The sequence below is a fragment of the Leptolyngbya sp. CALU 1928 genome, from assembly GCF_056784215.1.
This window is the reverse complement of sequence record NZ_JBXBCE010000019.1, coordinates 287006-343007: the sequence shown is the minus strand read 5'-3', so window position 1 is coordinate 343007 and position 56002 is coordinate 287006. Positions and strand designations below refer to the sequence as shown.

Sequence of the window (56002 nt, the reverse complement as noted above, 5' to 3'; positions counted from 1 at the left end):
GGACGAAGGGATTTCCATGCGGTTTGATGTAAAAACCCCTGGAAATTCTCTCCGCACTCGTCCGGTGGAAATGGATTTTCGCTATGAGTCTGCCTTTGGTCAGCCCAATACGGATGCTTATGCTCGCCTGCTGATCGACTGCATGTTAGGCGATCAAACCTTGTTTACTCGCGGGGATGAGGTGGAGGCTTCTTGGCGAATTTTGACCCCACTCCTGCAAGTGTGGGATGCTCCCGCGCCTCCAGAGGTGATTCCGCTCTATGAAGCGGGAACGTGGGGGCCTGTGGAGGCTGAATTGCTATTACAGCGGGATGGGCGTAAATGGCGCAGGCTGCTGTAGAGGTAAGAGAGAAGAAAGAAGAGAGAAGAAGGGCAGATCATTGCTTGCTCATGACTGATTACTAAACAAATCACCAACATCTGACTTATGACCACTACTCCCTTGATTGCGCTCCAACAGCCGAAAGATATTTCGCTGCATGAGATTGAGGCACAATTAAACGCGATGTGGAACAGCCAAAGTAGCGATATTGCGATTACGGCTACTCGTGCTTCCACGTTCAGCATGATTGTTTATGAGCCAGAAGAGTTTCAGCAACTGCTGGCAGTTTTGGGTTTTTACAAAAATGCCATTGATGGTATCCACGGCTCTGAGACTAAAGAGGCGATTGAAAAAGCTCAAAAAACCTATGAGTTACCGATTACAGGGCGGGTTGACCCGGATACGCTAACTCGTTTGCGGGAAGAGGTGGCGGGGCTACCCCCCGATCGCTTAAAGGTGACAAATATCAATCTGCGGGGGGCGAATTTGAGTGATGCGATCGCGGTTCGCAATCCTCGCCGCATTATCACCCTTAGCCCGATTTTGGGAGAAGATCAGGGCGTAACGGCAATTGTCTCAGCCTATTGTCCCATTCAAAAAGCCACCAGCGAGAATCTGATTTGTAGCGAGTACATTACCCTAACGGGCACGAAAGCGGCTCTCAACCGGATTGGCGATGTGGTTGCAGCTTTGCTGATCCCAGACTTGCCCAAGTTTTTATGGTGGAAAGCAACCCCAAACCCGGAACATGAGCTATTTAAACGGCTAATAGAAGCGGCTCAGTGCATTATTTTAGACTCTTCTTATTTCAGCGATCCAGAAGCTGAGCTTGTCAAAATGCAGGATCTAGTTGATTCTGGCATTTCAGTTGCCGATCTCAACTGGCATCGGTTGTTGCCTTGGCAAGAGTTAACGGCAATAACCTTCGACCCGCCAGAACGTCGGACATCGCTGTCCCAAGTCGATCGCATCGTGATTGACTATGAACAAGGAAATGCGGCTCAAGCGCTGCTATTTTTGGGTTGGATGGCGAGTCGATTAGGCTGGACACCAACTGACCTGATTGAAATTGGTGGAGATTATGAGATTCGACACGTTAAGTTTGTCAATGCTGACCAATTAGAAGTAGAGGCAGAATTGGCTGCCATTCCCACGGCTGATGTGGGCGAAATTGTGGGAGATTTAATCGGCTTGCGGTTAGGGTCTACTGACCCCACTGCGAACTGCGGCACAATCTTATGCTCTGAAACGACGGGCTGTATGCGACTGGAAGCAGGCGGCGCGGCTCAGGCATCCGGTGGCTATACCGAAATGGTGAAGGCGATTAATGACCAAAAAGCTGAGTTCTTGCTGAGCCAACAGCTTCAACGCTGGGGACGGGAAGTGCTGTTTGAAGAAAGCCTTGCGATCGTCGTTCAAATTCTGTCTTTACCCCGCAAGTCTGAGTAAAAACCGTCGGACACTATGACCTTATGCAAAATGTTCGTTTAGTGTTTTTGTGATGTTTCTGGGTTTATCCACATCTAGTCCTCGCTGTATGGCAATATGGTACGCCAGCAATTGCAGCGGAATTACAGACAGTATGGGCGAAAGAGGATGAGCGATCGCGGGCAATATCAGCGCGTGATCAAATAAATTAGCGGTTTCTGGGGGAGCGTCATCTGTCAAAATGCCAATGATCGGCGAACCGTGGGATTTGACTTTACGCAGGTTGGCAATCATAGCGGCGTGGGTCGAGTCAGTGGGGGCGATCGCAATCACGGGCACCTGGGCATCGAGTAAGGCGATGGGTCCGTGCATAAACTCACCTGCGCTATAGCCCTCAGCATGAAGGTAGGTCGTTTCCTTCAGCTTTAAGGCACCTTCTAGGGCGATCGCTCGGTTCCCCCCACGACCCAACACAATACAATGCCGCTGATTGACTAATTCCTGAGCAATCTGCTCAATTTGGGTTTCCAACTCCAGCACCGCCCGGATTTTTGCAGGTACTGTAGACAACTCGATTAAGTAAGCTTGAATTTTTTCAGGCGAAATGGCTCGGCACCCACGCGCCAGTCCTAGCGTGAGATAAAAACAAACGATCAACTGATTCACAAAGGTTTTCGTGGCGGCTACACCGACCTCCGTTCCCGCGAGGGTGGGCAACGTCCAATCCACCAGCTTACTCAAAGCCCTATCTGGTTGGTTGGTAATCCCCAGCAAATGAGGCTGGAATACAGCAGTTTGAGCCAATCTACGCTGTTTATCAAGGGCGATCGCAGCAAGCGTATCCGCCGTTTCGCCCGACTGTGTGATGCCAATGGTGAGCGTATTGGCAGTCATCGGCAGCGGTGCTTCCAGAAATTCTGAGCCAGACCGAATCCGCACGGGAATACCGACTAGCTGCTCAATCCAGTACTGGGCAGTCAATCCAGCATGGTAACTCGTACCGCAGGCGAGAATGTGGACTTCACTTAGGTGGGTAGGAAAACTAGGCAGGAGTGGCTCAAGAGTCGCATCTAAATAATGTGCGAGGCAGGCTTGCACGGCTTGAGGCTGCTCGTGAATTTCCTTCAGCATGTAATGGGGAAACCCACACAGAAGATCATGCATGGTTAGATTTGAGGTCACGGCAGTCACAGGTGAAGGATATCTTCAGTGTGCCTTAGGCGATCGCCCCTGTACTGCTTCCCCCCTTAAATCATTGACAAATCACCCGATACTTCAAGACGAGTCGCGGTGCCTGAACTCATAAACATTTCAGATAGGTTTTCGGAAACAGAAGGACTAATCCAGCCTAGTTGCCTGAGCAAATGAACCGCAACAGCGTGTTTTGCTCGCTTTGCCCCATCCATTACCTTAATTGCTAAACCCATGCCTTCGCCCACGCGCCCAATACACTGAATACCCTCGGCTCCAGACTTACTGACCAGTTCTCCTTCCGTCAGGCGCATCAACTCCGTATCAAATTCCCCTTCTCCTGCCACTAGCATAGGATGATGCACCATTGCCCGGATGATTCGTTCCATATCTAAGCTCTCGCCAGAGGCAAGTCGAGCATATAGGGTAGACATTTGCCCTATTTGCAAGAAGTAAGTGGGCGCGCCGCAATCATCACGAGCGGCGATAAATTCTTCTCCAGGCATCCCCAAAATTTCTGCAATCTTTTGCAAGATAAGCTGCTGCACCGGATGGTTGGGTTGCAAATAGCTATTGAGCGTCCAGTTTCGCTGTTGACACACCGCAAGCATCCCGGCGTGTTTGCCAGAGCAGTTATATTCTAATGGGCTTTTCTTTCCGGCTGGGACAGGGCATTGTAGCGCTGAAGGATCGATATCCGCACGCCAGAGAATGTTAAATGCCTGTCGAACCTGTTCTACGGTGCCGCGATGAGAGCTACAAATAATTGCTAGATCGCGATCGCTCAATCCATAGCGTTCTAATGTGCCTGTGGTGGTCACGGCTAACGCCTGAAATGGTTTTAATGCTGAGCGAATGAAAGTGGCTGTTTCGGCACTACCAGCAACCGATAAAATACGTCCGCGATCGTCGCTCACAACCGCTTGTACTCGATGCATTGATTCAACAAGCCCCTCGCGCAGAAGCTGCACGACTAGTTCCGCTGCTTGTGTCCGTCGTCCCCGTGATGGTGTCATGGGCATAACTTTAGCATCAGACGGGGACAGCAGTACATTTTATTTGAAGGCAATCGAAGAAAACTATAACGCGAAGCAGAAGATACGCTCAATAAACCGGTCAAGCTTCAGCCTCAAAAATAGCAACAAAGCTAGGGAATAAGGCTCGAAAAGAAATGTTGCTTGCTCTAGGGAGCTTAGCGATCGCTGGACTCGTTAGAATGCCATCATCGCACAGACAAATTAAAAGATGCGGATGGGCTATTAGTTTGGGAAAAAGTGGGACGATGCAACGCTTGAGGCTGGCAGACTTAGAGGATTTGTTGATCGTCCCCACTGGTGCCAGCCAGCGCTTTCACAAACTGATGGTTGCTGGCTGTCAACATCACTTTGCCCACTAAATTTTCCTAAAACGCGGGCTTATGGCGAATTAAATTTAGAAATTCCTCGCGTGTTTTTTGCTGCTCTTGAAACACGCCAACCATTGCACTAGTCACTGTCCAAGCACCAGGCTTTTGCACGCCCCGCATCGTCATACACATGTGACTTGCTTCCATTACCACCGCCACACCCTGCGGTTCTAAAATCAACTGAACGGCTTCGGCAATTTGACGAGTTAAACGCTCCTGCACCTGCAAGCGACGAGAATACATTTCTACAATCCGTGCGAGTTTGCTCAAGCCCACCACTTTTTGGTTAGGAATATAGGCAACGTGAACTTTACCCATAAAAGGCAGCATGTGATGTTCACATAAGCTGAAAACATCAATATCTCGGACTAGAACCATCTCATTGTGACCTTCGTTAAAGATCGCTCCATTCACAAGTTCTTCTAAAGATTGATGATAGCCGCTTGTCAAAAACCGCATTGCCTCAGCAACGCGCTTCGGCGTTTTCAGCAAGCCTTCTCGTTCTGGATCTTCGCCCACGCCTAGCAGCATCGTTCTAACAGCTTGCTGCATTTCTTCCTGTTGTTCACCGGAAGGGAGTTGTAGTTTCGGCTGTTGGGCACCATCTAAGGTGTTGCGATCGGGGCGGAGTTGCAAGTTTTTAGGGATCTCAGCAACAAGGCTATTGGAGTCACCGATGGAACCATTGGAAGCAGTATTCATAATAAGGTTAGAGTTTGATGACATAAAAAGGGATAAATCAACCAGAGAAAACAGGGGGGTGAGGGTGAGCCAGCCGGAAAACTAGAACGTGCCTGCGTTAGACATTAGCGTTAGCTCTTCTACAACCGCATTCTCTGGCAGCAAAGCCGTGTAGAGAACCGATTGGGCAACAATTTCGGGTGTCAACATATGCGAACGATCAAAATCTGCTTGAACCGTATCGGTATCCCAGATGGGTGTGTTGACAGAACCTGGAGAAATTGTAACGACTCGAATGCCATTGGCTCGTTCTTCGATCGCAAGGGTTTTGGAAAGTGCCATCAAGCCAAACTTACTAACGCAATAAGCGCCCCAATTTGGAAACACTTGATGCCCTGCAACAGACGCAATATTGATAATGGTTCCTTTTTGGCGTTGACGCATTCCAGGCAGCACTGCTTGGATGCACTGAAACACACTAGTCAGGTTAAGGTCTAAAACCGTTTGCCAATCTGCAAGGGGAGTATCTTGAAGGGTGCCTGTGTAACCCATCCCAGCATTATTCACTAGGATATCGATCTCGCCAAAATCTTGGGCGATCGCGGCAATGTGCTCCCCCACCTGAGCCACCTTTGCCAAATCTACAGAATAGGCTTTCGCGGTTACACCATAGTCCATAGCCGCCTTGGCAACTTCTTCCAATTTAGATTGACTACGACTCACAAGAGCAACATGAATACCCTGTTCAGCAAACGCATAAGCCGTTGCCTTACCAATTCCGCTACTTGCCCCAGTAATCAAAGCACGTCGGTCTTGAGCCATGATGAAATACCAAATGTCCTACGTCAGTAAAGACTGTTCAGTGAGCCACTCAAGCATTTCCAGCTTGAGATAAAGTCATTAGCGCAGCATGAATTCCTAATTAAGAGCAGACAAGATCTGTGAACTAAAACGCTGCTAGCTTTTGCCAACATATCTAACTGTCGAAGAAGAATCTTGAACTAAGCTGAGAGTTAAGCCAAGGTTAGCTATTTCAATTGTTGCCCGTCCAAAAATGCCCCTGTCTGATAGGCGATATGATGCCTTTACTCTTTCGGGAAAGAATAGCTAGAAAATTAAGGGATTGTAAACAAATGTAACTTTATTAGTATATCACTCAAGCCTACGGGCTGTGTAAACACAATTTTTCTTTTTAAGTAGGTAGCTCTGTAAATACGCCGATCGCCCGAAATTTTTGATAGCGCAGATCCTGACGCTGTTGAATGGTCATTCGGCTAAGTTCATCTAAATGCTTGATTAGACAGGTCTTTAGGGTATCTGCGGCGCTGAGTGGATCAGCGTGGGCACCGCCAATCGGCTCTGGCAGGATTTCATCAATAATGCCAAGAGATTTTAGATCCGTAGAAGTGATTTTAAGGGCATTTGCGGCTTGAGGCGCTTTTGCGGCATCTCGCCAAAGAATGGCAGCGCAGGCTTCAGGGGGAGCTACGCTATAAACAGAATGCTCAAACATGAGTAGGCGATCGCCTACTCCAATTCCCAGTGCGCCGCCAGAGCCGCCCTCGCCAATCACCGTACAGATAATCGGCACTTCAAACTTAAACATTTCTCGCAGGTTAAAAGCGATCGCTTCCCCTTGCCCAAAGGCTTCTGCCTCTAACCCAGGCCACGCTGCGGGTGTATCAATAAACGTTAAAATGGGCATCCCAAAGCGATCAGCGTGTTCCATTAATCGCAAGGCTTTCCGGTAACCGCCAGGGGATGCCATCCCAAAGTTTCGAGTGATATTGTCTTTAGTATCGTGTCCTTTTTGCTGCCCTAACATAACGACTGGACGACCTGCAAACCGGGCAACTCCTGCCACCATCGCTGGATCGTCAAATCCACCGCGATCGCCATGAAGCTCCATCCACTCATCACTAATCGCCTGAATATAGTCCAACGTACCAGGACGACGAGGGTGCCGAGCAACCTGCAAACGCTGTAGCGGAGATAAGTTACTAAAGATCTCTTGGCGAAGTTGCACCGCCCTTAACTCTAAATGACGGATCTCACCCGATACATCAACGTCATTCTCATCTGCAAGTTCCCGGATTTGGATAATCCTAGATTCTAACTCTGCTAAGGGCTTTTCAAAATCTAAAAGAATTAGCTTACGTTCAGTCGTCACCATAGCCAAAAAAGACAATAGAAGGTATTGGAAAAACTTGAACTTCGATATAGAAAATTCCAATCAAAAGAAATTAGAGATTGAGAAAACAGAACTTGCTCTTACTCTGCTTTCCTTCATCATCTCATTAACGTTGACGGATTCCTCAAGGGCTATCTCTAGAAGTCTAGCAAAGGTCTAAAACCATGCTTTACCGAGGCATGACCAATTTGATCCATTTTTTCTACCGTAATACGATTACGTCCCCAAGAAAAATTGGTATACCACTTTTCAAATTCCAGCAGCATCGATTCTGCAAAGCACGCAAAAAGTTGACGACCTGGCACATCCATATTGACGATTTTCATGATTTTCCAGTCAATATCTAGCGAATGCTCCACAATTCCCCCGTTCAAAACATGAACTCCGGGTCTTTGCACTTTAGTTGCCAAGTTTTTAGGGTAGCCACCATCGATCAATAAACAAGGCTGCTTTAAGGTATTGGGGTCAATTTCAACCCCTTTGGGCATACTAGCAACCCAAACAATAATGTCTGCTTGAGGCAAAGCCTCGTTCAAATCCATAATTTTCCCGCGTCCTAATTCTGCCTGGAGATCATGCAGTCTCTCTTGATTACGAGCGATCAAAAGGATTTCAGCAACATCTGTACGCGCATTCAGCCATCGACAAACTGCACTACCAATGTCTCCAGTTGCGCCACAAACAGCCACCGTCGCTTTGGAAAGTTCAATGCCTAATGTGGGAGCCAATTGTTCAAGTTGGCGACAGATAATGTAGGCGGTGTGAGTATTTCCGGTAGTAAATCGCTCAAACTCCAGCTTGACGTTTCGCACCTGTTGAATTTGTTGTAGATTAAAGTTTTCAAAAATAATAGAGGAAAACCCGCCTAGGGCTGTGATGTCAATGCCATGCTTTTGGGCGTGAGCCATAGCGTTGATAATTTTGCGGGTAGCTGCTTTAATCCGACGATTTGCTAGCATTTCGGGTAAAAAGCAGGATTCTACATATTTACCGTAGATCGTTTGCCCTGTGATGCTTGTAACTGTAATGTCGTCCACAATTTGGGGCGGAGCGCTGCACCAAAAGTCGAGTCCTTGATTGGCATATTCTGGGTAGCCCAGTTCATTCGCCACGGACTGAGCATGTTCTAGGCTGGTAAGGTGACCGATAAGACCAAACATTAGACAGTTTTTTTGAGGGTAATTTTGATTAAGATGAACCGTTAAAATTTCAATATTATTAAAAACGGCGTTATGAAAAGTTTTATAAAACGGCAGGATAACTCAAGGTATATCAGATTACATAGGAATTTGGCTATTTAAATGAAAGTTGCCTATATTAGGCGACTACATTCATTTGAAAATCTGACAAATCTAGGTGAGTCCTCCGAGCATAGTAGGATTGTGCAATGAAAGTACTCATTTAGCTAAGGATTTGGTGCCAGAAAGCTGCGTTGGGGTGAGCGATCGCCCATCCCCAAGCCTGCTCATCATTAAACTGCTGCCAAACCCATCGCCGATAGCCGCATCACATCTCGGTTTGTAAAACCAATATTGCTCAGCGCTTCGCCATACTGGATCATAAAGTCTTCAACTAATGCTTCTTTTTCCATTCCAAGAACACGAGCATCATCTTCAACTTGATTGAGCATTTGCCAAACAATCGGCAGGTTTTGCCGATTGGCAGCTTCTAATTCGGTTTTAGAGTCTTCAAAGTGAGCCTTGAGCCATTCTTCGCCAAAATTTAGATGGCTATATTCGTCCTTCACAACGCCTTCAGTAATTTTCCGCGCAAAGTCATCTGCGACTGGAATGTAGATGTTGTAGGCTGCGATCGCAAAACACTCAATAATCAGCGATTGAATCAGTAAGCAGGTTACAATGTTGCCCTGACTAGCAGCGTCTTGAAAATTGCGATGCAGTTTGGAAAAAAACTGACCTGCAAATTCCATATCTGGAGTCACACTCAAATTTCGCCCACACGCTTCAAAGCCTTTCTTATGACGACTTTCCATCTTCGCTAGACTATGTAACTGATCCTTACTGTCAGGAAGGAAATCGGCTAGCTTTGTGTAGTTCTCATGGGCTTCTTGTTCACCCTCAATTACAATTGCGTTAATTCGACTATAAGCGTCTTGGTAAGACTCGCTCCGAAAGTCGATTGCGGCACTAGCCTCAAGCTGCGGCATAAATTACTTTCTCCTCAGAATGCAGCCGATAGTTACTCGGCATTGGAACAGTAGGCGGAAATCAAGCTATGAAAAACGACTGAGCGTAGAGCCTAACAGATAGGTTTATCCGTTTGCTTGTATCACTCTAGCGTTTTCCCGATAGGAAACTGTGAATCCCAATGATATTCTCATTGGGTAGCTTAAGCTAAACGATTTGGAACGTTCAAAAAGCCATCGCAGCCATAGAGCAGTGCTTTTCACCTTAACGGAAAAGAGTAAAAAATGGAAAAGAATAGTCTTTGTTGATGCGATCGCTCAAAGTTACTCTTAAATCTTACCGGACTCCTCTCATGCTCTATCCATTCAACTTTAAAATGACTTCAAAAAAATCACACTATCGACAGCAATTCAAACGCTTTCAATATTTTTTTGAACTTAATCTGCTTGGGGACTGGCTTCTAAAAGAGAATCCCCAGATGAATGAGTCTGCTGTAAGATCAGAAGCTGGACAAGATTAAAATATGCTCTGCGCGAACTTCGACTAACTAACCTTTGTATTTTTAATGCCTACTCTTCCTCGTCGTTACCATATCACCACTTTCGGTTGCCAGATGAATAAAGCTGACTCTGAGCGAATGGCTGGCATTCTAGAAAATATGGGCTTTACCTGGACGGAAGAACCCAATGACGCTGATCTGATTTTGTACAACACTTGCACCATTCGAGATAACGCAGAGCAAAAAGTTTACTCCTATCTGGGGCGACAGGCAAAACGTAAGCAAGAAGATCCCAACCTAACCCTCATTGTGGCAGGGTGTGTTGCCCAGCAAGAAGGAGAAAAACTATTGCGGCGCGTCCCTGAACTGGATCTAGTCATGGGACCGCAACATGCCAACCGCCTGCAAGAATTATTAGAACAAGTATTAACGGGTAGTCAGGTTGTTGCGACCGAACCGATTCATATTATTGAAGATATTACTAAGCCCCGTAGAGACAGTACAGTTACTGCTTGGGTCAATGTTATTTATGGCTGCAATGAACGCTGTACTTATTGCGTGGTGCCCAATGTCAGAGGCGTTGAACAATCGCGTACTCCAGGTGCTATTCGAGCCGAGATGGAGACGTTAGGGCAACAGGGCTATAAAGAAATTACTCTTCTGGGGCAGAATATTGATGCCTATGGTCGTGATTTGCCGGGTTCCACTCCAGAAGGCAGACATCAGAACACCTTGACCGATTTGCTTTACTATGTTCATGATGTCGTAGGAGTCGATCGAATTCGGTTTGCTACTAGCCATCCCCGCTATTTTACTGAGCGTTTAATTCGCGCTTGTGCAGAACTGCCAAAAGTGTGTGAGCATTTCCACATTCCTTTTCAATCAGGCGATAACGAACTTCTGAAGGCAATGGGACGGGGTTACTCTCAGGAAAAATACCGCCGTATTATTGATACGATTCGCGATCTGATGCCAGATGCTTCCATCACTGCGGATGTGATTGTAGGTTTTCCGGGCGAAACAGAACCGCAATTTGAGAATACTCTCAGGCTCGTTGAAGAAATTGGCTTTGACTTGATTAATACTGCTGCCTATTCCCCTCGTCCCGGAACTCCAGCGGCGCTGTGGGAAAACCAATTGAGCGAAGCGGTCAAGAGCGATCGCTTGCAGCGGTTGAATCATCTAATGTCGATTAAGGCAATGGAGCGATCGCAGCGGTATCTAGGGCGGGTTGAAGAAATCTTAGTAGAAGAGCAAAACGAGAAAAACCCAACTCAGGTCATGGGTCGAACTCGCGGAAATCGGTTGACCTTCTTTCCGGGCGAGATTCAGGAGTTCCGAGGAAAGCTTGTAAAAGTGCAAATTACGGATGTTCGAGCGTTTAGCTTAACGGGTGAACGTTTAGTTCCTGCTATTTCTTGAAAGGTACGTAAATCACGGGATGCCAACTTTGGCGAAGCAACTCTGCGGTGAAACTCGGAAGTGACATTCTGAGGAACTGATTTTTAGCCGCATGGCATACCGCGATCGCGCTAATATCCGGTTCCATGGAAGCGTTCAAAATTTCGGGAATCGGAGATCCTGGCAAAACTGCCGTTTCGACCTGCAAGCCTAAGCTGACCAACTCTGCTTTTACCGTTGCTAACGTTGCTTGAGCCGCCTGGATCTTTGGCTCTTGGGGAATTCCTCGCCGCTCCACATCATCGATCATCCAGCAGAGATAGCACGCTTCCAAAACTCGGTTAGGCTGGCTGGCACTCTGCTTCACTTGCTCAATCAGATACTTCGCTGTTTCTGAGCCATCATAAGGAAGCATTAGATAGCGAAACAAATGCTGACAGCGCAGTGTCAATTCTTCGGTCGTATAAGTAGAAATGAGATGCGGGCGCAGTGCCAGAATTGGAATCGGAGTGCGCTCATAGAGGGCGATCGCAGTGCTACCAAAAATTTTTTCTGTCAGCATATTTCTGATCGGCGTTCCTACCACAATCAGATCGCTGTTTGTTTCTTGGGCAACCTTCAAAATCGTGTCTGTTGGACGACCACACTCAACAACGACTTTCACGTCTATTCCCACAGGTGCTTGATTCGTTGCAACACTCAAGCGATCGCGGGCAATATTCATTTTGCCCTCATCCACGCGTGGGATTACTCCACTCTCATTCAGCGGCACGCAGTGTAGAAACGTAACTTGTTGAACGCCAGCGATCGCCAAGCTAGGAACAAAGCCGACTAACCGTTGGAGTCCATCTGAAAAGTCTGTACAAATAATTAAACGCCGAAACATAATCTAATGCCAGTGACAGCAGCTTATAGTCAAAGTGCCCTTACCCTAGCATTTTACCGACTTCATAAACTGAACAAAAATGGTGATCTTAGATCATTAGAAATAAAGCTTTACTTAGATGGGGGCAGAACTGAACTGTCTTTAGCAGGCAACGCCCAGTACCCATAAGAGATCAAGGAATAAAAGCCGAGAAATTAAAAACTAGCTTAAAAAAGTCTATGAGGTTAGCACTCTGCAAGAGATTGGCACCCACCCCCCCAGCTTTTTTCTCTTAAGAACAAAGCAAGAGACCGAGGTTGCCTCCTCATATTAGGGAGCTATGGCAATTGAGAACTGGCTTCCAATCCCCATTGATGCTTCAGAAAGTGTTTATACATATTTTCACGAACAATCATTTGCTCGTATAGCTTGATCAGAAAATCTTGAGCCTGCTCACGACTCATCCTTTCTACTTGGTTTTCAAAAGAGCGAACACTGAACTGTTGTTCAAGAGAGAGATCCATAGGCTGACTCATAATTTTCTCCAGTACGAGAGAGTACACAGTTAGATAGATCGCCGAACTCGCCAAAGGATGGATGAGTGTTGGCTTAATCAGAAAGCAGCAAATTCGATTTAGGCTCTAAACTGAATCTGTGCTTGCTTGATTATTACAGAAGATAACAAATGTTTGACAAAATGCACACACCCCGAAAGAGATATTTTTGATAATTTTCCTCTATATCTAGAGATGAAAAAGCTGAAACCCCAACTCTCTGGGCATTTTGGCAAGGGAAAAATAACTCGTTTTGTTTTTTCTTTTTTGACTAAACAGTTGGAAAGAGTCTATGGCTTTCGAGCCATCAATTATGTGAATTAGCGAACAAATTTGGAGATTCACGAAAAAAATTAGGTTTCATTGCTAACCCGCCGTTTCAAAGGGGAACTATAAAGAGGGAAGGTGATTAAATGGGTCAAGATAGTGGACTGGTTTCACAGGCTAACGATGAATGCTACACGAGAGTTTCCTTCTAGACTTACAGGCAGCGATTCTTTTGGTGTGGATGAATCTGAAGCGATCGCACTGAATACTCAAGCTCAGTTCCTGTCCCATGGGCTAGAAAGCTCTGTGCCGTTTTGTTTGGAGTGTGCCCAAGCGATGGATACTAGAGAAAAACAAACGCGGTATCAGGCATTTGTGAATCAGTTAACGCTGTCGATGCGGAATGCTGCCAACCTAGACAACATTTTGCAGCTAGCAACAGATGGAACGACTCAAGCCTTGGAAGCACAGCGTGGAGTGTTGCTGCGTTTGAAATATTGGGAGCCATCTTTGAGGAACACTGTTTCTGAGCAAATGCCCAAAGTGTGGGCAACCGTAGCCTGTGACTGTTCGTTTCCAAATGATGTAACTCAAAGCAGCAATTTGATTCAAAGCAATTTAGGTGAAGCGCTTAGGGAAAAAGAATTGCAACTTCAGAAATTATTAGAGTTACCTGCGATCGCCCAAAATGTGTTGCCTTGTTTAAACGACTCTTTTTGGCTATCCGATTATGACTTTTTTAATCAGGCATTTCTGACTTCTCCTCAAGTGACTGCCCTAGACCGCCAATCCAGTCCTACTTCTGGTCAAGAACCCTTTCCATCCCTGTTAATTGCACCATTGGAAAGCCAGGGAACGGTACTCGGCTTCTTCGTTTTTCAGGCGTTACCCGATTGCCTATGGCAAGCAGAGCAGATCGAGTTTGTGGAACTGGTGAGCGCTCAAGTTAGCACCGCCATTCTGCAAACAGAGACGTTGCGCCAGGTTCAATCATTGGTGGAAAAACGCACGACTGAACTCAAACATAGTCTTGCAATTCAAGCAAAACTATACGAGCGATCGCGGCAACAAGTAGAGCAGTTGCGCCACCTCAACACTCTAAAAGATGAGTTTTTAGATACCGTAAGTCATGAACTGCGGACTCCGCTCACCAGTATGTTGTTAGCCATTCGGATGCTGCGTCAAGCTGGGTTATCGAGCGATCGCAGTAGCCAATATCTAGACATACTAGAGCAACAATGCCAGCAAGAAACCAACTTAATCAACGACTTACTCATGCTTAGAGAGTTGGAGTCGGATCAAACAGTGATGCAGTTTGAGGAATTTAGTCTGATGGCTTTGGTGAATGAACTGGCGGCGCTATTTACCCCAAAATGGTTGGCAAAGGGAATTACGCTACAGATAGAACAGCCCCAACGATTTATCGCAATTCGTAGCGATCGCGAGAGCCTGAGCCGCATTTTGCAAGAATTGCTGACCAATGCCGGAAAATATTCCATTCCTAACAGTCAGGTTTGCTTAAAAATCAGCATTCAACCGCAAGTCTTTGCTGATGGAATTAGCATTTCCCTAACGAATACCGGCACTAAAATTTCCGCTGAAGAGTTACCGTACATTTTTGATAAATTTAGGCGGTGTGAAGGAGCGACTCAAACGATGGTTCAAGGAACTGGATTAGGACTAGCTTTGGTACGAAGTTTGGTCGAACATCTTAATGGCACAATCGCCGCAACAAGTTTTCCAACTGCAAAGGATTCTTTGTGGGAGACTTGTTTTACGTTAACACTGTCGCAATCGTTGGAAGAAGTCGTAAAACTCTAACAGTTCAAACGGAGATCGACTTGTGTTCTATTTCACGTTCAGTTGTCGGCTAGGTTTGAATAATTCATGATAGTCCTTGAGCCAATTGTCCAAAAGCCATTTCGGTGGCAGCGTATCCGGTATTCACCGCTGGTGCGCCAAATGGATATTGCTCTGTCGGCGGCGCAACTGATTAGTTACCTGTGGTGGGATCGGGTTTTTCCTCGGCAAGCTCGTCGCTACCGAAACCGCCGCGCTCAATGGTTGGTTGGCACTTTGTTAGATCTAGGACCTACGTTTATTAAACTAGGTCAGGCATTATCGACCCGTGCCGATCTACTGCCGCCAGAATATATTGAGGCATTGACTCGACTGCAAGATAAGGTGCCAGAGTTTAGCGCTGAAGTCGCGATCGCCACAGTGGAAACAGAGCTAGGCGCACCGATTTATTCCCTTTATCGCCAGTTTGACTTGATGCCCATCGCGGCGGCTAGTTTAGGACAGGTGCATAAAGCCCGGTTGCATACGGGTGAAGAAGTGGTTGTTAAAGTCCAGCGTCCCGAATTAGACCGGCTCTTTCATTTAGACCTGAAAGTGTTGCGGCGACTGGTGCGGTTTTGCGATCGCAGCTTCCCTTGGCTTCGGCAATATCAGATAGAAAACATCTACCAAGAATTTGCCGATATTTTATGTAAAGAGATTGATTACATCCAAGAAGCGATCAATGCCGATCGCTTTCGGTTTAACTTTCGGCATCATCCCCGCATTTTAGTGCCCAAAGTTTATCCTAACTATACGACGCGCAAAGTGCTGACAATGGACTATGTGCCGGGGATCAAAATTAGCGATCGCCAAAGTCTAGAAGCCTGCGGAATTAACTTAAAGGAAATCAATCAGCTAGGGATTTGCAGCTACCTGAAGCAATTATTGCAAGATGGCTTTTTTCAAGCAGATCCCCATCCCGGCAATATGGCAGTCAGCCCAGATGGATGTCTAATTTTTTATGACTTCGGCATGATGGCAGAAGTACAGCCGATCAACAAAGACCAGATGGTTAAAACGTTCTTCGCGGTATTGCGAAAAGATACTGATCAGGTGATCGACACGCTGATGGATATGGGACTGATTGAGCCAGTTGCTGATATGGTTCCAATTCGGCGAGTAACAAGCTTGTTACTCGAACAATTCACCGATAAGCCCGTAGAACTGCAAGCCTTTACCCAAATGCCAACTGAACTCTACGCATTATATGACCAGCAGCCTTTTCGCCTCCCGCCGAAAATGACCTTTATTTTAAAGGCGCTCACCACCTTGGATGGAGTCGCTCGGACGCTTGACCCCGAATACAGTTTAATGATGGCAGCGAAGCCGTTTGTGAAAAGCTTGGCAGTGAGCAATCAAGGAAATAACGGCATCGGTGAATTAGTTCGTCAAGCCCAGAAGTTTGTGGTGTTCAAACTGCGACAGCCCAGTTCTGCTGATTTACTGCTGCGTCAAGTGAAAGAACAGCAAGAGCAAGAAGACTTTCAAAGACGGATGCAGGTTTTAGCGAGCGATCGCGCTGCAAAACGCCTGAGTCTTTCGATCCGCTGCCTAGTCTATGCGTGGTTCACTGGCTTTGCCGGATTATCAGCCACGGTGCTGCTGGTGAGTGGCTACATGAACTGGGCGATCATCCCCTTTGCGATCGCCGGAGTTGGAGGAATTATCTTACTCCGCGCCCTGTTTGATCTCACAGTTCACAACCGATTCACCCCAATGCTCAGCAAATAGGGTGTATTCCTATCCTGATTCTTCTTCCCTTTATCCTATTCTCTATTGCTCATCTATGTTCAAAGTTCTCACTTCCAACGTTTCTCAAGAATTTGAGCGATGGACAGAGGCACTCAATGCCGCCAAATCTCTGATGCCAAACTGCAAGTGGACAGAAACGGTCAAAATTTATCTGTGCGACGAATTAGTCTGGCTATACAGTCGAGAATATAAGTATCCTCAGTACATTGGAGCCGGCAACTATAATCGGCTAGTCCAGCTATTTATTCAAGAAACCTTGGAAGACACCGAAAAAATGAAAAACGGTGAAGGAGTCAATTCCACTGAAAACTTGCTCCCCGATTAATCAAATAAAGAGAGTCATCCAGCAGAATTTTAATCCGAATCAGCCTCTTTTTTATCGACAATTACCACGAAGGTGGCTTCGGGAGACTGCTGCTTGAAAAATAGCAGGTGACCGTCAGCATCCGAACGGCTGCGATAGCGGGCAACAATCACCAATTGTTTATTCGGCATCAATTGCGCGATCGCCCAACGATTGAGCCGCTGTTTATAAGACTTGGCATCAAGGTCAGACGCAGGGCTGTTGATCTCGGCGTTGAATGTCATAAAAGTTGCGTCTTCTATAAAGAATATAGGCGTAAGCGAATCGGTTGACAGAAGTATGCAAGCGCCATACATTCACAATTCGGCAAAAGAAAGCCAGATCAGCCAACTGTCAAGATTCATTGATCAAATCTAAGCAATTGAATCCGGTAGGACTTTAGGCGGCAAGGGAAATAAAGCAAGCAGAAGGGCTTTTTTAGAAGAGAAAGGGATTCCCATACCGACCATACCCCCATAAAAGCACTCTTCCCTACTCCTCAAGTATAAAGTTTTGGTAAGCAAAGTGACTTAATCGCGGCTAAACTCTGCTAGTGCAGGCAGGAAATTTCGATTTTCGTGCATAGAGCGACTGAGTTTAATCAATGCAAACCGCTTTAAGGGACTGAGTTCTGACCATTGAGTCAGAGTTAGGGTGACTCCAACTTCAACTGCTTTCTCCTGAACACTAACAGGAATCTGATTGGTATTCAACCAAAGTGGCTCTGAATCGATTGGCAAATCAGAGGCGGCAGTTCCGGTTCGCTGTTGCACAAGACGATGTAAAGTCGTCCGATATTGTTGAATCTCGGCTTCAGTTTCACAAGGCAAGTCAACAATTTGAGCGCGATCGCTCGCCTCAAACTGATGCCAGTGCTGCAACTTCAGCTTCACACCACAAGTATCGAGCTTGAATCGAACCTGCATTGGAATACAGCGCAGGGATTCCACAAAATCCGATTCAAAGGCAAAGAACTGGCTCATAATCACGTTTGAAACCTAGTATCTATATTAACCTTGCTGGATAATCTCTTTCACCTGTGTTGCTGTGGCAGGAGCCAAAAGCATCCCGTTTCGGTAGTGTCCACTGGCAAGAATGACGTTGGGATATCCATTTAGTCGCTCCACAACAGGGGCAGGGCGACCTTCAGGACGAGGGCGTAACCCAGACCACTGCTGTATGATGTGAGCATTTTTTAGGGCAGGAACCAGCGCGATCGCCTGCATCATCATCGCCTCTAGCCTATCTGTATTAGGCTGTAGATCCGTAAAATATTGCGTCTCTGCGCCCCCAAACTCCACTGTTGCGCCAATCCAGTATTTTCCGTTGCCTAAAGGAACTAGATTCAGATCGTTCCCAGTAATTACAGGCTGGTATTCAGGCAATCCTAAAGGAGACTTTAGGATTGCCTGAACCGCTTGACCGAGGACAGGGCGAATATCCACCGCTTGCTGAAGACTGGCAGTCAGAGCGACGGAACCCAAGCCAGCGGCAATGATTAACCAGTCAAAATCGATAGTTTCGGCGATCGCATTGAGACGGATGAGTTTCTCACTATCTGCTTGCAGGCGCGGGGACTCCAACACTACGGGCGTATCGAACTGGAAAGTGGCTCCGTTCTGTTCGGCGGCAGTAACAAGTGCCAGCGTAAGAGCCGTTGGATCAACCTGGCGATCGCAGGGGGAATAAACAGCCCCAATCACTTGCTCCAAGCTGAGATGAGGATAGTGTGCTGCAAGATCAGCGCGATCGCAGAGTTCTAGCTGTAATCCTTGAGCGCGGCGAGTCTCTGCCAGCGATCGCCAGCGATCCAGATCTTCTCCAGCAAAACAAAGCCGTAAAATTCCTTGGCGGTTGTATGGAATCTTGCGGTTTGTCATCGCTTCTAGCTGCGGAATCCATTGGTCATAAGTTTGAATGCCCAACAGCCGCTTTTGAAATGTGTTGCCCTTTAGCTTTTGGCTAATAACCGCCATAAGAACTCCCAGCGCCGCACCCGTTGCAGCTTGAGCTGGAGCTTGACGATCGAATACTTTAATTTCCAACTGGGGAATTTGGCTTAGCTCATAGGCGATCGCGGCACCCACAATCCCACATCCAACAATGACAACTTTCACATCAAGCGATCTATTTAGCCATTGACTCCGCTTCCATAGCTTCTGGCGCTATGTCCTCTCGCATAGAAGGCTCAGAGGCTTCAAGCTCATCATCAGATTGCGTGGGCGCTAGCAACTCTTTCAAAAAGCTAGTTTTAGGCTCAGCGGCAATCGGCTCCGGTGGTTTTGGCTGAGGTCGGGCGGCTTCGGGCACCAGTGCTAAGAACGAATCAAAGCTTTTTAGGGCTGCGCTATATTCCCGTTCAGCAACCGCCGCTTTTGAATTTTGTGCGGCTAAATCAAGCGCATTTAAATCGTTAAAAACTTCCTTAGCTAATTTACGCGCAGCGGGTTGAGCATCGGGCAGTAGATTTCGGGAAACGTTTTGCATTTTGACTCTCAACTCCCCTAAGGGACCATGAATCAAGTTTCGGGTAAATGTCCAATCCTGCTGTTGCACGAGTTGCCCCAATTCAGGCAAGCGATCTCGCATTGTCTGTAAATCAGTGGCATAGTCCTGAATTTTCTCTAACTGTTCAGGGGTATAGGTCAAAGGCTGCTTCACCTTGGCAGCCTCAACCCGACTCACTCCCAGCACTAACACCACCACCAAAACCAAAGCGGCTGAAACAATCGCGCGAATCTTCACCATGACCTGCTAACCCAACCTTGCCGAATGATTGACTTTGATTTGTAGAGTTTAGGCGATCCCTCAGGATGACCGTTTCAATAACACTCTACGTCAAAAAGTTTATATCAAAACCGCTGCTCCGTTCTGTCTCTCTTCTCGCTAGACTTATGGTAAACTCCACGGGTCTTCGGTTTATTGCTGAGGTTGCATATGGTAAAGGTGATTAGTCGTCAGCCATTGGGTCGTCAATCGGTCTATGACATTGGGGTCGAGCAAGACCATAATTTCATGCTGGCAAATGGAGTGGTCGCCGCCAATTGTTTTAATAAATCCCACTCGACAGCCTATGGCTATGTTACCTATCAAACCGCATACCTGAAGGCAAATTACCCGGTTGAATACATGGCGGCGCTGTTGACGGCAAACAGTGGCGATCAAGATAAAGCCCAAAAGTATATTGCCACCTGTTTTGCGATGGGTATTCAAGTGCAGCCGCCGGATGTGAACCGCTCTGGAGTTGACTTTACGCCGACGGGCGATGCCATCTTGTTTGGCTTAGGCGGAGTTCGTAATGTGGGTTTGGGGGCGATCGAAAGTTTGTTGGCATCGCGGGAAGCAGAAGGGGCATTTAAGTCATTACCCGATTTGTGCGATCGCGTAGACTCGCGTGCCGTCAACCGGAGAGCCTTGGAAGCACTCATTCATTGCGGTGCCCTAGACCAGTTAGACCCAGACCAAAACCGCAACCAATTGATTCACGATCTAGACCTCATTTTGGATTGGGCACAGGCGCGATCGCGCGATCGCGCCAGCGGACAAGGCAACTTGTTTGATATGTTGGGCACTACCTCAGCCCCCGTGAATGTCTTTGAATCTGCTCCCAAAGCCAATCCTGTTCCCGACTTTGCTCAACAAGAGCGGCTACGGTTAGAAAAAGAGATCATCGGTTTCTATATTTCCGATCATCCACTCAAGCCACTACAAGCGTCTGCTCGAATGCTGGCACCCATTAATCTAAGCGATTTGCAAGATTACGCCGAAGGGTCTTCAGTGAGCGCGATCGTCATGTTAACGAGTTTGAAACCGGTGACGACCAAAAAGGGCGATCGCATGGCAATTCTCACCATTGAAGACCTGACCGGAAACACCGAGTGCGTAGTTTTCCCGAAATCCTATGAACGGGTTAGCGAAAAACTGATCGTGGATGCGCGCCTGATGGTGTGGGGCAAAATTGATCGGCGGGATGATCAGGCGCAGTTTATCGTTGAAGACGTGGAACCCATTGAAGCAGTCCGCATGGTGATGGTGGAGCTAGAACCTAAAGTTGCCAGTGATATTGAACAACAGCATCGCCTCCGCACTGTGTTGTTGCAGCATCGCGGCGAAGACGATCGCGGAAAGGTGCCCGTAGTGGCGATCGTTAGCGCCCAAGATAAACGCCATTTTGTCCGATTTGGTCCTCAATTTCGGGTCTATGATCATCAAGCTGCCGTTAATGCCTTACTAAAAGCAGGGTTCCAAGCTCGTATTTCTTCTCTAACTGCTGCCGTTTAAGCAATTCTCGATTGGTCAATACCCTGAAAGTATGTTGAGCAAATTTGGCAACATTGCCTAAACGAAAACTGCTGCAAAAGACCAGATCGCTTGATGATAGGCGGATATATTCCTTGATTGGGCAATTGTTGCTCAGGCGATCGTGGGTTAAAGCAAAAATCTAGATACAATAAAATGCTGCCAGTAGAGAGGAATTCATGTCTCCATCTCCGTCGTTTGATGCCTCTGAATCACTCCGCACTAGCCTAAATCGATTACTGGATCAACTTCCCCAGAACAAACATGGGGAACTTATTCAGTTAGCATTAACAACCTTAGTGCAAATGACCGAGGATGAAATCGATCGCCTAGATTGGAAAATTTTGAACGCATCCCTACAAGACATGGAGCGGGCATTCAAAGTACTTTATCCTTATCGTCACGTCCGCAAAATCTCTATTTTTGGCTCTGCTCGCATTCCATCCGGTAGCCCGGAATATCAAATGGCAGTAGACTTTGCCCGTCGTGTTGCCGACCTAGGATTTATGGTAATCACGGGTGCAGGACCTGGAATTATGCAGGCGGGCAACGAAGGAGCCGGACAAGCAAAATCAATTGGACTAGGGATTCAGCTACCCTTTGAAAAAGGGTCAAACCCTTTCATGGAAGGCGATCCAAAGCTCGTTCCTTTCAAATATTTCTTTACCCGAAAACTATTCTTCCTGAGAGAAAGCGATGCTCTTGCCCTTTTCCCCGGCGGCTTTGGCACCCTAGATGAAGCATTTGAATGCCTCACCCTTTGCCAAACAGGTAAATCACCCCCTATTCCCCTAGTATTGATCGATCGCCCCGGTGGTGATTACTGGCACGACTGGCTAGAGTATGTGCAAAAACAACTGCTCAAGCGGGGCTTAGTTAGTGCCGATGATTTCAGCTTATTTACCATTACCGATCAGCTAGACGAAGCTTGCAATATTATTACCCACTTCTATAGCGCCTTTCATTCCTGCCGCTATATTGGCAACCGCCTAGTCATGCGCCTCAACATCGAAATTTCTGATGAAGCCGTAGACCAGCTAAACCACAACTTCAGCGATATTTTAGTAAAGGGAAAGATTGAAAAGAGCCATGCGCTTCCTCAAGAAGCTCAAGATATGTCCATTGGCAAATCTCGGCTGCTGCTGCACTTTAATCAGCGTGACCTAGGGCGGCTCTATCAAATGATTAACGAGATTAACCGCTTTGGCGTTAAGCCTTCTGAAGATATGCCCCATCCAGAACGAAAGTGAGGAGGGGACAGGTTTCGGGTGTCAGGTGTCAGGTTTCGAGTTCTGTTCCCCAACTCTTGTCTCGCCACAGGCATAGATAACCCGCTAGAATAAGCAAAGGTTTACTACGGCGTTGGTGACTACCAATAATGTTTTATGATCTATTCCTTCTGAATGCGGGAACTACAAAGTCTGGCGGCAGTATACCGGGCATGTAAACAGAAATGAGCATGTAACCCGGAAACTTAAAGCACAGGCAGATAGTGCCCACCTGGTCTAGCACCAGGTCAAAAACTGAGGTAAGACGGCGTTGCGGTAAACCCATTAGATTTTGAATTCCTCTGTTCGATAGAACCAGGGGAATTTTTGGTTTTATTGAGCTATATTCTTTGAGCTATAAATTGGAGGAAAGAGCAGGACATAAGCCGGGTTCTGTTCACCTCAAAAGGGGACGGTTATCTATCTAAGGCGGCTGTTGCCAAACGCCTTTAGCGGACTCGCAAAGATGCATTGCATCCCTGCCGGAGCGGGAAAAAGACCAACCCTAGCTCCTACTGCCTTGCATCCAACCGGGGTTTACCTAGCCAGCACTTCTCAATACTGCTGGTGCGCTCTTACCGCACCCTTGCACCCTTACCAGAGTAGTCATGAGTGATGAGTGATGAGTGATGAGTGAAATTCTCAACCCTCAGTTCTCGTACCTCAGTCCTCACTCTTCGGCGGTATATTTCTGTGGCACTATCCTCACGATCACTCGCACTGGGCATTACCCAGCAAGTTTGGTCTTTTGGAAGCCCGGACTTTCCTCGAATTGCATCGCAACTCGCAACCATCTCGCCTACTCTTTCCAAGACTAGTGTAGTTGAGAAGAGAGAAGAGAGAAAGGGAAGGGATTATCTTGGGTTCCAGGGTAATCCGGCTTGCCAGGGCAGTTTTTTTAGAATGAACTTGCAGCGTAGTTGAATGCGATCGCCCTCTGCACTATAAGTGGAGCCAATCAGTCGTAGCGCCAAATCCAGCGTGAACTCTAACGGGTCTATCCTTGCGACAAATCGGGCGTATTTTTTCTTGGGGGGATCATCTTTACTTTTTTTAAGCGCGTCAAAGTCTAGTAGCGGTTTGCTGACTTCCATTTCCAGCGCCACAGCAGCATCTTTATTAGTCGGCTCTTTACGCTTCAAAACGTCCTCTGCGGTAATAATTTCTTTTAAGGTTGCACCGGGGGCAACGGTGCTAAAGACCTGGTTTTGAAATAAGTCTAAGGTGGTGCCCGGAACAAGACGGGTGACGCGGCGCGATCGCCCTTGCAAATCGGTTGTGGCGCAATAATCCCAATCGATGTAGATGGAATGAGTCTGAGATTTATTGGTCACTTTGACTCCAAACTGTTTGAGCTTGTCATCTTTACCAAACTCGTAGCGTTTCTCAAAATCGAAGCCAATGCCGACTATATCCTGAAGATTTTGATTGGCTAACTGCTGCTTTAGAGAGTCGTCATCCAAAGAAACGGTATATTCATCGTTGAAACTGTTCACAATCTGGGACAGTGCCCAAATGATCACAACGAGGTAGATCACCAAGATGATTGGGTCTAGCGATCTCATCGAGGATTACCCACCCCAAGCGCTTTTTTGTCAGCGTTACTAGGAGACTTCACGGCTGCCATATTTTCAAACCAGCCCCTGCGCCAAAATAGAGTCACCATGGCGATCGCGATCGCTAGCATCACCGCCAAACAGAGAGGATAGCCCCAGTAAGCATTCAACTCTGGCATATTCCAAGGCGACTTTTCAGTATTAAAGTTCATGCCATACACTCCGGCAATAAATGTCAATGGAATAAAGATAGAAGACGTAACGGTCAAGACCTTCATTACCTCGTTCATTTTGTTGCTAACAGACGATAGATAGATATCCATCAAGCTAGAAGCCAGTTCTCGATAGGTTTCCACCATATCCAATACTTGAATCGTGTGATCATAGCAGTCCCGTAAATACACACGCACATCACTGCTAATCAAGTCACTGCCATCTCGAATCAAGGCATTAATGGCATCGCGTTGAGGCCAAATTGCCCGACGCAAGGTGAGCAAATCCCGTTTAAGATCATGAATCTTTTGCAGAGTTTGACGATTAGGACTCGCCACGACCTCATCTTCCAATTCTTCTAGCTGTTCACCATAAATCTCTAAGACTGGGAAAAATCCATCAATAATGGAATCGAGCAGAGCATAGGTTAGGTAATCAGCCCCACTACAACGAATGGTGCCTTTACTGGTGCGAATGCGCTCTCGAATAGGGCCAAAGCTATCGTAGCGGGGCTCTTCTTGAACTGTAAGCAAGTAGTGCCGACCCAGGATAAAACTAACCTGCTCACTTTCAAACGTTTCTTCGTCGTCCCTTAGGGTGACCATACGCGCAATGATCAACAGTTGCTCTGGGTGTTCCTCCACCTTTGGGCGCTGCGGCACATTCACCACGTCTTCTAACACGAGTGGATGCAGATTAAAGACTTGCCCCAATCGCTGCATAATGTCTTCATTCCCAAACCCTTTCACATCCACCCAAGAGACTGAGCCAGTATCCAGATAGGGGATAATCTCTTCAGGGGTATCTAGCTCACAGCGACTAGCAGCATCTTTGCAGTAATCAATTAACACAATGACGGGTGGTGACGCATTTGGATCGATGTCAAGCGCTCCTGGCAATTCACCAGGAGTGTGATAGTGATAGTCGATGTAAGAGTCGTCGTCCTCAAGGTTAGGAGAAACTGTTTGGATTACAAGGGGGCGTAAACGATGATCTACCATGCAGAAAACCTCTAACCAATTTTCGAGAAGGGCGATCGCCCGGAATAAGTCGTTGATAGTGTAGCCACGGCTAAAGAAGTTATTGCGATCGCAATAGTTCTTTGCCATTTTGTACAGCAACCAGATTTACTTTGAGAGGACCTGCGGTAAATATTGTTTCTTCGGCGATCGTCCTTAGCTCAATCGTCTCATTGTATCCTTGCAGTTTTTCGATGAATGCCAGTAGATCTTGCACTCGCCCATCGCCAATTTGCACTGTATCGGTTAGGATTCCCAAGCGACGCGCCCGAAATCCTGCGGCTGTCACTAAAAGATTAATGCGCTGCTGAATTTGCACTTCACTGAGGCTCGCTGGATTAAGCGAAGTGGCAGCAATCAGATCCCCTTCTCGAAAAACAACCCGGTTGGGAGCCGCTTCTGCAAAAACTTGAACCAAGTTTTCGCCAGTGAGATAGTTGGCAGCCGAAGAAATACGCACGACGTAATCCTGACCGCTACTCACTTGCTTGATCAGTTGATCTACTTCAGCTTGAGTAATTTGAATCATTTGTCCCTGGGGTTTTGTGCCGGGTCGCACCAGTTGGGTTGCCGATCGATTCGCTTCTCGCAAAAGCTGATCGATCGCGGCTTGAGTAGAGCGCGGGTCAAGAATCCGAACGACCGCAGAAGAGAGTACCTGCCCTCGCTGAATTGCTACATTGCCCCGGCGTAAACCCTCAGCTTCCCGCTCTAGCTTGCCAATTTCTTGCACCAAAAAATCTTGCTGGGCTTCTAGCTGTTTGAGTCGCCCTTCTCGCTCATTGATAACCGCATTTTTGGCTCTAATTTCCTCTTCCGCCACTGCCACAACTCGACTCTGCTCAGCTTGCAGTTGTCTAATATTGGAGCGGAATTGCAGTACTTGCTCAGAGATTGCGGCAAGTTGACTGCGGTTTTGTTCGAGAGTCTGTTGGACTGCAACACGATCGCTCAGGGCGCGATTCCGTTCGGCGATCGCGCTTTTTAAGGAGCCGCCAATCGTCTGAATCTGTTTTTGAGTACTCATCAATTGCTTTTGAGCCGCAATTTCTTGGGCTTTTGCCCGGTTTAACTCTGCTTCGGTGCGCTTCTTTTGAGACTGAGCCGTTTCTAACTGGCTTTTCGCACTGTCTAGGTCACCGCGTGCCCGTCTTAGCTTGCGTTGAATCGTGCCTAACTCAAACACTCCCGTGCGGAGTGGACCACTCGTTGCAAACAAAATTCCTAAGGTAGAGGCGGCAACGACAATTCCAGTCAAAATGGTGATTAAGGTCGCCGTCCGACGAGGGCGCAAGTTAAACAGGCTAAGGCGGGCTTTTCCTACCTTGGTGCCAATGCGATCGCCGACAGTGGCAATCACACCACCAATCACCAAAATTGCAAATATTAGGATCAGCCCCGTAGACATCGCTGCTCCAAACCAAAACGCTCCAACTTTTGCAATGCAAACAGGGGCAAGCTCATCTATAGCCTACCCCATGAATCTTTGATGATGACTTCTACTTACGCGCTAATTTGTGAGCGCAAGGCTTTTATTTTTAAGCGTCTCAAACCTTAAATCATCAGGTAAACTGCTGACTTAACGTTACAGGATTATGAACAGTAATTTTCTTTTTATGAATCGAAACCATATTATCTTGTCTCAAGTCGCCTAAAAGCCGGGTAACGGTAACGCGGGTAGAGCCAATTGCTTCGGCGATCGCCTGATGAGACAGCTTCAGATCAATCGTAATTCCTTCCTTGGTGGGGGTGCCAAAATCTCGGCACAGAATCAATAAAAAGCTAACCAATCGAGAACCCATATCCCGATGAGCCAAGGTTTCAATCATCATTTCGGTCTGTAAAATGCGCGAAGACAAGCCTTGTAGCAAAATCATCGATAAATCAGGGTTATCTTTCAACGCCTTCTCGACCTGCTCAATCGGCACCGAAAGCAACTCCACGGGCGTAAATGCCACGGCATGATAGAAGCGATCAGACCGATGACCTGTAATCAGCGACAAAACCCCAAACACACTATTTTCTCTCAATAATGCAACTGTGATTTCTTCCCCCGCTTCGTATACCCTAGAGAGCTTTACGGCTCCCTTGACTAGAAAGTAGACGCGTTCAGCGGGATCGCCTGGAAAGAAAATTGTCTTACCCCGTTCAAACGATTCGACAACGGGAGGAAACACCCCACTTCCCATCTGACGAAATACCGATGCCAGTGGTCTATCTTGCGTCACAACCATAATTCCCCTGCTCGGAGTCCTTATTACGTGCCAACTCGTTGAATGAAAAGTGTCGAATGCCTGACATTTAACTCTGTAACTTAGAATACTTAAACGCACTCCTAGAGGTTTTTTTGTACTCGTTGTTACAAAATGGGGCGATCTCAACTCACATAAAAAAGGCTGGAGCTACTAATCTAATGCTCTCTCATTACCATTATAAAAGAGCCTAGGAAGTATCAGTATATTAACCGCAGCCTAGCAACTTGAACAAAATTCATTGCAAGAATAATTACTAAGATCCATTAAAACTGATTTCCGAAGCTAAACTTGGAACCCTTGAACTATTTTAGCTTGCTATCTTTGTACCTCATATTTCAGTATCCTCATAGGTGCCCTCAAAGTATTGATCACCATGCTCGACTTGACTGGAAAAAATGCCCTTGTGACCGGAATCGCCAACAACAGATCAATCGCCTGGGGTATTGCCCAACAGCTTCACAAAGCCGGAGCAAACATCGGCATTTCCTATCTGCCCGATGAAAAAGGGAAAATGGAAAAAAAAGTCGCTGAGTTGGTAGAGCCGCTCAATCCCAGCGTATTTGTGCCACTCAACGTTCAAGACGATGCTCAAATTCAATCCGCCTTTGACACCGTAGGCGACAAGTGGGGAAGAATCGACATTTTGATTCATTGTCTGGCATTTGCCCACCGAGACGACCTGACCGGTGGCTTTGTGGAAACGTCTCGCGCTGGTTTTGCCACCGCCCTAGACATCAGCACCTATTCCTTGGTCAAGCTTTGCGGGGCGGCAAAACCATTGATGACGGAAGGCGGCAGCATTGTAACGCTTACCTATTTAGGCGGCGTGCGGGTGATCCCCAATTACAACGTCATGGGAATTGCCAAAGCAGGGTTGGAAATGAGTGTCCGGTATTTAGCAGCAGAACTAGGTCCTCAAAATATTCGAGTCAATGGCATTTCTGCCGGACCTATCCGCACCTTGGCATCCTCTGCGGTGGGCGGCATTTTGGATATGATTCATCACGTAGAGGCAGTAGCACCTTTACGCCGCACGGTCACCCAAACAGAAGTGGGCAACACCGCCGCCTTTTTATGCAGCGACTTATCCAGCGGCATGACAGGGCAAATTCTTTATGTTGATGCGGGCTACGAAATCTTGGGCATGGCTTAGGCTAGATAAATTAGCATCAGTCCGGGGCGATCGCCCCCAATAAACCCTCTGCCGGACTCCACAGGATGGCAAGATGCGATACCCTTATCTAGAAACCGCACCTTCCACAAAATAGCCTCCATGAGCCAGACTCTCGATATCAGCCACCTTAATTCCTCTCAGCGTCAAGCCGTAGAACATTACTGCGGTCCGCTGTTAGTGGTAGCGGGAGCAGGTTCTGGCAAAACGCGAGCGCTCACCTACCGGATTGCAAACCTGGTTTTGAACCATAAAGTCGATCCCGAAAATATCTTGGCGGTCACTTTCACCAACAAAGCCGCACGGGAAATGAAAGAGCGGATCGAAAAGCTATTTGCCGATCAAAAAGCTCGCAGCGATTTTGGCAAGCCCTTAGATGCGCTCTCGCCTAGTGAGCAAACTCGGCTGAAATCCCACGTTTATAAAACCATTACCAAAGAGCTTTGGATCGGGACATTTCATGCGCTTTGTGCCCGAATCTTACGGCTTGATATTGAAAAATATCAAGATAGCAATGGGCGCAAATGGACGCGCAATTTTTCTATCTTTGATGAATCGGATGCTCAAAGTTTAGTCAAAGAGATTGTTACCCAAAAACTTAACTTAGACGACAAAAAGTTTGATCCAAAATCGGTTCGTTATGCCATCAGTAATGCGAAAAACAAGAGCCTCTCGCCTCAAGATTTAGAACAAGATCAGTCTAATTTTCGGGGACGGGTGATTGCCAATGTCTACAGCATGTATCAAGATACGCTGTCGGCGAATAATGCCCTAGATTTTGATGATCTAATTCTTACGCCAGTCCAGTTATTAAAACAAAACGAGCAAGTCCGCGCCTATTGGCACAAGCGGTTTCGTCATGTGTTGGTGGATGAATATCAAGATACAAACCGGACGCAATACGATTTAATTAGTCTGCTTGTAACCAATGGCGAAAACTCGAATACCTTTAACGAATGGGACTATCGCTCGGTGTTTGTGGTGGGCGATGCGGATCAATCTATTTATTCGTTTCGGGCGGCAGATTTCACGATTTTGATGGGGTTTCAGGATGACTTTGGCGATCGCCTGCATGACGATGACACCCGCACGATGGTAAAGCTAGAGGAAAACTATCGCTCAACCCGAAATATTTTAGAAGTTGCCAACCAACTGATCGATAACAACACCGAACGCATTGATAAGGTCTTGAAGCCAACGCGGGGTGAAGGTGAACCGATCTTTTTATATCGCGCCGACGACGAAACCTCAGAAGCAGAATTTGTCACGAATCAAATTCGCCAGTTAGAAGCCAAGCATCCTGAATTGCACTACGGGAAGTTTGCGATTTTATACCGCACCAATGCCCAATCGCGCGCAATGGAAGACTTGCTGGTGAAATTGCAAATTCCCTACAAAGTCGTGGGCGGCTTGCGGTTTTACGATCGCAAAGAAATCAAAGATGTGTTGGGCTATCTCAGGGCGATCGCCAACCCTTTCGATACGATTAGTCTCCTGCGCGTCATCAACACGCCCCGGCGTGGCATTGGCAAAACCACAATCGATTCGTTAGTCAAAGCGTCCCAAGAACTGAGCATACCGCTTTGGGAAATTTTATCAGACGAAACTTCGGTCAAATCCTTAGCCGGTCGGTCTTCTAAAGGAGTGCTTCAGTTTGCTCAGATTATTCAAAAATGGCGACAGGAATTAGAGTCTTGTTCTGCCAGCGAAATTGCCCAAGGCGTACTTGAAGACTCTGGCTATGTGACAGACCTACGAAATCAGGGAACCGATGAAGCCACCGATCGCCTGGAAAACGTGCAGGAACTTTACAACGCCGTGCTGCAATTTGAGGAAAACAACGACGATCCAAGCCTGTTGGGTTTCTTAGCCAGTGCCTCGTTAGCATCTGACCTAGATAATTTGGGCGAAGAAGATGAAAAGGTGTCTTTAATGACGCTCCATTCCTCCAAAGGTCTGGAATTTCCAGTGGTGTTTTTGGTCGGGTTAGAGCAAGGTTTGTTTCCCAACTACCGTTCGATGGAAGATCCCGCTGCCTTGGAAGAGGAGCGGCGACTTTGCTATGTGGGGATCACCCGCGCCCAAGAGCGACTGTTTATTTCCTATGCAAGGGAACGCCGACTGTATGGCTCCCGTGAGCCTGCTAGCCCATCGCTATTTCTTGCAGAGTTGCCGAGAGAATTGCTCAATTCCAATGTGGCGGCGGCGATTCCTAATAAATGGACGAAGCCGATTTCTGAAATTCGTCGGAATAAAAGCGAATCGCGCAATATGCCCAACAGCCATGCCAATGACTGGAGCATTGGCGATCGCCTAATTCATAAAGCGTTTGGTGAAGGGGAAGTGACCCGCATTTTTGGCGCAGGTAACAAAATTTGTTTGGCGGTCAAGTTTCCAGGACTAGGGCAAAAGATTATTGATCCCAAAATGACTCCTATCCAGCGGGAAGATTAGAGTTCATCTCCTATCGGGAGAAGGCTAGGGTGGGGGTTATCTTTGCAGTGTTTCAGAAAAGTCGTCTTTCACTCTTCTCCTATGCCAAACTGCATTGCTGTTGTAGTGCCTGTCGAAGCAAATCTTTGTACTGGCGATTGTCGATCGCATAGGCACCGAAGCGTTCTAGGTGCGGATTCATCATTTGAGCATCGAATAAGGTGAACTGACGATCGCGCAGATGTTCTACGAGCTTCACCATTGCCACTTTTGAACCGTCGGGAATCCGAAAAAACATCGACTCGCCAATGAATGCGCCGCCAATCACAATCCCCAAAATTCCACCCGCCAACTCATCGCCCTGCCAGGTTTCAAAGCTATGCGCCCAGCCTTCTTGATGCAGCGCCCCGTAAACAGCTTTAAGATCCTCAGAAATCCAGGTCGTTTCGCGATCGGCGCAGCCTTCTACCACGCTGGCAAAATCTCGATTGATGGCAACAGTGAACCGTTCCTGATTGATCACACGCTGTAAGGATTTGGGATAGCGAAAGCGATCATCCAAGGGAATCAACGTCCGTTGCCGACTTGAATACCAGCCCAAATCATCGCCCGCCTCATCCGCCATTAAAAAATAGCCTTGGGCATAGCCGTGAATAATAGAAGCAACATCCAACTGACTACTCACTGATCGCAGTTCCTATTTCAACTTTGCTGGGAGTTTGCCCATTTCTTCTTTAATAATTTCTTGAATTAAGTTTGTCACCTTAGGTAACACCAACTCATTTGACAAGCGCAGCGACTCAGACATCAGTTTTGGCATAGTAACAATCATTTTTTGCCCCGTAGAAGTTTTGTAGAAAGCAATCACATCTTTTAATTCTGCTTCTGTATAAAATTGGTCATGCAGAGAATAGCTGATTTGCTCGGTAATTTGCTTCATATCCAGCACCTTAGGCACACGCTCTTGATAACGCTTAATAATTCTCAGTGCAGTGGCATTTGCCTGCATTTGTAACGCCTCATCCTCTAAGCCAGAGCCTTCTAGAAACCCCGACAAGAGCTTAGGCAACTCGGTTTCCATTTGTGCCAAGCTTTGGCGCAAAATATCGTTGGCGCTATCCCCAGCCTGAGTCAGTTCCAGCAATTCCTTAATCAGGGCGCGCTTGGGAGACGGCGTAGTTTGGGCACTGGCAGACCCCGCCCAAGTACAAGCAATCAGCAGCGTAATTCCGGCAAGTTTAATAATCGGCTGCAGCATAGATTTCGCGATCGCGGTTTCAGCATTTCAACTATAGGCTACGATTTAACCGACTTGCCAATAGGTTTTAACCAGGGCAAACATTTGTGTAGAGGTGTTTCTATCGAACTATGGCGTGACAACGACGGGCGTACACTGTAAATACAGGTGATTGAGACTTTTTAATCGTGCCCATGGTTGACCCGATTCCAAATATCACACTGCCCCCCGCCCAAAATCCTGAACAGGAAGGGGAATGGCTGCAAACCGCCCTGCTAAAATGGCTAGACACCGAATTTTTGCCAGAACGGGTGAACCAGCAGATTGCCAAACGCGCTGCCCAAATTTTTGTGCGTCAACGGATGGAAGGCGAAAACGATTTAATCTCTTTGACATTGGCGATTGTCACTGAAATGGAAGCCTTTGATTTCTCCAACAGCTTTTATGGACAATTTGCGATCGCCAACGCCGTCAGTGATTTATTGCTGGACAGTTTAGGCATCGATCGCTGCTGTGGACAGTAAGAGAATGATAAATAGCGAATGGCGAACTCAAAACTTAAAACTTAAAACTTGAATGTCAATTGATTTTTATCCGCCTCGTCGCAATGTGCCATTTGTTCGGCTGATTCAAATGCTGATTCCCGTGGTTGCCTCGTGGGGCTTTAAAATGGAGGTGGAGGTGGAATATGAGAGCCTGAATCAGTTGATAGAGCTGCGAAACGATCGCGTGTTGCTGTTACCCAATCACCCCACCTTTCACGATGCGATCTCGATATTTTTGCTTTCTGGCAGGTTGGGGCAAGCGTTTTATTATTTGGGAGCCTATGAGCAATTACAAAGCAAGCTAGGGCGCTTTTTTCAGACGATTGGGAGCTATTCGGTGCGACGCGGCTTAGCTGATCGCCCCAGTATCATCCAAACAATGGAGCTATTGGCGCAACCGGGTTGTCATTTGGTCATTTTTCCGGAAGGGGGCTGTTCGTTTCAAAATGACATTGTTACTTCTTTTCGGGCAGGAGCAGTCCAATTGGCATTGCAAGCAATGAATCGCATGGTCAAGCAAGGGAAAGCGCTCCCCGATCTCTACGCCGTTCCCGTCAGCATTAAGTATCGCTACACCCAAGACATGACGGGCGCGATTGAAAAACTATTGACCCAGCTTGAACAAAAGCTAGAAGTGCCAACGCAACTGGACACATACAAACGGCTGCGAGCGATCGCCGAAACCCTACTAACTCAGCTTGAACACGACTATGGCATCGCCTCGGCTGACGCAGCCCTATCTTGGAATCACAGAATTAAATCTCTGAAAGCCCATCTTCTGCAAACCTGCGAACATCAGTATGGGCTAACTTCTGCGGCAACTGACCTCGATCGCGAACGGGTCTATCGAGTTTTGAACGCAACGCAAGCACACGCCGAGCCATTACAAACTGGATTGCAAACCGAGCGCCCGTGGAGCGTGGAATTTGTCCGGCGATCAATGATGCGGGTGCTAAATTTTGATGCGATGTATGACGGCTATGTGGCAGAAAATCCCACAGTAGAACGGTTTATGGACACCCTGACCCGGCTAGAACGAGAAGTGTTTAACATCGATCAGCCTGCCCCGAAGGGACATCGACTGGTCACTATCAAGATTGGTACACCGATTAATTTAAAAGATTCGTTTCCAGCGTTTCAAACCAATAAAGCGGCGACTGTGGATCACCTGATACAAACGATTCAGCGAACGGTTCAAAGTAACTTGGACTTGCTGAATCAATCTCGATAATTTCATTTTTTTTGGCAGAGATCGCCCGTGGAAACCAGCGCTAGACTCACCATCGCGATCGCCACGAGTGAATAGATTACGTGTACTATTACATAAATTGATGCATGGCTGGATAGGAGAATCACGATGCGCTTGGGCAAAGTTGTCAAGTCTAACTCCCACTGTGATTACATTGTGGAACTGGATGATGAAACCAGTCGAGAGAATCCGCCTAAGCCCGATGATTTTGGATTTGGCTCGTTTGTGCGGTTAGAAGGACGAATAGCAGGGCTCGATCGCCATTGGGCGGTGGGCTTAATCTACAACTCACAGTTGTTTAATCCGATGTTTCTCAACATGGGTCCGCGCCTTTCCAGCGAACCCGATCCTGTGTTCACGCCCGATTTGATTAGCGAAACCCGCACTCTTTTGTGGACAATTCTCATCGGCACTTTAGAACAAGGCGATGATCATACTTACGGGCAGCATGGCATTCCCAAAGTCATCGTTCCAGTCAACACGGCGGTTTATCGAATGACTCCCGACGAAATATATCGCTTTCATCTCAACGAAGATCAACGTCCCCAGTTTTGCTACTACAGTCTCTTGCTTCGCTGTGGCGGCACCTTTGCCTCTCAACTAACCCAGCAGGTGTTAACTGAATTAGTGGATAGCAACTTGTTTAGTGGAGCCGATCAGCGGGCACTGAAGGTTTTGTGCAAGGAATTATCTTGGAAAAGCACCATGGGAGCGATGAGATAAGGGCACACTTATTTATTTCAAAAAATTGACCAATTGTTGCAATTTGTCCCACGCGGAGCCGCTTTGTAGGATGGCTTGGGCGCGGATAATACCCTCAGAGTAAGGATTTGTTGAGTCAGAAAGGGCTTCTCCGACTTGCAGAGCAAGGGCGGCATTCAGGGCGACTACATCTTGCTGAGCTTGAGTGCCTTTTCCTTGCAAAACGGCTTTGAGGATATCAGCGTTTTGCTGCACGTTGCCCCCCGAGATCGCGCTCAGGGGTGCTTTTGCTAAACCCAGTTCGGCTGGATTGATCACTGCTAAACTCACCTCCCCGTCAGCCAGTAGCGCAAGATCGGTCGCATCGCCTAGACCAGCTTCATCCAAGCGTTCGCGTCCATGCAGAACGATCGCCCGTCTTGTGCCCAACTGCTGTAAAGTTTGCGCGATCGTTTCTAATAAGGCTGGATCAAAGACACCAATGACTTGTCCCGTGGGGCGCATTGGGTTGACCAACGGACCTAGTAGATTGAATACCGTCCGCACACCCAGCGATCGCCGCAGAGGGGCTACTCCTTTTAATGCCGGATGCCAGCCTGGAGCAAACAGAAAGGTAATGCCCACTTCTTGGACGGCTGCCTGAATTTTTTCGGGCGGGGCGTTGAGGTGAATGCCCAATGCTTCCAACACATCTGCGGAACCCACCCGACTGGATGCCGAGCGGTTGCCATGCTTTGCCACAGGAATCCCTGCTGCCGCTGCCACAAATGCGACTGCTGTTGAAATATTGAATGTACCCGCCCCATCTCCACCCGTGCCACAGGTATCAATGAGAGGCGTAGGTAGTGACGAGTGAAGACTAGGAAGTGAGGAAGACTGCTGATGTAACACCTGTGCCATGCCTGCCAATTCAGCCGCCGAAATTCCTTTCATTTGAAGGGCTGCCAAAATTGCGCCCGAAAGGACTGGGGGAACGGCTTCTGCTAACCAGCCTTGCATTAGATGAGAGGCTTGATCGGGTGCAAGAGATTGGCGATCGAGGAGTTGTTGCAGCAGTCGTGACCAAATGGCAGGATCATCTAAGGGGGCTGCAAATGGATTTGAATTTACGGGAGAAGAACTTTGCACTACAAGTCTAAGTAAGGTTAAAGCATACCCAGTATGATATCAGAACCTTTTCCTACTTTCTTAACGACATCTCAGTTGTTATGTCCCGGCGCTCACCTAAAAACTGATAGAGCGCGAGGACTTCCATCTGGGAGCTAAACAAAGCGGGTTAGCTGAACGCGATATCGATCTTTTTTAGTAATCATAACCTCGCCCACTTCAACTCGTCCCTTGCCGCTCACTGCAATCAAGTCCCCTGATTTGACTCCATAGCTGGCGCTCGAAATGTCTTTCCAGTTAACCCGCACATCGCCAGTGGAAATCAAGTCAGCCATTTTGCTGCGAGACATGCCAAATCCTGCGGAAGCGATCGCATCTAATCGCATGGAGGCTTCCACGGTCACAAGTTCCTTCTTTTTAGGCTCGCGAATTTTGAGTTCGCTTAAAACTATGGGTCTGGTTTTTACAGGGACGGAACGCACTTGAGTCAAACTTGCTGTGAGAAAGTCAACAAGTTCTGGAACTGCGATCGCCTGTCCACCTCTTTCACCTAAAACGATAATATCGCCCACTTTATCGCGAACAATCCCTGTTCCCAGTAAGGCACCTAAAAAATCTCGGTGAGTGGCTGGATCAAACAAAAAGTTTCCAGAAATGTCCAGCGCTGCAAGTTCAACTTGAGTCGAGTCGAGGGGAATTTCTGATCGGGCGATCGCTAAACGCTGACGTTCTGCTTGAGGATAGCCACCCCAAGATGCAATATGAACTTCTGTGAGTTGGCTAAACGTTTTTTGAACCTCTGCTAACTCAGGAGGGGAGAGAAAATCAGTAGTCACGATTTCCCAAGTTTTAATTGCCTGATCTGCCCGATCAATCACGCGCGCGATCGTTTCGCGATTCTCAACATGCTTCAGCAAATCTTCCCGTGGCAACATATCTAGACAGCCGAAGCCTGACCATTACTCTCGGCAGCAAGCAGCTCTAATCGCTCTTGCTGGTCTTGAGAAATGCAGGTTTGAATCAACGTATCAACATCTCCTTCCAAAATTGGAGGCAGCGAAAAATTTTGATTTAGTCGGTGATCAGTCACGCGACTGTCCTTATAGTTATAAGTACGAATTTTCTCAGAGCGCGAACCCGTGCCGACTTGCATTTTCCGAGCAGAACTCACAGCATCTTGCTGTTCTTGTAGCTTCAGTTCGTAAAGCTTTGCCCGCAGGATTTGCATAGCACGCTCCCGGTTTTGCAGTTGCGATCGCTCTTCCGTACATTTAATCCGAATGCCAGTCGGCTTATGCATCAGGTCAACAGCCGTTTCCACCTTGTTCACATTTTGCCCACCTGCGCCACCCGACCGCATAGTGGACATTTCAATATCTTTGGCATCGATATGAACTTCCACATCGTCCACTTCTGGCATAACTGCCACTGTTGCGGTTGAGGTATGAACTCGACCTTGCGCTTCGGTCACTGGAACGCGCTGCACCCGATGAACCCCTGCCTCAAATTTAAGCTTGCTATAAACGCGATCGCCCTGAATCTCAAGAATGATTTCTTTAAAACCACCCATATCAGCAAGTGACTCACTGACTAGCTTAACCCGCCACCCTTGACCCTCAGCGTATTTCGAGTACATCCGCAGCAAGTCACCCGCCCAGATACTAGCCTCATCACCGCCCGTGCCTGCCCGAATTTCCAACATGATATTCTTATCATCGTTTGGATCAGTGGGGAGCAATAGAACCTTCAAACGGGTTTCTAGCAAAGTGAGTCTTTCTTCCAACTCTGCCACTTCTAGCGTTGCCATCTCTTGCAGTTCCAAATCGCCGCCCGACTCCTTCAAGATTTGTCGTGCTTCAACAATTGAAGCTTGAGTATCTTTCCACGTTCCATAGGTTGCAACAACCTCTTCTAGAGAAGCACGGGTTTTTGCTACCTTTTGAAATTCAGTCGGATCTTTAGCAATGTCAGGATCTCCCAGTCGGCGAGTTAACTCATTAAAAGTTTGTTCGACCGATTGGAGCTTATCAAGTAAGTAGGCTTCAGCCATAAACAGAAGTACCCATCAAGATGAGTAGATGTATAAACATTTGTCCAGCGAATTACTAGTAAAAATTAGTAAAACGTTGTCCTACCTAGACTAAGCTTTCTTTTCGCTTTCAGCAGGGCTTTGTTCTGTATTTTCCACCATGCCATACTTACGTAAGAACCGCTCAACCCGCCCTTCAGTATCAATCAGTTTTTGAGTGCCTGTAAAGAAAGGGTGATTACCTGACCAAACATCCACATTAAGTTCAGGCTTCGTAGACCCCACGGTCATGATAACTTCACCATTGCAATAGACTTTAGCCTCTGGATACCATGTGGGATGAATGTCTGATTTGGGCATAACTGACTCGCTTTTATAACTCTAACTACATCAATTCTAACGCTCTGATTTGGCAATCAATTTGACAGCCAAACAACCACACACACAAATTTCGTACCCAAAACACTAGCGTTTTGAGAATTGAGGTGCCTTCCGAGCTTTCCGTAAACCGTACTTCTTACGTTCTTTCGCACGGGGATCGCGGGTTAAGTATCCCTCAGTTTTCAAGGGCTTGCGATTGTCTGGGTCAAGCTGACATAAGGCACGAGCAACACCTAAACGAACCGCATCTGCCTGACCCGTTAACCCTCCACCATGAGCATTCACTAAAATGTCATATTCCCCTTCTAGTCCAAGGGTTTCTAAGGGCGCTTTGGTTGCCGACAGATATTCTGGATTGAACTGTAGATAGAGATCACCGGGCTTACCATTAATCGTGAGTTGCCCATTTCCAGGAACTAGGCGTACCCGTGCGACCGCCGATTTACGACGACCTGTTCCCATGTATACGACCCGTCCTTCTGTAGCTTGCATTATGACTCTTCTCCTGGGATGGTATTGATTTCAAGAATTTCAGGTTTTTGAGCCTGATGGGGATGATCTGAACCCGCGTAAACATTCAGTTTGGTGAAAAGCTGCCGTCCCAAAGTATTTTTGGGCAGCATGCCTTTGATAGCTTGCTCAATAATTCTCTCTGGAACCCGATCTTGCAACTTGGCAAACGTTTCTGTTTTCATGCCGCCTGGACGACCAGAGTGCCGACGATAAAGCTTTTGGGTTCGCTTTTTACCAGTCACACCAATCTTTTCGGCATTGACGATAATTACAAAATCGCCCGTGTCCATAAAGGGAGTGTAGGTCGGCTTATTTTTGCCACGAAGCACTCTTGCAACTTCACTAGCAAGGCGACCAAGCCGCTGGTCGGTAGCGTCAATAACGTACCATTTACGTTCAAGCGTATCGACAGAAGGGAGATAGGTTTTGTTCATGAGAGTCACCTGTAAAAGAGGTAATAAAGAAATGGGATTGTTAAATGGCTAATCGCTAAGTAACTATATTAGAAAGCTCAGAAAAAGGCGAAAAACCAAAGGATGGCTGGGCATCAAACCATATTTCAGGAGGAAACGGAAACTCAGTATAGCCTACTCGTAGAAGACATAAGCCTTGGGCTGGTGCTGAATATTTCACTTCTTCGCGCCGTTCCGCAGTCCATAAGTTTGTAAAACTACTGGGCGATCGCCCCCCTTGCCCGACTTGAACCAATAACCCGACTAACAGCCGCATCATGCCGTATAAAAAACCGCTTGCCTGGACTTCAATTGAAATAAAAGACCCTTGGCGATCGCATTTAGCGGCTTGGACATCAACCCAAGAGTGAGGACGTTTAGATCCGGCTCGATGAAATGCAGCTAAATGGTGATGACCAATCAAGGGATCTAGAGCTTCTTGAATCAAAGCTTCATTAAGCGGCTCGTGGTAGTAATGCCAACAGAAAGGACGAACAAATAAATTTGGATGAGCATCGGTATAGAGCAAATATCGATACCGCCGCCAAAGTGCTGAGAACCGGGCGTGCCAATCATCAGACACCGCAGCCGAAGCTCGAATCAAAATATCTTTTGGTAATCGAGCATTTAAAATACTTGCCCACCGATGAGCCGGAATTGTAACTGGCGCATTAAAGTGAGCGACTTGTGCTGCCGCATGTACCCCAGCATCCGTTCGTCCTGCACCGTGAATACGAACTGGGCAGTTTAAGACGCTTTGCAACGCCAACTCAATTTCTTCTTGTATGGTGCGATGATTTGGTTGCCACTGCCACCCATGAAAATGCGTGCCCAAGTATTGAATAACCAAGGCAATGCGTTGAGTTGGCTGTAAATCAACAGAAATCATATCGCGCACTCAGAACAATCAGATCAACTCAATAAATGCCATTTCAGCATTGTCACCCCGGCGATGAACTGTTCGGATGATGCGGGTGTATCCACCTTGGCGATCGCCATATCGAGCGGTAGCTTGCTCAAATAGAGCATGAACTAATTGCTTGTCATAGATATAGCCAAGAGCTTGCCGTCTAGAGGTTAAAGAACCATCTTTTGCCAAAGTAATCATCCGCTCAGCTTCAGAGCGAACTGCTTGGGCACGAACTTTAGTGGTTTTGATTCGACCATTCCGAATTAGCTCAGTCGTTAGCGCTCTTAGAAGAGCCTTACGCTGATCAGCAGGTTTTCCCAGCAGTGGGACATTACAACGATGACGCATAGGACTATGAATGAATAACGATTATTAGTCAGCTTGAGATTAATAAAAGATTTCTTGGAAAACTTCTATTAATGATTGTTTTTAGAAGACTTTTCTTGGGGTAGAGTGATCCCCAGACGTTGCTGCAATGCCTCAACGACCTCTTCAGCAGATTTCTGCCCAAAATTCTTAATCTCCAACAAATCTTCTTGGGTGTAATCAAGCAAATCTGCTACGGAATTAATTTGAGCGCGTTTCAAGCAATTGTAGGCACGCACCGAAAGCTGTAGTTCCTCAATTGGAATCTGATTCGTTGGATCATTGTCCTCAGCATCATCCTTTTCGGTCGGCTCAAACGTAATTTCTTTGAGTGGGTTAAATAAGTCCACCAAAATATTTGCCGCTTGACTTAATGCTTCTTGAGGAGTCAGACTGCCATTAGTCCAGACTTCCATGACTAGGCGATCCTTCTCAACCGCTTCACCAATCCGTGCATCCTCGACCGAGTAATTCACCTTACGAACAGGCATAAATATGGAGTCAATTTGCAGAAAATCTACCGCAGCAGTTTCGTCACGAGTTTTATCGACTCCCCGATAGCCCTTCCCCTTCTCAACTCGGAACTCCATTTCTAGAACAGATCCCGAAGAGAGTGTTGCAATATACTGGTCTGGATCGACTAGTTCTACATCAGAAGGTAGCTCAAACTGTTCGGCTGTAACAGTGGCAGGACCTTGAATAAACAGTCGTCCAATTTGAGGTTGAGAAGAATAAGTCTTGAGTACAACCTTCTTCATGTTTAGAAGAATATCCAATACATCTTCTCGCACACCCGGAACGGTTGCAAACTCGTGGCTAACCCCTGCAATCCGTACAGCCGTAATTGCTGCTCCTTCAAGGTTAGATAGCAATACACGCCGTAAAGCATTACCAAGAGTTGTCCCTTGTCCTCGCTCCAGAGGTTCAATTACAAACCGACTAATCTGGCTGTAATCCTTTTCGATCTTTGATTCAACGCATTCAACTTGAAAGTGTGCCACTGAGCGTCCTCTCCTTCTAAACTATGAAGGCTAATCCCTTTATCAATCTTGGTTAACTAAAACCCGGCGCAATCACCAGCTTCGTGAATGAACTCACGCTAGCCTAAAAAACTTAACCATTGAAAATGGTGCAGCTAGACTCGACGGCGCTTCGGAGGGCGGCAACCATTATGAGGAATAGGTGTAACATCACGAATCAAAGTAATTTCTAGACCTGCTCCCTGAAGCGCTCTGATGGCAGTCTCACGTCCTGCACCAGGACCGCTAACCATAACCTCAAGTTGTCGCATTCCTTGATCGGCAGCACGACGGGCAGCATTTTCTGCTGCTGTCTGCGCCGCAAACGGAGTGCCTTTCTTAGCGCCTTTAAATCCACTAGAGCCTGCTGATGCCCAAGAGACTACCTCGCCATTGGGGTCAGCGATCGTAACAATAGTGTTGTTAAAAGTAGATTGAATGTAGGCAACACCGCTTGGAATGTTTTTTTTCTGTTTACGCGAACCAGTGCGTTTCTGTTGTCTTGGTGGCATTTCCTAATTCCTATGTCAACCTAATTAGTGAGTACTTGCCATACGGGCAGGGCAGTAACGATTTACATTCTGCCCAGAGTTGGCATTGTGAAACTGTTTTTGCAAGTAAATAGATCGCACTAACAGTGAGAAAACTTGAAAGTTATTTCTTACTAGGTGCTTTCTTCTTACCCGCAACAGTACGACGACCACCTCGACGAGTCCGTGCATTGGTACGAGTTCTCTGTCCTCGAACTGGCAAACCTAAACGATGACGGCGACCTCTGTAGGAACCAATGTCCATGAGGCGCTTAATATTCATCGCCTCTAATCGGCGCAAATCCCCTTCTATTTGATAGCTACCCTCGACCTCGGCTCGTAAAGCAGCAACTTCTGCATCACTTAAGTCTTTGACTCGAGTGTCAGGGCTTACTCCAGTTACCTTTAAGACTGCTTGAGAACGAGTAAGTCCAATTCCATAAATATAGGTTAGACCGATCTCTATTCGCTTATCTCGAGGTAGGTCTACTCCGGCAATCCGTGCCACGCTATTCTCCCCTACTGTTAAACTACCGCTGCTAAACTTGAACCTTCTATCAAAATCTCTACCTCATGGAGGTGAAGATAAAACCACTGAACGCTAACCTTGGCGTTGCTTATGCTTTGGGTTAGGACAGATAACCATGACTCGCCCTTTACGACGAATAACACGGCACTTCTCGCAAATTTTACGAACTGATGCTCGAACTTTCATCTTTCTTGACGACGCTACAAACTTAACATATTAGCAAAATGTAAACATACCTGTCAATCCCTCTAGGCGTTTCGGGTGAGGATTGTGCAATACAAAAAAGTTATTTCTTATTGCGTAAACGATAGGTAATTCTTCCTTTGGTTAGGTCATAAGGGGTCAACTCTACTTTCACGCGATCGCCCGGTAAAATTTTGATGTAATTTCGCCGAATTTTTCCTGAAATATGAGCTAATACATTAAACCCATTGTCCAAATCGACCCGAAACATTGCATTTGGAAGGGATTCCGTTACCGTGCCTTCCATTTCGATTAAATCTTGCTTCGACAATTGAACTCTCCTGCTCTATTCAAGGTAACAACTAATTAAAATCTAAAGAAATTAGACACTTTACCTTAAGTCTAGACTATCTAACATGCACTCTTCTTGAAAGGCGTTTAGAACGCTTAGTAAAACTATTCGTGGATAAATGCTCAAAAAGTCCTTTTAAAGATATTAATGCTCACTTTTTGATAAGGTTCTTTAAATCCGCTGTCACATTATCCGTAAGTTGATTACCGTCTATAACAACAAGCTTCTTGCAATCTGAATAAAAATCAATTAAGGGGGAAGTCTGCTCACGATAGACCTTTAATCGATTATGAATTACCTCTTCGGTGTCATCAGCTCTGCCCCTTTCCAGCATCCGCTGAGCTAGGACATCATCAGGCACGTCAAGGTTCACCACACAGTCATATAGCTGATTGATCTCATCCAATAGAGAATTTAGGAATTCTGCTTGAGCCACATTGCGCGGGAAACCATCTAATATCCAACCTTCTTGAGCATCGGGATAATTTAATCGCTCTTGAATCAACGCAACTACAAGTTGATCAGGCACCAAATCTCCGCTATCCATATATGACTTTGCTTGAAGACCTAAGGAGGTCTGATTTGCAACAGCCACTCGAAGAATGTCTCCCGTAGATATATGAGGAATTTCGTAGTAGTCTGCTATCAAACTTGCCTGAGTTCCTTTGCCTGCTCCGGGGGCACCTAGAAAAATTAGTCGAGGCACTATTGATTCACCATTCCTTCATAACGTTGAGAGATCACGTAAGTTTGAATTTGTTTTGCAGTATCAATCGCTACGCCAACTACAATCAGAAGTGATGTAGCTCCAAAGCCCTGAAACGTCGTTACTCGTGTTGCACTTTCAACGGCTGTTGGAACGATCGCAACCAAACCTAGAAAGATTGCCCCAAGGAATGTCAGTCGATTGAGTACACGCTCTATGTAATCACTAGTTGCTTTTCCTGGGCGAATTCCTGGAATGCTGGCTCCCATCTTTTTAAGATTCTGAGATAAATCAACAGGGTTTATCGTTAACGATGTCCAGAAGTAGCTAAAAAACACGATGAGAGAAAGATAAAAAATTACATATACCCAGGGAGCCTGACTACTTGGACTTAAATAATTAGCAACTTGAGCCAAGATAGGGTTCTTAGTAAATTCAGCTAGATAAACTGGCAAGAAGAGGATCGAAGACGCAAAAATGATAGGCATCACACCGCTAGAGTTTAACCGAAGCGGCAAGTAGCTACTCCGCTCAAGGTAAGTTTTACGACCCACTTGCCGACGAGCCGAAATAATAGGAATGCGTCGGGTGCCCTCTTGAACAAATACAATGCCCACAATCATGACTAGAAATACGATAAAGAGGATAATCACTCCCCCTACTAAACCGCGATCTCCAGTTTGTGCCAATTCCAAAGTTTGACCCAACGAACGAGGCAAGCCAGAAACAATGCTAATAACAATTAGCAAAGAAGCACCATTTCCAATGCCTCGCTCAGTGATTAGCTCACCAATCCACATCACCAGCATAGAGCCAGCAGTCAACGCCAAAGCCGTAGAAACAATAAACGGAATCAGGGTTGCTGGACTGACTGGCACACCCGCTTGAGTTGCAAATGAAAACCCACTAGAAGTCCTTTGGACTAGAATCAATTCTCCACCGACTCTCGCTGCGCCGCTATTAATGACCCACCAAGCCAGTCCAACACTCTGAATGATCGCCCAACCAAGCGCGACATATCGGGTAATTTGAGAAATCTTGCGCCGTCCAGCTTCTCCCTCATTCTTCTGAAGATTTTCTAACGGAGGAAGCGCGGTCGTTAAAAGCTGCAAAATAATGGACGCATTAATATAAGGCAAAATGCCGAGTGCAAAAATACCAAGCGCAGATAACCCACCCCCTGAAAAAATATCCAAGAAGCTAACTACAGGATTGTTCTGAACACTTTGTGCAAATGCAGCTCGATCAATATCAGGAATAGGGAGAAAAATACCAAGGCGCACCAGAATCAACATCCCGATAGTTAGCAAGACACGCCCCCGCAAACCAGCCGCTTGCGCCATCTGAGAAAACGTCTCTTGTGCACTTGGTGCTTTGTCTCGGTTAACAACCATGAGAAAAATCTCCTAACGCATACTTTCCGTAGCAGGTATGCAACTGCAATTTCAACAGGAAATTACTAAGAAGCACATTAAAAAAATTTAAGATGGACTATTCATCACCTAGAACTTCGCAGGTTCCATTGGCTGCTTCAATCTTAGCGCGGGCAGACTTTGTAAACCCGGCAGCGGTCACGGTTAAAGCAACCGTCAGCTGTCCATCGCCCAATATCTTCAGAGGTCCATCATCGGTGGTTAAAATACCAGATTCGATCAAAGACTCTAAAGTCACTTTGGAATTCGCTGCAAGCTCCGATAATGCACCCACATTAACAATAGTAAAGTTTTTAGGATTGACTAGTGTAAAGTGCTTTAGCTTGGGCAATCGACGGTACAGAGGAGTTTGTCCGCCTTCAAAACCAGGACGAGTTGGACGACCCGACCGAGATTTCTGTCCCCGCATTCCAAAGCCGCAGCTTGCACCTTGCCCAGCCGCAATCCCCCGACCCACGCGACGGCGACGGCGCGCGGATCCCGGCTGTGGTGCGATATTGTCAAGTCTCATAGCTAATACTCTCATTCAAGAACAAGTCATTAAAAATTCACTATTGCCCAATCAGATGGAAGCTAGTAGTAGCTAACTCTCGATTAAGCGTATAAGTTCTCAATTGAAATTCCTCTCTCTTCGGCAACTTCAGCGAATGTTCTCAAAGTGCCAAGCGCATCTACTGCTGCTCTTGCGTTGTTGAGAGGATTATCAGAACCAAGTTGCTTAGCCAAGATGTTCTTAACGCCTGCTAGCTCAAGCACAGTCCTGACTGCGCCGCCCGCAATAACTCCAGTACCAGGAGCAGCAGGACGCATCATTACTTTTGCGCCACCCCCCTGACCTGTTGTGGGATGAGGAATAGAATTGTTTTTAGTTAAAGGAACTTCAACAAGATGCTTTTTACCATCCGCCACTCCTTTTTTCACGGCTCCAATTACGTCTGCCGCTTTACCAACTCCAACTCCAACTTGCCCACGCTCGTTGCCAACAACAACGATCGCCCGAAAGCTAAGTTTTTTACCGCCCTTGACAACCTTAGTGACGCGACGAATTTGAACAACTCGTTCTTGCCAGTCGGTTTCCTTTTCGCGGCTTTTCGTATTCTTACGACCCTTCGCCATAATGATTGTTCCTTAAAATTCCAGTCCAGCTTCACGGGCTGCCTCAGCCAAAGCCTTAACACGACCGTGATAAAGATTACCACCCCGATCAAATACCACTTGCTTGATTCCTTTCTCAAGAGACCGCTCAGCGATTAGTTTTCCAACCTGAGCAGAAGCACTACAGTTTGCCCCTGTCTCCAAATCTTCCTTCAGCTTTGAGTCTATTGTGGAAGCAGACACTAAAGTATGCTGCTGGATGTCGTCAATTAGCTGAACATAAATATGCTGGTTAGAACGAAAAACAGCTAGCCGAGGACGCTCAGATGTTCCAAGTACTTTACGACGCACACGCGAATGGCGACGGCGAGTTGAATCTCTGCGACTTGTTTTCATAATTACTTCTTACCTGCCTTACCCGCTTTACGCTTAACGACTTCTCCCGCATAACGAATTCCTTTGCCTTTGTAAGGTTCAGGAGGACGAACTGCTCGAATCCGCGCCGCTGTGTTCCCCACAATTTCTTTATCAATACCGCTGACTAGCACGTTTGTAGTGCCTTCCACTGCAAATTGAATGCCACTTGGGGGTTCTATTTGAACTGGATGACTGTAGCCCATGTTAAGCGTTAAGTTTTGACCTTGCACCTGTGCCCTGTAGCCCACACCAATAATCTCTAATCTGCGTTGAAAGCCTTGGGATACTCCTTCAACCATATTGGAGACTAAGGTTCGGCTAAGACCATGGCGTTGACGCGCTGTGCGGGAATCATCGCGCTGCTTAACAAGAACCGTTTCTCCTTCTTGTGAGATCTCAACCTCGGCGGGCAAGATGCGAGACAACTCGCCTTTAGGGCCTTTGACCGTAACTGACTGACCGTCGATCGCGACCGTCACTTTGCCAGGAATATTAATTGGACGCTTACCGATACGTGACATAACTGCCTGCTCCTATCTACTGCGATCGCTAAAACGATCGAATGATGTTGATCCTCAAAGTAACTACCAAACGTAGCAGAGAACTTCACCACCTAAGCCCTGCCGACGGGCTTCACGGTCGGTCATAATACCGCTTGAGGTCGAAATGATCGCAATCCCGATACCACCCAAAACGCGGGGTAGATCATTTCGGTTTGAATAAACTCGAAACCCTGGCTTGCTGACCCGTTTCAGGGAGTTGATGATAGGTCGCCTACTTTTGCCCTTGTACTTTAAAGAAAGAACTAAGTTTTTCTTAATACCTTCGCCAGTTTCTTCATATTCAGTGATGAAACCCTCATCCTTGAGGACTTTTGCAATATTGCGAGTCATCTTTGTGGATGGGACTTGGGTGGTTTGATGACGTGCAAGATTCGCATTACGAATCCGCGTCAACATATCTGAAATCGTGTCGTTTACCGCCATAGTATTCCTTTGATAAACCTGCCTTAGTTGTCCCGGAAGGGCATACCAAACTCTTTTAACAAGGCTCGACCCTCCTCATCGGTGTTTGCTGTGGTAATGATGGAAACATCCATGCCACGAATTTGATCAATGCTGTCATACTCAATCTCTGGGAAGATAAGCTGTTCGCGAATCCCCAAAGTGTAGTTTCCACGCCCATCAAAGCTTTTTGGGCTAATTCCTCTAAAATCTCGAATACGAGGCAGTGCAAGATTGATAAATCGATCTAAAAATGCATACATCCTATCTGATCGCAGAGTCACCATAATGCCAACTGGCATCCCTTGACGGAGTTTGAAACCCGCGATCGCCTTCTTGGCGCGAGTCACCACAGGCTTTTGCCCAGTAATGATTCCAATCTCGATCAATGACGCTTCCAAAGCTTTAGCATTTTGAGCCGCTTCACCCAACCCACGGTTTAAGGTGACCTTGACCAATTTAGGAACTTGGTGAATATTGGTGTAACCAAATTGCTCTGTTAATTTCGGAACAATCTCTTGCTGATATCGAACTTTTATTTTCTGTGGCATGGGTCAGCGTCCTTCAAATCCCTGGGCTTTGTCAGGAAAGTAAATAAAGTTAATCAATGATTTCTCCAGTTTTCTTCAGCATCCGCACTTTGCGACCATCTGCATCAAAGCTATAACAAATGCGACTGGCAACTTTTTTGCTTTCGGAATAGAGCATCACGTTAGAGCTATGGATAGGGGCTTCGCTGGTCACGATTTGCCCAGACTCTCCCTCTTGTTGAGGCTTGACGTGCTTCGTCCGAAAATTAACCCCTTTAACCAAGATTTTGCTTTCCTTTTGTAAAGTTTGCAAAACCTCTCCAATTTTCCCTTTGTCCTTTCCAGAGATGACTTGAACAGTATCTCCCTTCTTGACATGCATTTTGTGGCGCACAACCGCTTTAGTCTTTGCCATTACAGCACCTCCGGAGCCAAAGAAACGATTTTAGTAAACTCCTTATCGCGCAATTCACGCGCAACAGGACCAAAAACACGCGTTCCACGAGGGTTCTTATCTTTGTTGATTAGAACGGCAGCGTTGTCATCAAATCGAATACTCATACCGTTATCACGGCGTAAAGTATGACGGGTTCGGACAATCACTGCGGTCACCACATCGGATTTTTTGACCGCCATGTTAGGAATCGCGTCTTTGACAACCGCAACAACGATGTCACCAATGCCTGCATAACGACGGCGACCCCCTAAAACGCGGATGCACATCAACTTACGGGCACCACTATTGTCTGCGACGTTGAGATAGGTTTGCGGCTGAATCATAAGTCACCTTCCTTTAAGCTTGAGCAGATGTTGTTAAAACATCGATCACTTGCCACCGTTTGGTGCGGCTCAAGGGACGAGTTTCTTGAATGCGGACGCGATCGCCCGTTTTGCACTGATTACCTTCATCGTGCGCCTTATAACGCTTAGTACGGGCAACAATTTTTCCATACTTCGGGTGAGCAGAACGACTCTCAACCGACACCACCACTGTTTTATCCATCTTGTCGCTAACGACTAAACCAACTCTCTCTTTTACTGCCATCTCATCTACTCCGTCGGAGGCTATAAAACTATTTGCAAACCGGACTCTGTCTATTACTAATTGCCTATCACTAGGACGATGCCTTTTGTAATTGACGTTGTCGTTCAACAGTCATCAATTGAGCCAGTCGGTGACGGGTATGCTTGAACTGATGAGATTTTTCGAGTCTACGAGTGCCTTTCTGAAAGCGTAAGTCAAACAACAGCCTTTTTGTGGCTACGATCTGCTCATCAAGCTCTTCGGCACTTAAATCTTGAATTTCACTGATTTTAGGTAATGACATCGTTATGACTCCTCTGCTTCACGAGTAATAAACTTTGTCTTAATAGGCAGCTTGTATTGCGCTAGCCGCATTGCTTCCCGCGCTGTGGCTTCTGGCACTCCGGCAATTTCAAATAAAATCCGTCCAGGTTTTACAACGGCGACCCAGTACTCAGGTGCCCCTTTACCAGAACCCATGCGAGTTTCTGCTGGACGCATAGTAATAGGCTTGTCTGGAAAAATGCGAATCCAGATCTTACCGCCCCGGCGAATATAGCGGGTCATCGCACGACGACTCGCCTCAATCTGACGAGAGGTAATCCAGGTTGGCTCTAGGGCTTGCAAACCAAACTCTCCAAAGTTTAAGCTGCTACCGCGAGTTGCCAGACCCTTCATGCGTCCGCGCTGCTGTTTGCGAAATTTTGTTCTTCTTGGGCTTAACATGGCTCACTACCTTAGGGAGTCAAAAGTTGAAGATTAAATAGCAGAAAGAAAATTATCTTTTGCCTATTAAAATTCATCCTTCATTCGATCTATCTTCAAATTGCTGACGACGACGCTGTTGACGACGCTTAGGCTGATTATTGGCAGGTGCAGATTTCTCTTCTTGCCCAGGGATGATTTCACCCTTAAAGACCCATACCTTGATACCGAGCGTCCCATAAATGGTGCTGGCAATGCAGTAGGCGTAATCGATATCTGCACGCAGCGTATGTAGGGGAACGCGTCCCTCACGTGTCCATTCAGGGCGAGCAATTTCAGCCCCGTTTAGACGACCACTGACTTGAATCTTGATGCCTTCAACCCCAGCTTTTTGGGCGCGTTGAATGGTTTGACGTACCACGCGACGGAAAGAAACGCGACGTTCTAACTGCTGAGCAATATACTCACCAATTAGTGCAGCTTCCGCATCAACCCGCGTCACTTCTACCACATTGATACGGATCTGGCGATCTCCGCCGCCCAAAACCTTTTGTAGTCCGCCCCGTAGTTCCTCAATTCCTTGCCCCCCGCGACCAACGATCACACCAGGACGAGCCGTATGAACTTCTAGATCAATTTGATCTGCTTTTCTTTCAATCCGAATTTGAGAGATTCCGGGACTTTCCAATCCCTTCAGCTTTAAAGGGTTCTTTTGAAAGAAATGTCTGATTGTATAGTCTTCCTGAAGTAGCTCAGGATAACGGCTAGTATCAGCAAACCAGCGAGAACGATGCTCTTGGGTAATGCCTAAACGTAAGCCCGTTGGATGAATCTTTTGTCCCACAAACTGCTTCCTTATACAAATTCAACAATATTGATTGCAATACAAACTATTCGTTTCCAGCACCCGGAGCGACGAAAATTGTGATGTGACAAGTCGGCTTGCGAATTTGGTAAGCCCGACCTTGAGCGCGGGGTCTAAACCGCTTTAGGGTTGGACCTTGGTCAGCATAAGCAGTACTAACAACCAAATCAGCCCGGTCGTACCCTCGATTATGTTCAGCGTTTGCAGCGGCAGAACGCAGCAGTTTTAGTACAGGCTCACAGGCACGATATGGCATGAATTCTAAAATAATTAATGCTTCTCGATAGGAAAGACCCCGTATTTGATCAAGAACACGACCAACCTTACGAGGGGACATCCGAATATAGCGAGCGATCGCCTTTACTTCAGTTGTAGTCTCAACAGCCATACCCAATTACTCCTTAACTGACCACTACTAGCCCTGAGCTAGTAGTAAAATCCCTATTATCGACGTGCCTTTTTATCAGTACCCGCGTGACCTTTAAAGGTGCGCGTGGGGGAAAACTCCCCTAACTTATGCCCTACCATTTGTTCATTGACATAAACCGGTACATGTTGCTTCCCATTGTGAACCGCAATGGTGTGTCCAATCATTTGAGGCAAAATCGTAGAAGAGCGAGACCAAGTTTTGATCACTTGCTTTTCACCCTTTGCGTTTAACGCTTCAACCTTGCTAAGCAAATGATCAGCAACAAACGGACCTTTCTTTAACGAACGAGACATATTTTTAATCCCTTATCACCTATGAATCCCGACCGCCACGACCACGCTTAGAAGACTTACGACGACGGCGAATAATTAAAGCACTACTCAACTTGCGCTTATTCCGAGTTTTATACCCTAAGGTTGGCTTACCCCAAGGAGTAACAGGACCAGAGCGACCAATCGGCGCACGCCCTTCACCACCACCATGAGGATGATCCACAGGGTTCATAACGCTACCGCGAACTTGAGGGCGACGACCTAAATGCCGTTTCCGACCTGCTTTTCCTAAGCTTGTGTTGCGTACATCGGCATTCCCAACTTGACCAATCGTGGCATAGCACTCGCGACGAATCAGACGAACTTCACCGGAAGGCAGTTTCAAAGTGACAAAATTTCCATCTTTTGCGGCAACTTGAGCGCTAGCTCCAGCCGCTCGAACCATTTGTCCACCCCGCCCAGGAGTTAGCTCCACGTTGTGAACGGCTGTACCCAAGGGAATACTGCTAAGCGGTAAAGCATTCCCTATTTCAATGGGTGAATCAGCGCCAGCAATCACTGTTGTGCCAACAGCCAGACCTGCGGGATGCAAAATATACCGCTTCTCACCGTCTTGGTAGTACAACAATGCAATTCGAGCATTCCGATTTGGGTCGTACTCGATCGCAGCAACTTTGGCAGGAACATTATGCTTGTCACGCCGAAAATCAATTTGCCGATAAAGACGCTTGTGACCACCACCACGATGACGACAAGTAATCACGCCCCGATTGTTACGACCTTTATGACGATGACTCGATTTGGTCAACGATTTCTCAGGTTGACTACGAGTAATCTCAGCAAAGTCAGAAACGACGCGTTCACGCGTACCGGGGGTGTAGGGTCGATAAATACGAATGCCCATAACTTAATCTCTTAAATGCCTTACCCAATAGAAAAATTAAACTTCCGGGAATAGGGCGATCGAATCGCCATCCGCTAGCGTAACAATTGCTCGTTTGTAGATCGGACGATAGCCGATAAACTTGCCGACCCGACGCTGCTTACGGGGAGGATTAATGGTACTGATCTCAACTACTTTGACTTCAAATAATGACTCAATAGCAGATTTGATTTGAGGCTTAGTCGCTTTCGGAGACACTTCAAATGTGTATTGATTGTTCTCCAAGAGCAACGTTGCTTTTTCAGTAATGATTGGACGACGAATCAGATCCATCAAATTACGAGGATTAAATTCAGTCACCATACACCTCCTGGATTTTTGCGATAGCAGACTGCGTAATCACAATGCGATCAGCAGCTAAAAGATCAAAAACATTTAAGTTAGAAGCAGAAATCAACCGAAGTTTAGCAATGTTACGAGCAGATAAATAAACCATCTCTTGGCGCTCTGCCAAAATCAACAAGACCTTTGATTCAGGCTGAACCCCCCAGGTTTGCAAAGCTCCAACCAGATCTTTTGTTTTTGGACGAGGGAACTTATCTGCAAAGTCTTGCACCACGATTACATCGTCAATTCGGCTTTGAATCGCCGTCCTTAGCGCAAGCCGACGTTCCTTGCGATTCATCTTGAGGGAATAATCTCTGGGCTTTGGTCCAAAAATCACCCCACCGCCCCGCCACAGAGGAGAACGATTAGAACCTGCACGAGCGCGCCCTGTGCCTTTTTGCCGCCAAGGCTTTCTGCCGCCACCCCTGACTTCTGCACGAGTTTTGGTGGATACCGTCCCTTGACGAGCGTTTGCCATTTGACGCACTAATGCTCTATGGACAATATGAGCGGCACTCTTTTCGCTTGCCACATGCAAGTCTAAAGAAGCACTGCCAACTTCTTTTCCACTCCAATCTTTAACTGCACAATCCGCCATAATCATCAACCTTATTCAACGTTCGCAGGCTTCAAAAGCTAGAAATTATGAAAATCTCAATCTCTTGCGACTTAATTCTCTACTTGGCTCCGACAATTGTTGCAGGAACCACATTGACCAACGCGCCTGGCTTTCCAGGAATGGCACCTTTAACCAAAATCAGATTCCGCTCAGGATCAACCCGAATGACTGTTAATTTGCGAATGGTAACTTGACCGCCGCCCAACCGACCCGCCATCCGCTTGCCTGGATAGACACGTCCTGGGGTTGTGCCTGCACCCGTGGAACCAGGGGCACGATGGTTTTTAGAGCCGTGGGACATAGGTCCGCGTTTGAAGTTATGACGCTTTTGATAACCTGCAAATCCACGACCAATGCTGGTGCCAATTACATCAATAGTCTGCCCTACAGAAAATGCATCTACTTTGATTTCCTGACCTAGCTCAAACGAACTAGGATTCTCTAAGCGATACTCATGCAGATGACGCATGGGAGCGCAACTAGACTTTGCTAGATGACCCAACTCAGGCTTGCTGAGCGCTTTTTGCTTGACCTCACCATAGGCAACTTGGATGGCTGAGTAGCCATCTGTTTGAGTTGTTTTGACTTGAGTAACAATACAAGGACCTGCCTGGATGACAGTGACTGGAATTGCTTTACCTGTTTCGTCAAAGACTTGAGTCATGCCAAGCTTTGTGCCAAGAATACCCACAGACACGATGAATGGTCTCCCTTTCGTACACACTTTAGAGAAGCAAATAACTTTTGGTTGTCTGCTTAACTGATTAATAGGTTGCGCTTCAAGATTTCGATTGACTTTAAAGCAGGGCGCGATCGCGCACGACTAAAAATCTAACTATTCTTGTAAACAAGCTCTAAACCCTGCCAAGTTCAAAAGAAACGTGCAAAATCAGTTTGGTTGAGTGCCAGCTAAGGACTTGAATGGCAAGCCACTCAGTATCCGCTTCAGTGATTCAAGGAGAATAATTTTACAGCTTTTGACAAGCTCGATCACTCAAGAATCATCTGCAATGAGCATTTAGGCAACAGCTATCAAATATAAACCAATCCACTGGGTTCTGTCTAGTGGCAAGACAAAGTTTTTTGGCAAGTTAGGATAAGATGCTTTCTAGGCAGGATAGATTCTTAGTCGTCGGTTAGGTTCTTCGCCAAAACTACGAGACTTGAGATGGTAATGCTCAACCAGTTCATGCTGCATTTTACGCACGATCGCAGAGCGGGGTAGCAATTCTACTGGTTGCCCTTTAGGTATCACCAGTTGTTCAACTGCAAGTCTGGCTTCTTCGAGCGCTTCCATCTCATCGTCATTATCGCCTTTCAGCAGGTCTAAATCAGTGGCATCGGGAATTCCAGGATCATCCATATCCAGCATTCTGCGTAAGCCACGAGCAATTTGAGGAATGCTGCTGGCTTTAATGGTATGAATGGGAACTTGCCGAGATTTGGCAAATTGGCGCAGCTTTGAATGATTCTTGACGTGCGATCGCAGCGCCAAAACCGCATCGGCACTATCAATATCTTTTGTTAGGATAACAGGCAATTTCAAGGTGCGAACCACTTGATCAAGCTGATGACGGCTGACTCCATAGGGATAAATGTACAAAAGATCTTCCCCATTTGGACCTAGGCGGCGCTCTTGTTTTGCCGTTTCCTCAAAGTCATAACCATTTCTCTCTAAAGAGTTCTGCAAAAAAGGCTCTGTGGTTTTATCGGCAAACAATGAGGACTGTAAAGACTCATCCAACAACCGTTCAAATTGCTGCTGATCGGGGAGTTTGCTCAGCGCTGAATCGGTTGACAGGGGGCGCATTTGACCCGACGATCGCCATCCCTTCCCTGGAAGTTCTGAGCGGCTACTAAAAGGGCGTGTAACCAGTGAATTATCTCCCTGTCCAAAATCGACGGAGGGCGATCGCGCTCTGCCTGTTCTAGAAGCTGCAAACTCATCGCTTGATAGTTCATGGGTCACAACGACGTTGCCCTTTTCACTAACTGAGCGCACTTGGGGATTGGGTTGACGACCGCGCAATAGGCTATCGACGGTTTCTGCCACCTGTTCATGCACAACCCAACGCTGCCGTTCCATCATTTCCACAGCAATATCAAAAGTAGGAGGCGCTTTTCGCTCCAAAACACTTTTCTGGCTTCCTCGACGGCGCGCTTCTTCATCTCCCAACGTGACGGATTGAATGCCACCCACCAAATCTGACAGAGTTGGATTTTTGATCAGATTCTCTAAGCGATTGCCATGGGCAGTTCCTACAAGCTGTACGCCTCGTTCTGCGATCGTTCGAGCCGCCAACGCCTCAAGCTCCGTCCCGATTTCGTCAATCACAATCACTTCTGGCATGTGGTTTTCCACTGCCTCAATCATGACCTGATGTTGCAGTTCAGGGCGAGCCACTTGCATCCTCCGGGCACGACCA

At 46.9% G+C, this 56002-nt stretch carries 67 protein-coding genes and 2 other RNA genes (2 of these 69 cut by a window edge); 14 read left to right on the top strand and 55 right to left on the bottom strand.

The genetic code is table 11. From position 1 onward, the window contains the following. Together zwf and opcA are read left to right on the top strand one after the other, a co-directional pair. A protein-coding gene (gene zwf / locus AC1S5B_RS26920) for a glucose-6-phosphate dehydrogenase (RefSeq protein ID WP_482038729.1) crosses the window boundary here: on the top strand, positions 1–340 show its 3' end. The gene continues 1193 nt to the left of window position 1, outside the view; 340 of the gene's 1533 nt are visible here — the last part of the coding sequence; its start codon lies off the left edge, out of view; it ends in the stop codon at positions 338–340. Positions 341–427: 87 nt separating this feature from the next. Next, entirely contained in the window at positions 428–1771 is a 1344-nt protein-coding gene (gene opcA, locus AC1S5B_RS26915) for a glucose-6-phosphate dehydrogenase assembly protein OpcA (protein WP_482038728.1), read from the top strand. Between the two features lie 21 nt (positions 1772–1792). On the opposite strand, the gene AC1S5B_RS26910 is transcribed toward opcA, so the two are convergent. The 7 genes from AC1S5B_RS26910 to AC1S5B_RS26880 form a co-directional block, all read right to left on the bottom strand. Continuing rightward, complete coding sequence (locus tag AC1S5B_RS26910) at positions 1793–2914, bottom strand: SIS domain-containing protein (protein ID WP_482038727.1); 1122 nt, start codon at positions 2912–2914, stop codon at positions 1793–1795. 83 nt (positions 2915–2997) lie between these two features. Continuing rightward, positions 2998–3963, bottom strand: a complete 966-nt coding sequence (locus AC1S5B_RS26905; protein ID WP_482038726.1) for an asparaginase — start codon at positions 3961–3963, stop codon at positions 2998–3000. 380 nt (positions 3964–4343) lie between these two features. Next, on the bottom strand, positions 4344–5048 hold the full coding sequence (gene folE, locus AC1S5B_RS26900) for a GTP cyclohydrolase I FolE (RefSeq protein WP_482038725.1): 705 nt from the start codon (positions 5046–5048) through the stop codon (positions 4344–4346). An 81-nt stretch (positions 5049–5129) separates the two neighbouring features. Further along, on the bottom strand, positions 5130–5849 hold the full coding sequence (locus AC1S5B_RS26895) for an SDR family oxidoreductase (RefSeq protein WP_482038724.1): 720 nt from the start codon (positions 5847–5849) through the stop codon (positions 5130–5132). 370 nt (positions 5850–6219) lie between these two features. After that, positions 6220–7200, bottom strand: a complete 981-nt coding sequence (locus AC1S5B_RS26890; protein WP_482038723.1) for an acetyl-CoA carboxylase carboxyltransferase subunit alpha — start codon at positions 7198–7200, stop codon at positions 6220–6222. Positions 7201–7355: 155 nt separating this feature from the next. Continuing rightward, on the bottom strand, positions 7356–8378 hold the full coding sequence (locus tag AC1S5B_RS26885; protein WP_482038722.1) for a long-chain acyl-[acyl-carrier-protein] reductase: 1023 nt from the start codon (positions 8376–8378) through the stop codon (positions 7356–7358). Positions 8379–8689: 311 nt separating this feature from the next. After that, entirely contained in the window at positions 8690–9385 is a 696-nt protein-coding gene (locus AC1S5B_RS26880) for an aldehyde oxygenase (deformylating) (protein WP_482038721.1), read from the bottom strand. Between the two features lie 545 nt (positions 9386–9930). On the opposite strand from AC1S5B_RS26880, the gene miaB reads away from it, so the two are divergent. Then, positions 9931–11286, top strand: coding sequence for a tRNA (N6-isopentenyl adenosine(37)-C2)-methylthiotransferase MiaB (miaB, locus tag AC1S5B_RS26875; RefSeq protein WP_482038720.1), 1356 nt, complete (start codon positions 9931–9933; stop codon positions 11284–11286). Here miaB and AC1S5B_RS26870 read toward each other — a convergent pair. Together AC1S5B_RS26870 and AC1S5B_RS26865 are read right to left on the bottom strand one after the other, a co-directional pair. Then, positions 11276–12151 carry a universal stress protein gene (locus tag AC1S5B_RS26870; protein WP_482038719.1) on the bottom strand — a complete coding sequence of 292 codons (876 nt, stop codon included), beginning with the start codon at positions 12149–12151 and terminating at the stop codon, positions 11276–11278. The genes miaB and AC1S5B_RS26870 overlap by 11 nt on opposite strands. 317 nt (positions 12152–12468) lie before the next feature. Then, positions 12469–12666, bottom strand: coding sequence for an NblA/ycf18 family protein (locus tag AC1S5B_RS26865; protein WP_482038718.1), 198 nt, complete (start codon positions 12664–12666; stop codon positions 12469–12471). A 468-nt stretch (positions 12667–13134) separates the two neighbouring features. Between AC1S5B_RS26865 and AC1S5B_RS26860 the strand changes: the two genes are divergently transcribed. The 3 genes from AC1S5B_RS26860 (at position 13135) to AC1S5B_RS26850 (ending at position 16870) form a co-directional block, all read left to right on the top strand. Beyond that, positions 13135–14772 (top strand): GAF domain-containing sensor histidine kinase, encoded by a 1638-nt coding sequence (locus AC1S5B_RS26860; protein ID WP_482038717.1) that lies wholly within the window; start codon positions 13135–13137, stop codon positions 14770–14772. Between the two features lie 66 nt (positions 14773–14838). Then, the gene (locus AC1S5B_RS26855; protein ID WP_482038716.1) at positions 14839–16524 is read left to right on the top strand and encodes an ABC1 kinase family protein; all 1686 of its coding nucleotides are present in this window, start codon (positions 14839–14841) and stop codon (positions 16522–16524) included. Between the two features lie 55 nt (positions 16525–16579). Then, positions 16580–16870 (top strand): hypothetical protein, encoded by a 291-nt coding sequence (locus tag AC1S5B_RS26850; RefSeq protein WP_482038715.1) that lies wholly within the window; start codon positions 16580–16582, stop codon positions 16868–16870. A 29-nt stretch (positions 16871–16899) separates the two neighbouring features. Here the strand turns inward: AC1S5B_RS26850 and AC1S5B_RS26845 are convergent, their stop codons facing one another. The 4 genes from AC1S5B_RS26845 to psbQ all read right to left on the bottom strand — a co-directional run bounded on the left by AC1S5B_RS26845 (position 16900) and on the right by psbQ (position 19636). Then, complete coding sequence (locus tag AC1S5B_RS26845) at positions 16900–17133, bottom strand: hypothetical protein (RefSeq protein WP_482038714.1); 234 nt, start codon at positions 17131–17133, stop codon at positions 16900–16902. Positions 17134–17418: 285 nt separating this feature from the next. Further along, positions 17419–17871: a nitrate reductase associated protein gene (locus tag AC1S5B_RS26840; protein WP_482038713.1), complete on the bottom strand. Its 453-nt coding sequence runs from the start codon at positions 17869–17871 to the stop codon at positions 17419–17421. A 27-nt stretch (positions 17872–17898) separates the two neighbouring features. After that, positions 17899–19005, bottom strand: coding sequence for an NAD(P)/FAD-dependent oxidoreductase (locus AC1S5B_RS26835; protein WP_482038712.1), 1107 nt, complete (start codon positions 19003–19005; stop codon positions 17899–17901). Positions 19006–19015: 10 nt separating this feature from the next. Next, a complete protein-coding gene (gene psbQ / locus AC1S5B_RS26830) occupies positions 19016–19636 on the bottom strand; it encodes a photosystem II protein PsbQ (protein ID WP_482038711.1) in 621 nt (206 codons plus the stop codon). Between the two features lie 189 nt (positions 19637–19825). Here psbQ and AC1S5B_RS26825 point away from each other — a divergent pair, with 189 nt between their 5' ends. The 3 genes from AC1S5B_RS26825 (at position 19826) to ssrS (ending at position 22739) form a co-directional block, all read left to right on the top strand. Further along, the gene (locus tag AC1S5B_RS26825) at positions 19826–21169 is read left to right on the top strand and encodes a helix-hairpin-helix domain-containing protein (RefSeq protein WP_482038710.1); all 1344 of its coding nucleotides are present in this window, start codon (positions 19826–19828) and stop codon (positions 21167–21169) included. A 197-nt stretch (positions 21170–21366) separates the two neighbouring features. Next, the gene (locus tag AC1S5B_RS26820; protein WP_482038709.1) at positions 21367–22437 is read left to right on the top strand and encodes an LOG family protein; all 1071 of its coding nucleotides are present in this window, start codon (positions 21367–21369) and stop codon (positions 22435–22437) included. A 98-nt stretch (positions 22438–22535) separates the two neighbouring features. Next, positions 22536–22739: non-coding RNA, 6S RNA (gene ssrS, locus AC1S5B_RS26815), on the top strand. 83 nt (positions 22740–22822) lie between these two features. Here ssrS and rnpB read toward each other — a convergent pair. The 5 genes from rnpB to ntcA form a co-directional block, all read right to left on the bottom strand. Continuing rightward, positions 22823–23261: RNase P RNA component class A (gene rnpB, locus AC1S5B_RS26810), an RNA gene on the bottom strand. A 48-nt stretch (positions 23262–23309) separates the two neighbouring features. Then, positions 23310–24020, bottom strand: coding sequence for a hypothetical protein (locus AC1S5B_RS26805; RefSeq protein ID WP_482038708.1), 711 nt, complete (start codon positions 24018–24020; stop codon positions 23310–23312). Continuing rightward, entirely contained in the window at positions 24017–25333 is a 1317-nt protein-coding gene (corA, locus tag AC1S5B_RS26800) for a magnesium/cobalt transporter CorA (protein ID WP_482038707.1), read from the bottom strand. The genes AC1S5B_RS26805 and corA overlap by 4 nt, the downstream gene beginning before the upstream one ends. After that, positions 25305–26651 carry a DUF3084 domain-containing protein gene (locus AC1S5B_RS26795; RefSeq protein ID WP_482038706.1) on the bottom strand — a complete coding sequence of 449 codons (1347 nt, stop codon included), beginning with the start codon at positions 26649–26651 and terminating at the stop codon, positions 25305–25307. Before AC1S5B_RS26795 ends, corA begins: the two co-directional genes overlap by 29 nt. A gap of 154 nt (positions 26652–26805) precedes the next feature. Continuing rightward, entirely contained in the window at positions 26806–27477 is a 672-nt protein-coding gene (ntcA, locus tag AC1S5B_RS26790; protein WP_482038705.1) for a global nitrogen regulator NtcA, read from the bottom strand. Positions 27478–27871: 394 nt separating this feature from the next. Between ntcA and fabI the strand changes: the two genes are divergently transcribed. Then, on the top strand, positions 27872–28651 hold the full coding sequence (fabI, locus tag AC1S5B_RS26785; protein ID WP_482038704.1) for an enoyl-ACP reductase FabI: 780 nt from the start codon (positions 27872–27874) through the stop codon (positions 28649–28651). Here fabI and AC1S5B_RS26780 read toward each other — a convergent pair. After that, entirely contained in the window at positions 28648–28773 is a 126-nt protein-coding gene (locus AC1S5B_RS26780) for a hypothetical protein (RefSeq protein ID WP_482038703.1), read from the bottom strand. The genes fabI and AC1S5B_RS26780 overlap by 4 nt on opposite strands. Here AC1S5B_RS26780 and pcrA point away from each other — a divergent pair. Beyond that, a complete protein-coding gene (gene pcrA, locus AC1S5B_RS26775; protein WP_482038702.1) occupies positions 28772–31123 on the top strand; it encodes a DNA helicase PcrA in 2352 nt (783 codons plus the stop codon). The genes AC1S5B_RS26780 and pcrA overlap by 2 nt on opposite strands. Before the next feature lie 79 nt (positions 31124–31202). On the opposite strand, the gene aat is transcribed toward pcrA, so the two are convergent. Both aat and AC1S5B_RS26765 read right to left on the bottom strand, forming a co-directional pair. Next, the gene (aat, locus tag AC1S5B_RS26770; RefSeq protein WP_482038701.1) at positions 31203–31787 is read right to left on the bottom strand and encodes a leucyl/phenylalanyl-tRNA--protein transferase; all 585 of its coding nucleotides are present in this window, start codon (positions 31785–31787) and stop codon (positions 31203–31205) included. A gap of 12 nt (positions 31788–31799) precedes the next feature. Continuing rightward, positions 31800–32360, bottom strand: a complete 561-nt coding sequence (locus AC1S5B_RS26765; RefSeq protein WP_482038700.1) for a DUF2059 domain-containing protein — start codon at positions 32358–32360, stop codon at positions 31800–31802. Between the two features lie 173 nt (positions 32361–32533). On the opposite strand from AC1S5B_RS26765, the gene AC1S5B_RS26760 reads away from it, so the two are divergent. From AC1S5B_RS26760 to AC1S5B_RS26750, 3 genes are all read left to right on the top strand, one after another. Further along, positions 32534–32863: a hypothetical protein gene (locus tag AC1S5B_RS26760; RefSeq protein ID WP_482038699.1), complete on the top strand. Its 330-nt coding sequence runs from the start codon at positions 32534–32536 to the stop codon at positions 32861–32863. Positions 32864–32915: 52 nt separating this feature from the next. Beyond that, the gene (locus tag AC1S5B_RS26755; RefSeq protein WP_482038698.1) at positions 32916–34115 is read left to right on the top strand and encodes a lysophospholipid acyltransferase family protein; all 1200 of its coding nucleotides are present in this window, start codon (positions 32916–32918) and stop codon (positions 34113–34115) included. Between the two features lie 126 nt (positions 34116–34241). Continuing rightward, the gene (locus AC1S5B_RS26750) at positions 34242–34856 is read left to right on the top strand and encodes a DUF8166 family protein (RefSeq protein ID WP_482038697.1); all 615 of its coding nucleotides are present in this window, start codon (positions 34242–34244) and stop codon (positions 34854–34856) included. Between the two features lie 12 nt (positions 34857–34868). Here the strand turns inward: AC1S5B_RS26750 and trpD are convergent, their stop codons facing one another. From trpD to AC1S5B_RS26580, 34 genes are all read right to left on the bottom strand, one after another. Beyond that, positions 34869–35963 (bottom strand): anthranilate phosphoribosyltransferase, encoded by a 1095-nt coding sequence (trpD, locus tag AC1S5B_RS26745; protein WP_482038696.1) that lies wholly within the window; start codon positions 35961–35963, stop codon positions 34869–34871. A gap of 134 nt (positions 35964–36097) precedes the next feature. Beyond that, positions 36098–36877 carry a photosystem II electron transport protein, Sll1252 family gene (locus AC1S5B_RS26740; protein ID WP_482038695.1) on the bottom strand — a complete coding sequence of 260 codons (780 nt, stop codon included), beginning with the start codon at positions 36875–36877 and terminating at the stop codon, positions 36098–36100. A gap of 2 nt (positions 36878–36879) precedes the next feature. Then, on the bottom strand, positions 36880–37992 hold the full coding sequence (gene prfA / locus AC1S5B_RS26735) for a peptide chain release factor 1 (RefSeq protein WP_482038694.1): 1113 nt from the start codon (positions 37990–37992) through the stop codon (positions 36880–36882). Positions 37993–38082: 90 nt separating this feature from the next. Beyond that, a complete protein-coding gene (rpmE, locus tag AC1S5B_RS26730; RefSeq protein ID WP_482038693.1) occupies positions 38083–38331 on the bottom strand; it encodes a 50S ribosomal protein L31 in 249 nt (82 codons plus the stop codon). 105 nt (positions 38332–38436) lie between these two features. Continuing rightward, the gene (gene rpsI / locus AC1S5B_RS26725; protein WP_171573245.1) at positions 38437–38844 is read right to left on the bottom strand and encodes a 30S ribosomal protein S9; all 408 of its coding nucleotides are present in this window, start codon (positions 38842–38844) and stop codon (positions 38437–38439) included. Then, positions 38844–39299 carry a 50S ribosomal protein L13 gene (gene rplM, locus AC1S5B_RS26720; RefSeq protein ID WP_482038692.1) on the bottom strand — a complete coding sequence of 152 codons (456 nt, stop codon included), beginning with the start codon at positions 39297–39299 and terminating at the stop codon, positions 38844–38846. Before rplM ends, rpsI begins: the two co-directional genes overlap by 1 nt. A 55-nt stretch (positions 39300–39354) precedes the next feature. Continuing rightward, on the bottom strand, positions 39355–40206 hold the full coding sequence (gene truA, locus AC1S5B_RS26715; protein WP_482038691.1) for a tRNA pseudouridine(38-40) synthase TruA: 852 nt from the start codon (positions 40204–40206) through the stop codon (positions 39355–39357). Between the two features lie 18 nt (positions 40207–40224). Next, positions 40225–40575 (bottom strand): 50S ribosomal protein L17, encoded by a 351-nt coding sequence (gene rplQ / locus AC1S5B_RS26710; protein ID WP_482038690.1) that lies wholly within the window; start codon positions 40573–40575, stop codon positions 40225–40227. Between the two features lie 68 nt (positions 40576–40643). Then, positions 40644–41594, bottom strand: a complete 951-nt coding sequence (locus AC1S5B_RS26705; RefSeq protein WP_482038689.1) for a DNA-directed RNA polymerase subunit alpha — start codon at positions 41592–41594, stop codon at positions 40644–40646. 134 nt (positions 41595–41728) lie between these two features. Continuing rightward, positions 41729–42124 carry a 30S ribosomal protein S11 gene (rpsK, locus tag AC1S5B_RS26700; protein WP_458647273.1) on the bottom strand — a complete coding sequence of 132 codons (396 nt, stop codon included), beginning with the start codon at positions 42122–42124 and terminating at the stop codon, positions 41729–41731. 142 nt (positions 42125–42266) lie between these two features. Further along, positions 42267–42650, bottom strand: a complete 384-nt coding sequence (rpsM, locus tag AC1S5B_RS26695; protein ID WP_482038688.1) for a 30S ribosomal protein S13 — start codon at positions 42648–42650, stop codon at positions 42267–42269. Positions 42651–42743: 93 nt separating this feature from the next. Further along, positions 42744–42857, bottom strand: a complete 114-nt coding sequence (rpmJ, locus tag AC1S5B_RS26690; RefSeq protein WP_171573238.1) for a 50S ribosomal protein L36 — start codon at positions 42855–42857, stop codon at positions 42744–42746. Positions 42858–42957: 100 nt separating this feature from the next. Then, a complete protein-coding gene (gene infA / locus AC1S5B_RS26685; protein WP_009767978.1) occupies positions 42958–43185 on the bottom strand; it encodes a translation initiation factor IF-1 in 228 nt (75 codons plus the stop codon). A gap of 172 nt (positions 43186–43357) precedes the next feature. Then, positions 43358–43912, bottom strand: a complete 555-nt coding sequence (locus tag AC1S5B_RS26680; protein WP_482038687.1) for an adenylate kinase — start codon at positions 43910–43912, stop codon at positions 43358–43360. Continuing rightward, on the bottom strand, positions 43912–45306 hold the full coding sequence (secY, locus tag AC1S5B_RS26675; RefSeq protein WP_482038686.1) for a preprotein translocase subunit SecY: 1395 nt from the start codon (positions 45304–45306) through the stop codon (positions 43912–43914). Before secY ends, AC1S5B_RS26680 begins: the two co-directional genes overlap by 1 nt. A 97-nt stretch (positions 45307–45403) precedes the next feature. Continuing rightward, entirely contained in the window at positions 45404–45856 is a 453-nt protein-coding gene (rplO, locus tag AC1S5B_RS26670) for a 50S ribosomal protein L15 (protein WP_482038685.1), read from the bottom strand. A gap of 83 nt (positions 45857–45939) precedes the next feature. Continuing rightward, positions 45940–46461, bottom strand: coding sequence for a 30S ribosomal protein S5 (gene rpsE, locus AC1S5B_RS26665; RefSeq protein ID WP_171573234.1), 522 nt, complete (start codon positions 46459–46461; stop codon positions 45940–45942). Positions 46462–46473: 12 nt separating this feature from the next. Next, a complete protein-coding gene (rplR, locus tag AC1S5B_RS26660) occupies positions 46474–46836 on the bottom strand; it encodes a 50S ribosomal protein L18 (protein WP_482038684.1) in 363 nt (120 codons plus the stop codon). A gap of 2 nt (positions 46837–46838) precedes the next feature. Beyond that, complete coding sequence (gene rplF / locus AC1S5B_RS26655) at positions 46839–47378, bottom strand: 50S ribosomal protein L6 (RefSeq protein ID WP_482038683.1); 540 nt, start codon at positions 47376–47378, stop codon at positions 46839–46841. 63 nt (positions 47379–47441) lie between these two features. Then, a complete protein-coding gene (gene rpsH / locus AC1S5B_RS26650; RefSeq protein WP_482038682.1) occupies positions 47442–47843 on the bottom strand; it encodes a 30S ribosomal protein S8 in 402 nt (133 codons plus the stop codon). 23 nt (positions 47844–47866) lie between these two features. Beyond that, a complete protein-coding gene (gene rplE, locus AC1S5B_RS26645; protein WP_482038681.1) occupies positions 47867–48412 on the bottom strand; it encodes a 50S ribosomal protein L5 in 546 nt (181 codons plus the stop codon). Positions 48413–48461: 49 nt separating this feature from the next. Then, positions 48462–48806: a 50S ribosomal protein L24 gene (rplX, locus tag AC1S5B_RS26640; protein ID WP_482038680.1), complete on the bottom strand. Its 345-nt coding sequence runs from the start codon at positions 48804–48806 to the stop codon at positions 48462–48464. Then, on the bottom strand, positions 48806–49171 hold the full coding sequence (rplN, locus tag AC1S5B_RS26635; RefSeq protein WP_482038679.1) for a 50S ribosomal protein L14: 366 nt from the start codon (positions 49169–49171) through the stop codon (positions 48806–48808). The genes rplX and rplN overlap by 1 nt, the downstream gene beginning before the upstream one ends. A 13-nt stretch (positions 49172–49184) precedes the next feature. After that, complete coding sequence (rpsQ, locus tag AC1S5B_RS26630; protein WP_482038678.1) at positions 49185–49436, bottom strand: 30S ribosomal protein S17; 252 nt, start codon at positions 49434–49436, stop codon at positions 49185–49187. A 70-nt stretch (positions 49437–49506) separates the two neighbouring features. Continuing rightward, complete coding sequence (gene rpmC / locus AC1S5B_RS26625; RefSeq protein ID WP_458647285.1) at positions 49507–49719, bottom strand: 50S ribosomal protein L29; 213 nt, start codon at positions 49717–49719, stop codon at positions 49507–49509. Positions 49720–49721: 2 nt separating this feature from the next. Then, positions 49722–50141 carry a 50S ribosomal protein L16 gene (rplP, locus tag AC1S5B_RS26620; protein WP_482038677.1) on the bottom strand — a complete coding sequence of 140 codons (420 nt, stop codon included), beginning with the start codon at positions 50139–50141 and terminating at the stop codon, positions 49722–49724. Positions 50142–50214: 73 nt separating this feature from the next. Continuing rightward, positions 50215–50964: a 30S ribosomal protein S3 gene (gene rpsC, locus AC1S5B_RS26615; RefSeq protein WP_482038676.1), complete on the bottom strand. Its 750-nt coding sequence runs from the start codon at positions 50962–50964 to the stop codon at positions 50215–50217. 46 nt (positions 50965–51010) lie between these two features. Next, positions 51011–51373: a 50S ribosomal protein L22 gene (rplV, locus tag AC1S5B_RS26610; protein WP_482038675.1), complete on the bottom strand. Its 363-nt coding sequence runs from the start codon at positions 51371–51373 to the stop codon at positions 51011–51013. 56 nt (positions 51374–51429) lie between these two features. After that, on the bottom strand, positions 51430–51708 hold the full coding sequence (gene rpsS / locus AC1S5B_RS26605; protein ID WP_482038674.1) for a 30S ribosomal protein S19: 279 nt from the start codon (positions 51706–51708) through the stop codon (positions 51430–51432). 19 nt (positions 51709–51727) lie between these two features. Continuing rightward, complete coding sequence (gene rplB / locus AC1S5B_RS26600; RefSeq protein WP_482038673.1) at positions 51728–52591, bottom strand: 50S ribosomal protein L2; 864 nt, start codon at positions 52589–52591, stop codon at positions 51728–51730. A gap of 36 nt (positions 52592–52627) precedes the next feature. Next, complete coding sequence (locus AC1S5B_RS26595; protein ID WP_482038672.1) at positions 52628–52933, bottom strand: 50S ribosomal protein L23; 306 nt, start codon at positions 52931–52933, stop codon at positions 52628–52630. Further along, a complete protein-coding gene (gene rplD / locus AC1S5B_RS26590; protein ID WP_482038671.1) occupies positions 52923–53555 on the bottom strand; it encodes a 50S ribosomal protein L4 in 633 nt (210 codons plus the stop codon). Before rplD ends, AC1S5B_RS26595 begins: the two co-directional genes overlap by 11 nt. Before the next feature lie 79 nt (positions 53556–53634). Continuing rightward, positions 53635–54273, bottom strand: coding sequence for a 50S ribosomal protein L3 (gene rplC / locus AC1S5B_RS26585; RefSeq protein WP_482038670.1), 639 nt, complete (start codon positions 54271–54273; stop codon positions 53635–53637). Positions 54274–54684: 411 nt separating this feature from the next. Continuing rightward, on the bottom strand, positions 54685–56002 hold the 3' portion of the coding sequence (locus AC1S5B_RS26580) for a R3H domain-containing nucleic acid-binding protein (RefSeq protein ID WP_482038669.1). The gene runs 548 nt beyond the window's last position; only the last 1318 of its 1866 coding nucleotides appear in the window; the start codon falls outside the window, past its right edge; it ends in the stop codon at positions 54685–54687.

Coding starts and splice junctions, on each gene's coding strand:
- opcA (WP_482038728.1), top strand. CDS start 428: ATGACCACTACTCCCTTGATTGCGCTCCAACAGCCGAAAGATATTTCG.
- AC1S5B_RS26910 (WP_482038727.1), bottom strand. CDS start 2,914: ATGCATGATCTTCTGTGTGGGTTTCCCCATTACATGCTGAAGGAAATT.
- AC1S5B_RS26905 (WP_482038726.1), bottom strand. CDS start 3,963: ATGCCCATGACACCATCACGGGGACGACGGACACAAGCAGCGGAACTA.
- folE (WP_482038725.1), bottom strand. CDS start 5,048: ATGAATACTGCTTCCAATGGTTCCATCGGTGACTCCAATAGCCTTGTT.
- AC1S5B_RS26895 (WP_482038724.1), bottom strand. CDS start 5,849: ATGGCTCAAGACCGACGTGCTTTGATTACTGGGGCAAGTAGCGGAATT.
- AC1S5B_RS26890 (WP_482038723.1), bottom strand. CDS start 7,200: ATGGTGACGACTGAACGTAAGCTAATTCTTTTAGATTTTGAAAAGCCC.
- AC1S5B_RS26885 (WP_482038722.1), bottom strand. CDS start 8,378: ATGTTTGGTCTTATCGGTCACCTTACCAGCCTAGAACATGCTCAGTCC.
- AC1S5B_RS26880 (WP_482038721.1), bottom strand. CDS start 9,385: ATGCCGCAGCTTGAGGCTAGTGCCGCAATCGACTTTCGGAGCGAGTCT.
- miaB (WP_482038720.1), top strand. CDS start 9,931: ATGCCTACTCTTCCTCGTCGTTACCATATCACCACTTTCGGTTGCCAG.
- AC1S5B_RS26870 (WP_482038719.1), bottom strand. CDS start 12,151: ATGTTTCGGCGTTTAATTATTTGTACAGACTTTTCAGATGGACTCCAA.
- AC1S5B_RS26865 (WP_482038718.1), bottom strand. CDS start 12,666: ATGAGTCAGCCTATGGATCTCTCTCTTGAACAACAGTTCAGTGTTCGC.
- AC1S5B_RS26860 (WP_482038717.1), top strand. CDS start 13,135: ATGAATGCTACACGAGAGTTTCCTTCTAGACTTACAGGCAGCGATTCT.
- AC1S5B_RS26855 (WP_482038716.1), top strand. CDS start 14,839: ATGATAGTCCTTGAGCCAATTGTCCAAAAGCCATTTCGGTGGCAGCGT.
- AC1S5B_RS26850 (WP_482038715.1), top strand. CDS start 16,580: ATGTTCAAAGTTCTCACTTCCAACGTTTCTCAAGAATTTGAGCGATGG.
- AC1S5B_RS26845 (WP_482038714.1), bottom strand. CDS start 17,133: ATGACATTCAACGCCGAGATCAACAGCCCTGCGTCTGACCTTGATGCC.
- AC1S5B_RS26840 (WP_482038713.1), bottom strand. CDS start 17,871: ATGAGCCAGTTCTTTGCCTTTGAATCGGATTTTGTGGAATCCCTGCGC.
- psbQ (WP_482038711.1), bottom strand. CDS start 19,636: ATGGTGAAGATTCGCGCGATTGTTTCAGCCGCTTTGGTTTTGGTGGTG.
- AC1S5B_RS26825 (WP_482038710.1), top strand. CDS start 19,826: ATGGTAAAGGTGATTAGTCGTCAGCCATTGGGTCGTCAATCGGTCTAT.
- AC1S5B_RS26820 (WP_482038709.1), top strand. CDS start 21,367: ATGTCTCCATCTCCGTCGTTTGATGCCTCTGAATCACTCCGCACTAGC.
- AC1S5B_RS26805 (WP_482038708.1), bottom strand. CDS start 24,020: ATGAGATCGCTAGACCCAATCATCTTGGTGATCTACCTCGTTGTGATC.
- corA (WP_482038707.1), bottom strand. CDS start 25,333: ATGGCAAAGAACTATTGCGATCGCAATAACTTCTTTAGCCGTGGCTAC.
- AC1S5B_RS26795 (WP_482038706.1), bottom strand. CDS start 26,651: ATGTCTACGGGGCTGATCCTAATATTTGCAATTTTGGTGATTGGTGGT.
- ntcA (WP_482038705.1), bottom strand. CDS start 27,477: ATGGTTGTGACGCAAGATAGACCACTGGCATCGGTATTTCGTCAGATG.
- fabI (WP_482038704.1), top strand. CDS start 27,872: ATGCTCGACTTGACTGGAAAAAATGCCCTTGTGACCGGAATCGCCAAC.
- pcrA (WP_482038702.1), top strand. CDS start 28,772: ATGAGCCAGACTCTCGATATCAGCCACCTTAATTCCTCTCAGCGTCAA.
- AC1S5B_RS26780 (WP_482038703.1), bottom strand. CDS start 28,773: ATGGAGGCTATTTTGTGGAAGGTGCGGTTTCTAGATAAGGGTATCGCA.
- AC1S5B_RS26765 (WP_482038700.1), bottom strand. CDS start 32,360: ATGCTGCAGCCGATTATTAAACTTGCCGGAATTACGCTGCTGATTGCT.
- AC1S5B_RS26760 (WP_482038699.1), top strand. CDS start 32,534: ATGGTTGACCCGATTCCAAATATCACACTGCCCCCCGCCCAAAATCCT.
- AC1S5B_RS26755 (WP_482038698.1), top strand. CDS start 32,916: ATGTCAATTGATTTTTATCCGCCTCGTCGCAATGTGCCATTTGTTCGG.
- AC1S5B_RS26750 (WP_482038697.1), top strand. CDS start 34,242: ATGCGCTTGGGCAAAGTTGTCAAGTCTAACTCCCACTGTGATTACATT.
- AC1S5B_RS26740 (WP_482038695.1), bottom strand. CDS start 36,877: ATGTTGCCACGGGAAGATTTGCTGAAGCATGTTGAGAATCGCGAAACG.
- prfA (WP_482038694.1), bottom strand. CDS start 37,992: ATGGCTGAAGCCTACTTACTTGATAAGCTCCAATCGGTCGAACAAACT.
- rpmE (WP_482038693.1), bottom strand. CDS start 38,331: ATGCCCAAATCAGACATTCATCCCACATGGTATCCAGAGGCTAAAGTC.
- rpsI (WP_171573245.1), bottom strand. CDS start 38,844: ATGCAAGCTACAGAAGGACGGGTCGTATACATGGGAACAGGTCGTCGT.
- rplM (WP_482038692.1), bottom strand. CDS start 39,299: ATGAACAAAACCTATCTCCCTTCTGTCGATACGCTTGAACGTAAATGG.
- truA (WP_482038691.1), bottom strand. CDS start 40,206: ATGATTTCTGTTGATTTACAGCCAACTCAACGCATTGCCTTGGTTATT.
- rplQ (WP_482038690.1), bottom strand. CDS start 40,575: ATGCGTCATCGTTGTAATGTCCCACTGCTGGGAAAACCTGCTGATCAG.
- rpsK (WP_458647273.1), bottom strand. CDS start 42,124: ATGCCACCAAGACAACAGAAACGCACTGGTTCGCGTAAACAGAAAAAA.
- rpmJ (WP_171573238.1), bottom strand. CDS start 42,857: ATGAAAGTTCGAGCATCAGTTCGTAAAATTTGCGAGAAGTGCCGTGTT.
- secY (WP_482038686.1), bottom strand. CDS start 45,306: ATGGTTGTTAACCGAGACAAAGCACCAAGTGCACAAGAGACGTTTTCT.
- rplO (WP_482038685.1), bottom strand. CDS start 45,856: ATGAGACTTGACAATATCGCACCACAGCCGGGATCCGCGCGCCGTCGC.
- rpsE (WP_171573234.1), bottom strand. CDS start 46,461: ATGGCGAAGGGTCGTAAGAATACGAAAAGCCGCGAAAAGGAAACCGAC.
- rplR (WP_482038684.1), bottom strand. CDS start 46,836: ATGAAAACAAGTCGCAGAGATTCAACTCGCCGTCGCCATTCGCGTGTG.
- rplF (WP_482038683.1), bottom strand. CDS start 47,378: ATGTCACGTATCGGTAAGCGTCCAATTAATATTCCTGGCAAAGTGACG.
- rpsH (WP_482038682.1), bottom strand. CDS start 47,843: ATGGCGGTAAACGACACGATTTCAGATATGTTGACGCGGATTCGTAAT.
- rplE (WP_482038681.1), bottom strand. CDS start 48,412: ATGCCACAGAAAATAAAAGTTCGATATCAGCAAGAGATTGTTCCGAAA.
- rplX (WP_482038680.1), bottom strand. CDS start 48,806: ATGGCAAAGACTAAAGCGGTTGTGCGCCACAAAATGCATGTCAAGAAG.
- rplN (WP_482038679.1), bottom strand. CDS start 49,171: ATGATTCAGCCGCAAACCTATCTCAACGTCGCAGACAATAGTGGTGCC.
- rpsQ (WP_482038678.1), bottom strand. CDS start 49,436: ATGGCAGTAAAAGAGAGAGTTGGTTTAGTCGTTAGCGACAAGATGGAT.
- rpmC (WP_458647285.1), bottom strand. CDS start 49,719: ATGTCATTACCTAAAATCAGTGAAATTCAAGATTTAAGTGCCGAAGAG.
- rplP (WP_482038677.1), bottom strand. CDS start 50,141: ATGTTAAGCCCAAGAAGAACAAAATTTCGCAAACAGCAGCGCGGACGC.
- rplV (WP_482038675.1), bottom strand. CDS start 51,373: ATGGCTGTTGAGACTACAACTGAAGTAAAGGCGATCGCTCGCTATATT.
- rpsS (WP_482038674.1), bottom strand. CDS start 51,708: ATGTCTCGTTCGTTAAAGAAAGGTCCGTTTGTTGCTGATCATTTGCTT.
- rplB (WP_482038673.1), bottom strand. CDS start 52,591: ATGGGCATTCGTATTTATCGACCCTACACCCCCGGTACGCGTGAACGC.
- AC1S5B_RS26595 (WP_482038672.1), bottom strand. CDS start 52,933: ATGGTGACTGAATTTAATCCTCGTAATTTGATGGATCTGATTCGTCGT.
- rplD (WP_482038671.1), bottom strand. CDS start 53,555: ATGGCGGATTGTGCAGTTAAAGATTGGAGTGGAAAAGAAGTTGGCAGT.